Genomic DNA, 55448 nt, shown 5'->3' on the forward strand with positions numbered 1-55448 from the left:
CACCCCCGGGGGCCGGGGGGGGGGGGGGGGCGGGCCGGCGCGGGGGGGGGGGGGGGGGGGGGGCGGGGGGGGGGGCGGGGCGCCCCCCCCCCCCCCCCCGCTCCGGCGCCCGGCCCGCACGGCGACAGCACGGCCGACGCACCCGGCCACCCCCGCCCTCGCCCCTGCACCGCCGCCCGGCGAAGCCCTCGGGGATCGGCCGGATGGGTGTCGGGGGCATGAGGGAGGGTGGGTGGGGCGATGGTGGGGGGAGGCGTTCGGTGTGAGGAGTCGTGGCGTGGGGTCGCTGTTGTTTCATGAGGTGGCCGTCGTGTCGCGGGAGATCGCGGGCGAGGCCGGGCGGACCGCGAAGGCGGAGTTGGTGGCCGGGTGTCTGCGGCGGGCGGATCCGGCGGAGGCGACCGTGCTGGTGGCCTACCTGGCGGGCGCGCTCACCCAGCGGCAGATCGGCGTCGGGCCCGCCGCGTTGCGCGACTTGCCGGAGCCGGCCGACACACCGTCGCTGACCCTGCTGGAGGTGGACACCGCGCTGGAGGCTGTCGGCACCACCACCGGTGCCGGTTCGCAGGCCGCTCGACGGGCGCTGATCGAGGCCCTGTTCGCCCGCGCCACCGCGGTCGAGCAGCGGTTCCTGACCGGGTTGTTGGTCGGCGAGGTGCGGCAGGGCGCGCTGGACGGGGTGATGGCGGAAGCCGTCGCGCGGGCCGCCGAGGTGCCGGTGGCGGCGGTTCGTCGAGCGCTGATGTTGCGCGGCGCCGCCGGCCCGGTGGCCGCCGCGGCGCTCACCGGCGGCAAGGCCGCACTCGCCGCCTTCACCCTCCAGGTGGGCCACCCGGTGCGCCCGATGCTGGCCGCCTCCGCGCCGGACGTGTCCGCCGCGCTGGCCAAGCTGCGAGCCAAGGACCCCGATGCCGCCGTCGCGCTGGAATGGAAGATCGACGGCATCCGCGTGCAGATCCACCGCGACGGCGAGCATGTCGCGGTGTTCACCCGCAGCCTGGACGACATCACCACGCGCGTCCCGGAGTTGGTCGAGGCCGTGCGCGCGCTGCCGGTGCACACCGCGGTACTGGACGGTGAGGCGATCGCGCTGCGCCCGGACGGCCGACCGCACCCGTTCCAGATCACCGCGTCCCGGACCGGCACCCACGACGCCGCGCGGCTGCGGGCCGAGACGCCGTTGACGGTGTACCTGTTCGACGTGTTGCACGTGGACGGCACGGACCTGATCGATCGGCCCGGAGCCGAGCGCTGGGCCGCGCTCGAAGCGCTCGCGCCGGCCGAGTTGCTGGTGCCCCGATTGCTCACCGGGGACGATGCCGCCGCCGACACGTTCTTCGCCGACGCGGTCGCGCGCGGGCACGAGGGTGTGGTGGTCAAGTCGCTGGATACCCCCTACACGGCGGGTCGGCGCGGCGCCGGGTGGGTCAAGGTCAAGCCGCGGCACACCCTCGACCTGGTGGTACTGGCCGCCGAGTGGGGTCACGGACGCCGCCGCGGGACGCTGAGCAATCTGCATCTGGGCGCGCGGGACCCGGCCGGGGACGGTTTCGTGATGCTCGGCAAGACGTTCAAGGGGCTCACCGACGAACTGCTCGCGTGGCAGACCGAGCGGTTGCAGGAATTGGCCGTTCGCCGGGACGACTGGACGGTGTGGGTGCGGCCCGAACTCGTGGTCGAGATCGCCTTCGACGGGTTGCAGACCAGTACCCGCTACCCGGGCGGGCTGGCGCTGCGGTTCGCCCGAGTGCTGCGCTATCGCGAGGACAAGACGGCGGCCGAGGCGGACGACATGGACACGGTCCGGGCGCTGGCCTCGGGCGACTGAGCCCGAAAACGGACCGGGCCGCGAGGGCGGACCGAGCCCGGCGATCACCCCGAGCCCGGCGATCGAACCCGGCGCCCGGGCCGGTCGGTCAGTCGGGTGTGGGTGCCGCGATTCGGCGTGGGCGGTAGAGGGCCTGCGCGTTGTCGTGCAGTACGGCGTCGGCCAGGTCCGGGCCGACCGTCTCGGCGATCATGTCGAGGTCGGTGTCGCGGAACGGTCTGGGCGCCCGGGTGGAGGGCAGGTCGGTGCCGGCCAGGAGCGCGTGCGGGGCGACGGCGAGCACGGCCCGCAATGCGGCGGGGACGTCCAGGTCGACCCGGCCGAAACCGGTGGCCTTGACGTAGGCCCCGCGCTCGACCAGGCGCAGCAGGTGCGGCAGGCCCTCCCGGGACAGGCCAAGGTGGTCGATGCTCAGCTTCGGCAGCGTGGTCAGGGCGGGCGGCAGGTCGGGCAGGTCGCGGGCGTCGACGTACAGCTCGGCATGCCACCCGACCAGGTCGTACACGCGATGGGCGAGGCGAGCCGACTGCTCGATCCGGGCGGAGCCGCCCCGACGGATGTTGAACCGGACCGCGCGTACGCCCGCCGCGTCCAGCTCCCGAATCGTGTGATCCGCGACGTTCGCCGGTAGTTGCAGCACGCCGACGAAGCCCGCACCGAGGCGGCGCAGCGCGTCGAGCAGATACGTCCGGTCGAAGCCCTGGAACGAACCGGACACCACGGCGCCACCGGTGACGCCGAGGGACGCGACCCGGGCGAGGTAGTCGGCGACGGTGAAGGTCGGCGGCAGATAGCCGTGATCGGCGACGAGCGGGAAGCGCGGGTCGACGATGTGCAGATGCGCGTCGAACATCGGACGGTCGAACACCGGAGGGTCGACCGTCGGACGGTCGGGGACCGCTCGGTCGCCCGGGTTCGGCGCCGCGCGGGACGGTTCGGACACGACACGGCCTCCGATGCGGTTCGGGACGGCCCGAAAACGACCCGAAAACAACCCGAAAACGGCTCCGGCACCTGCTCGGGCACGTCGCATACCGTAGCGGCTCGCCGACGCGTTGCACCGCAACGGCCGCAGAAGCCGCATACCGTATCCGAGAGTCCGCGGGCAGGGCGAGTATTGGTGCCGACTTCCCGGGCAGGCACCTGCCACGGAAGGCGTCGACGAGGGTGGGGAGGGCCGAGGACGATGGCCGAGTTGCTGCTCGGTCCCGTGCTGCGGCACGTGGATCGTACGAGTGCCACCGTGTGGGTGGAGACCGACGCGCCGTGCGTGGTGACCGTGGCGTGCGAGGACGGCGTGGCCGAGGCCGCCACCTGGAAGGTGTTCGGGCACCACTACGTGCTGGTGGTGCTCGAAGGGCTCACGCCGGGACGGTCGCGGGAATACCGGGTGCTGCTGGACGGGCGGGTGTGCTGGCCGCAGGAGAACTCGACCCAGCCGCCGAGCGTGGTGCGCACCGCTTCGGACGAGGGCGAGGCGGAGCGGGATCTGAACGTGGTGTTCGGGTCCTGCCGCTGGTCGAGTCCGCCGAGCACCGAGGAGGGCGAGGAGCGCCGGATGGATCCGGACGCTCTCGACACCCTTGCCCGCCGGCTGATGCGCTCGCCGGACGAACCGCTGCCGGACGCGCTGCTGTTGCTCGGCGATCAGGTGTACGCGGACGAGACCTCGCGTGCGATGCAGAACCGGCTCGCGCGGCGGCGTGACCTGAGCAAGGCGCCGGGGCCGCAGATCGCCGACTTCGAGGAGTACACGCTGCTCTATCACGAGTCGTGGTCCGATCCGCAGATCCGCTGGTTGTTGTCGACCGTGCCGAGCGCGATGATCTTCGACGACCACGACGTGATCGACGACTGGAACACCTCGCACGCGTGGCGCACCGATATGGCCGCGACCGACTGGTGGTCCGAGCGGATCGCGGGCGCGCTCGCGTCGTACTGGATCTATCAGCACCTGGGCAACCTGGACCCGGCCGCGTTGGCGCGCGACGAACTGTTCGCGGCCGTCCGGGCGGCGGGGCCCGGTGAGGACGTCGGGCCGTTGCTGCACGAGTTCGCGCTGCGGGCGGACGCGGAGTCGGAGGGCAAGGCGACCACCCGGTGGAGTTTCCGCCGCGACTTCGGCCGTACCCGGCTGCTGATGATCGACTCGCGCGCGGGCCGGGTGTTGACCGGGGACGGCCGGGCGATGATCGGTGCGGACGAGCTGGCCTGGATCACCGAGCAGGCGGACGAGGGCGGCTACGACCACCTGTTGATCGGTACCTCGCTGCCCTGGCTGCTGCCGCACGGCATCCACGACCTGGAGTCGTGGAACGAGGCGTTGTGTGCGGGCGCCCGGGGACCGCGGGTGGCGGAATGGAGCGAGCGGCTGCGGCGGGCGGGCGACCTGGAGCACTGGGCCGCGTTTCGTGAGTCGTTCGAGGCGTTGTCCGCGCTGCTCGGCCGGATCGCACTGCACGGACCCCGGTCGGGTGGACCGGTGCCGGCGACCGTGTGCGTGTTGTCCGGGGACGTGCACCACGTGTACGCGGCCGAGGTGCATTGGCTCGTCCCGGGGGAGGGTCCGCGAGCCGGGGATGATCCGGGCGAGTCGGCTCGGGTGTACCAGCTGACCTGCTCGCCGGTGCACAACTCGGTGCCGCCGGCGATTCGGATCGGTTTCCGCTTCGGCTGGGGACGCATCGCGACCCGGCTGGGGCACGTGCTCGCCCGGCACGCGCGGCTGTCCCCGCTGCCGGTCGAGTGGACGAAGCTGGGTGGCCCGTGGTTCGGCAACCACCTGATGACGCTCACGCTGCGGGGCCGCCGGGCCGACCTGTCACTGGAGCGCGCCGAGGGCGGCCGACGAGGCCGCGCGGCGCACCTGCGCCGAGTGGGCCGGGCCGCACTGCGGGAGCGGTGAGCACCCGGCCGTCCCGGCACGGGCGGAGGGGCGGCGGGTCTTCCCGGCCGGCGCCCTGCTCCCGGGTGGCGCCCCCTGCCGGCCGGGGCCCGCGCGGGGGTTGCCGTGCCTCCAAGCGGTCCCTGCCCCGGGCGGTACGTGTTCGGGACGGTGCCGCGCCCCTGAGCGGCCCCGCCGCCGGGCGGCATGTGCTCAGCGGTGTCCGATCACGACATTGCCCACGAAGCCGCCCTTGCGGTAGTAGCGCAACGCCTCCGGAACCTCGTCGAAGGAGAACTCGCGGTGGATCGGCGGGCGCAGCCGCGCGGCCGCCACCGCTCGGTTCAACGCCTCGAACTGCGCGCGGCTGCCCACCGCGAGCGGACGCAGCACGGCGCCCGCGTTGAACAGGGCCGACGCGGAGGGTGATGCGTCGGGGGCGTCCGCGCCCAGCCAGTGTCCGACGAAGGCGATCTCGCCGCCGAGCGCGGTCGCCGCGAGCGACTGGGTCAGGTTGCCCGCGACGTCGACGACCCGGTCGACGCCGCGTCCGCCGGTCACCCGCCGCACCTGCTCGCCCCAGCGCGGATGCTCGCGGTAGTCGACCACCTCGTCCGCACCCAGCGCACGCAGCCGCGCCGCCTTGTCCGGGCTCGACGTGGTGGCGATCACCCGCGCGCCGAACACCTTGGCGAGCTGCACCGCGAACAGCGACACGGCGCCGGTGCCGAGCGTCAGCACAGTCTCGCCGGGCAGCAGCGGCCGACTCCCGGTCAGCGCGTTCCACGCCGTCACCGCGGTCAGCGGGAAGGCGGCGGCCTCCTCGAAGGACAGGTGCTCGGGGACGGGTACGAGCGCCTGCTCGCCGACCACCGCGAACTCGGTCAGCATCCCGTCCCGCGAACTGCCCAACTGCGCGGCGTAGTCGAGCGCGAACGGCCCGTCGATCCAGTCCGGGAACACGGTCGCGGCCACCCGGTCGCCGAGCCGGACCCGGGTGACGCCCGCGCCGATCGCGACCACCTCGCCGACCCCGGCGCAGCCCGGGATCGTGTCGGGCAGCACCGGCAGCGGGTAATCGCCGTCCAGGACCAGCAGTTCGCGCAGGCTGAGCGAGGTCGCCCGGACCCGGACCAGTACCCGACCGGGACCCGGCTCCGGCTGTTCGTGCTCGCGGATCGTGATGCCCTCGATGCCGGCGCCGGGCCGCAGGTGGTAGCTCTTCATCGGGTTTCCTTCCTCGACCGATCGGCCCACCCCGTTCGGCGGGCCATGGCAACGATCATGTGACCGGCGTCGGAGCCGGACAATTCCCCCGAGGGAATTGCCGGGGATACCCTCGGCTGCCTAGAACTGCCTCATGAGCACGACCACGACCCGGCTCCACGGCCCGGACTTCCCCGCCGAGTTGCGGCGCTGGCGCACCGCCCGGCGACTGAGCCAACTCGAACTGGCCGCCCGCGCGGAGACCTCCCAACGGCATCTCAGCTTCATCGAGAGCGGCCGATCGCGCCCCGGCCGAACCATGATCATCCGACTCGCCGAGTCGCTCGGCCTGTCCCTGCGCGAGCGCAACGCGCTGCTGCACACCGCCGGTTACGCGCCGGTCTTCCCCGAATCGGACCTGGACGCGCCGATGTTGCGCCCGGTCCACGACGCGCTGCGTGCGGTGCTCGAAGGCCACCTGCCCTACCCGGCGATGGTGCTGCGCCCGTACGGGCAGATCGTCGCCGCGAACGCGGCGATCGACGTGCTGACCGAAGGAGCGTCCGCGCAGCTGCTCCGCGCCCCGATGAACATGCTGCGGCTGATGCTGCATCCCGAGGGCATGGCACCGCGCGTGCGGAACCTGAACGCGTGGGGCCACCACGTACTGGAGAACATGCGCGCCCAGGCGCTGCGCAGCCCCGACCCGCTGCTGGACGCCTTCATCGAGGAACTGCGCGGCTACGTCCCGGACGCCGAACTGGGCCCCGACCACCTGGGCTTCGCGGTTCCGCTCCGCCTTCGCGACCCCGACGGCCCGGGCGAACTGCGCCTGCTGACCACGCTGACCTCCTTCGCCACGGCCACCGACGTCACCCTCGCCGAACTGCACCTGGAGGCATTCCTCCCCGCCGACGAGGCCACGGCCACGGCTTTGCGCCGCCGGGCGGCCGAACGCTCGTGAGCGAAGCCCGTTTCCCCTGCCGCCGGCGCGTCGGCCGCACGGCGGGAGAACGCGAGACCGCCGTGCCGTCCCGGAAGGGGGACGGCACGGCGGTCTCTTCGAGCAGAGCCTCGGGCTCAGAAATCCTCGTCGAAGGACACCGAGCCGGTGACCGCGACCTGGTAGGCGGAGACCCGCCGCTCGAAGAAGTTCGAGAGTTCCTGTACGTCCTGGAGCTCCATGAATCCGAACGGGTTCGCCGAGCCGTAGACCGGGGTCATGCCCAGCTGGGCCAGCCGGCGGTCGGCCACGTGCTCCAGGTAGGAGCGCATGTCCGTGACCGTCATCCCGGACACGCCGCCCTGGAGCAGGTCCTCGGCGAACGCCGTCTCCGCCTCGACCGCCTCGCCCAGCATGCGCCGCACGTCCTCGGCGAGTTCGTCGTCGAACAGGTCGGGCTCCTCGGCCCGCACCGTCTCCACCACGGCGAAGGCGAAGTCCATGTGCGCCGACTCGTCGCGGAAGACCCAGTTGGTCCCCGAGGCGAGCCCGTTGAGCAGGCCGCGCGAGCGCAGGAAGTACACGTACGCGAAGGCGCCGTAGAAGAACAGGCCCTCGATGCACGCCGCGAAGCAGATCAGGTTGAGCAGGAACTGCCGCCGGTCCTCCCGCGATTCGAGCCGGTCCAGGCCCATCGCCGAGTCGATCCAGCGGAAGCAGAACTCCGCCTTGCGCCGGATCGACGGGATGTGCTCGACCGCGGCGAACGCCTGTTCGCGCTCCTCGTGGTCGGGCATGTAGGTGTCGAGCAGGGTCAGGTAGAACTGCACATGGACGGCCTCTTCGAAGAGTTGCCGCGACAGGTACAACCGGCCCTCGGGCGAGTTGATGTGCCGGTACAGGTTCAGCACCAGGTTGTTCGCCACGATCGTGTCACCGGTGGCGAAGAACGCGACCAGGCGCTGCACGAGGTGCCGCTCCGCCGGGCTGAGCTTGTCCAGGTCGGCCAGGTCGCTGTGCAGGTCGACCTCTTCGACCGTCCACGTGTTGCGGATCGCCGCGCGGTACTTCTCGTAGAAGTCCGGATACCGCATCGGGCGCAGCGTGAGGTTCATTCCGGGATCGAGCAGGCTCACGTGCACGCCTCACAGGCTTCGGGGTTCTCCAGCGAGCAGGCGATGACCTCCAGGTCGGAGATCTCCTCGACCGGCGCGGCCGAGGCCTGGGCCGGCACGGTCGCCTGCTGGATCCGCGTCGCGGGGCGCGAGCGCAGGTAGTACGTGGTCTTGAGACCGGTGGACCACGCGTAGCGGTACATCGAGGACAGCTTGCCGATGGTCGGGTCGGCCATGAACAGGTTCAACGACTGCGACTGGTCGATGTACGGCGAGCGGGCCGCCGCCAGGTCGATCAGCGCGCGCTGCGGCAGCTCCCACGCGGTGCGGTACAACTCGCGCACGTCCTCCGGGAGTTCGGCGATGCCCTGGACCGAGCCCTCGGCGCGCTTGATCCGGTCGCGGACCTCGGGGGTCCACAGGCCGCGGGCCTTGAGCTCGCGCACCAGGTACGCGTTGATCTGGAGGAACTCGCCGGACAACGTCTCGCGCTTGAACAGGTTCGACACCTGCGGCTCGATGCACTCGTAGGCGCCGGCGATCGAGGCGATGGTCGCGGTCGGTGCGATCGCCACGAGCAGCGAGTTGCGCAGGCCGTGTTCGGCGACCCGGTCGCGCAGCGCATCCCAACGCTTGGTCTGCGTCGGGTGCACGCCCTCCCACAGGTCCGGCTGGAGCCGACCGCGCGCGGCGTGCGTCCGGGCGTAGGCCGGGTGCGGGCCGTGCACCTCGGCGAGCGCCGAGGAGGTCTCCAACGCGGTGAGGTAGATCTCCTCGGAGATCAGCGTGGACAGCTCGCGTGCCTCGACCGAGTCGAACGGCATGCCGAGCGTGAAGAACACGTCCTGCAGGCCCATCAGCCCCAGGCCCACCGGGCGCCAGCGCGGGTTGGACGCGGCGGCCTGGTCGGTCGGGTAGTAGTTGATGTCGATGACCCGGTCCAGGAAGACCACCGCGGTGCGGACCGTCGCGCGCAGCTTGTCCCAGTCCATGCCCTCGCCGGCGACCACGTGCGCGCCGAGGTTGACCGAGCCGAGGTTGCACACGGCCGTCTCGCCGTCGCTGGTGACCTCCAGGATCTCGGTGCACAGGTTGGACAGGTGCACCACGTTGCCCGGCTCCGCGGCCTGGTTGCAGGTGCGGTTGGCCGCGTCCTTGAAGGTCATCCAGCCGTTGCCGGTCTGCGCGAGCGTGCGCATCATCCGGGCGTACAGGTCGCGCGCGGGCATCTGCCGGACGAACCGGCCGTCCCGCTCGGCGGCTTCGTAGACCCGGTCGAACTCGGCGCCCCACAGATCGGGCAGTTCGGGCAGCTCGTTCGGGTCGAACAGCGACCAGACGCCGTCCTCCTCGACCCGGCGCATGAACAGGTCCGGCACCCAGTTGGCCAGGTTGAGGTTGTGCGCGCGGCGCGCGTCCTCACCGGTGTTCTCGCGCAGTTCGAGGAACTCCAGGATGTCCGGGTGCCACGTCTCCAGGTACACGCAGGCCGCGCCCTTGCGTCGGCCGCCCTGGTTGACCGCGGCCACCGACGAGTCGAGCGTCTTGAGCCACGGCACGATGCCGTTGGAGTGCCCGTTGGTGCCGCGGATCAGCGAGCCGCGCGAACGCACCCGCGACCATGCCACGCCGATGCCGCCGGCGAACTTCGACAGCCGGGCGATCCGCCCGTACATGTCGTAGATCGACTCCAGCTCGTCCTTGGGCGAGTCGAGCAGGTAGCACGAGGACATCTGGGTGTGCACCGTGCCGGAGTTGAACAGCGTCGGCGAGCTGGGCAGGTAGGCGAGCGAGGACATCAGCCGGTAGAAACCGATCGCCTCGCCGGGCTCCCGGGCCAGGCCGCACGCCACCCGCAGCAGGAAGTGCTGCGGCGTCTCGACCACCTTGCGCGAGACCGGGTGGCGCAGCAGGTAGCGGTCGTACACGGTGCGCAGGCCGAAGTACTCGAACCTGCGGTCGCCTTCGACGTCCACGGCGGCGTCCAGTTCGGCGGCGTGCTTCGCGACGAACGCCGCGGTCTCCGCGCCGATGACGCCCTCCCGGCGACCGAGCGCGATGCCGGCGCTGAACGAGGTGACGCCGGCCGCCAGCGCCTCGTCCGCGATCCGGCCGGCGAGCAGGCGCGCGGCGAGCCGCGAGTAGGCGGGCTCCTCGGCGATCAGCTCGGCCGCGGTGCGCACCGCCAGGTCCGCGGCGGCGCCCTTGTCCGCGCCCTCGTTCAGGCCCGCGACGACCCGGCGGACGACCCGATCCGGATCGACCTCCGGCAGATCGCGCGCCTGGGTGCGCACCAGGGTTGCCAGTTGGTCCTCGGGGCTTTCGTCGATCCGCATCCGGGTCGCGCCCACGCTGTCCACAACGGTCACGTGCTCTCTCCTCGCGAGCTCGTACGTACAGGTGACCCCGCGCCCGAAGGCACGGGCAGCCGGCAGGTATTCGGACTCGCGGGCATGCCGGGGCACCGCCGGGCACGGCATGCTCGGCGGACCGCGGAGTACCTAGTGGTCGTCGCTTCCCGAATGCCTCTCGGCGTTCGGCGCTCCATGACGACGTTCGTTCCCGCTCACCGCTGCGGGGCAGTTCCGGCTTCACACCGGATTCCCTCTCGCGTCGCCTTTCCGCTGAACTCGGAACGGCGAACCAGCTGCGTCGCAGAGCATATATGTAGTGGCGGGGTGGTCGTTGCACCCCCAGGTGTTGTGTCGTGTCGCGGTTCTCGGCGTACCACGGATCGCCACCGGCGGGCCCGCCCCCGGCGGTGCGGCCCCAGGGCACCGGGCGCGGCGGTGCCCTGCGGGCGGTGCGGGACCGGCTCCCGCCGGATGCCCGGCACGACGGTACTCGCGTGCACCGCGTCGAGCGGTCGCGCGACACGCCGGGCGGCGGGGTGTCGTGGGGCCTGCCGCATCCGCCGCGAGGGCGGCGGCCGGGGCGACCCGAGAACGGGTCTCCGCGCCGCGCCCGGCGGGCGGCGGAGGCGGTCGGGCGGTCCGCCGCGGGCGCGGGCGGTGCGCAGGCTCAGGGACGGCCGGTCCGCGGCCCGGAGTACGGCGGGCGGGCGTGTCGGGCCGGGCGGTCGTGTGGTCGGTCCACCGCTCCCGGCACCTCCCGGCCCGAGTCGCGCCACTCCGCGACCAACGCCTCGTAGACGGGGGTCTCGATCGTCTCGGTGGGCCACGGCCCGAACGGGGCCCGCAGGATCTTCATGCCGATCCAACCGCGCGAGGGGGCGTGAAGTAACCACCAACCGGGTGATGCCACTCGGTCGATTGACGTATCGACTCGGATACAGGTAGTCGAAACGGTCCGACTCGCCCGGGAACCCGGGCTCCGGGCTCCGGGCATCGGGCATCGGCGGACGGCGTGCCGCCGCGCGGGGTCGCCGGCCCGGGCCGCCTCATGCCGGCGGCGCGGCGCCCCGTCCCTCGGGGCCCGCCGGGGCTTCCGGGGCCGCGTGGCCCTCGGCGGCCTCGTCCGCGCGCGAGGAGCTCGCCGCCCGGAGTTCGGCGAACGCCTCGGCCAGCGCCGCCGCCGTCCAGTGCGCGTTCAGGCCGCTCGGGTTCGGCAGCACCCAGATCCCGGTGTCGCCGATCGTCTCGTGCTGTCGGCCGACCACCGCCTTCGGCCGGCCGAAGCCGGTCCGGTACGCGCCGATGCCCAACACCGCCAGCCAGGCCGGTCGGTACCGGTGCACCCTGGCCGTGAGCGCCGCGCCACCCGCGATGTACTCGTCCTTGGTCAACTCGTCCGCGCGGGCGGTGGTGCGGGCCACCACATTGGTGATGCCGAGGCCGAGCGCGAGCAGCTCGTCCTGCTCGGTCGGAGCGAGCAGGCGAGGTGTGAACCCGGACGCGTACAGCGCGGGCCAGAACCGGTTCCCCGGACGGGCGAAGTGCCGACCGGTGGCGCCGGACCACAGGCCCGGGTTGATCCCGCAGAACAACACTCGAAGGTCGGGCCCGATCACGTCCGGGATGCTGCGCCCGTGTGCGGCGGCCAGCTCGGCGGCGGTGGGATTGCGGCCCGGCGGGATGGGCAACACGAGCGCTGTCGCGGGGCCCGGCTCGGGCTCTTTCGCGCTCACGGTGCCTCCGCGATCAGCGCCGTGCCCACCGAGCGGAAGCCGAGCCGGCCGTACATGCGCGCCACGTCCTCGTCGCCCGCCGACAGGAACACCGTGTCGTTCCCGCCGTCGAGCGCATGCCCGGCCAGCTCCCAGGTCACCGCCGCCGCGAGGCCGCCGCGTCGGGCCGCGGGGAGGGTGGCCACGCCGACGATCTCGGCCGTGTCGTACAGGTGCTGGTAGCTGCCCACGCACAAAGGCCCGGCCGGGCTGTACGCGGCGAACATCACCGTCTCGCCGGAGCGCAGCCGCTCGTTGAGGTAGGACAGCAGGTTCGGGTCCTGGCCCAGGGCGGTGGTGTCCCGCTCGGTGGGGCCGTCGGTTCCGGACGCGGTGCCCGGGTTGGCGAACCCGACCGTCGCGACGCTGTGCACGATCGCCAGGTCGGTGGCGTCCGCCCGGACCCGACGCACCGTCACCAGATCCGGCAGGTCCGGGCGTTCACCGGGTCGCTCGGTGGGATCGAGCACCATCAGCGGGTGCTCGTGCACGTGCAACTCGGCTTCGATCGCCGCTGCCCGCAGCGCCGGGGTGGTCTCGTCGACCCATTCGAAGGACTCGGGCACTTTCAACTCTCTCTGCCGCGCCCGCACCGCGCGGACGTCCGCGGCGGTGGGCTCGACGGAGCTGCCGAGCGTGGGTCGTGCGTAACGGGGCCATCCCTGGCCCTCCCGGACGAACAGGGTCAACCCGCCGAACGTCTCCGTACGCGTGGCCCGGCGAGCCACCGCGTCGTAGAACGTCTCCAACTGGGCGCGCACCTCTGCGGCGGACTTCGGCATGCGGGCCAGTGTGACACGCCCGCCCGCTCCGATTCCGGGCCGGTGGGCCCGACGCGGACGGGTCGAGCACGTGCCGGTCGGCACCCTTGGGCCCGGGCCGACACGCGCTCGCGCCGGTGTCCGGGCGGCAGGTGATCCGGGCCCGCCCGCGGGCGGTAATTCCGTTGGAGCGAGCGATGGCGCGTCACACAATGGCGGGCATGGCCATTTCCCTGCACCACATCGTCATCGACGCACACGATCTGCCGGGCCTGGCCCGTTTCTGGGCCGACGTCCTGGGGTGGGAGATCCTGTCGGAGCGCGAGCGCGAGGTGGTCATCGGGACCGAGCCGGGCGCGCCGATCGGCATCTGTTTCATGCCGGTCACCGATGTCAAGACGGTCAAGAACCGGCTGCACCTGGACCTGACCCCGGGCGCCGGGCCCGGCGAGCGGGAGGCGGAGATCGAGCGGGTCGTCGCGCTCGGCGCCCGCCGCGTGGACGTCGGCCAGACCGGCACCGAATCGTGGACCGTACTCGCCGACCCGGAGGGCAACGAATTCTGCGTCGTGCGGGCCAAGCGGACCCTGATCGGATGAGCACCGCTCCCGCCCGACCGCGGGGATGACCACGAGGTCGCGGCTTTCGTGGCGCCTCGCGCGCGCTCGACCGCGGGAGCCGGGGCGCACGCGCCGGATTCGCCTGCGAGCGCGGTGCGTTCGCCCCGGTCGGTCGGATCAGGCCGGGTTGCTCGGCGGGTTGCCCGGGCCCTGCCCGCGACCGCCGCGGCGGCGGCCGAGGCGGTCGCGCACGAGCCGACGGCCCTGCTCGACCTGTCGCGGATTGCGGCGGATGTAACTCTGGATCTTCTTGAGCGTCTTCGACAGCGAACTCATGTCGTGGTCCCTCCCTGAAGCCCGGACAGACGGGCCCCGGCGTCCCCGAGGGCGCCGATATCAGGTATTTGCCCGACTCCGGCCCGCATACGCGGTCGGCGCCGCCGCAATCGGCCCGATCCGGGCCGCCGTCGGCCCGGTAGCCTGCCGACATGTCGCACGTGATCTCGGTGAACCTCGCCCGGCCACGCCCCAATCCGGCCAAGTCCGGCGCCGGGACGACCGGAATCGACAAACGACCCGTCGATCATCCGGTCGCCGTGCGCGCGCCCGGATCCGGACCCGGGGGACTGGGCAGCGGGCTGGTCGGCGACGGCGTGTACGACCGGCACAACCACGGCGGGAACGATCAGGCCGTCTACGCCTATTCGCGCGAGAACCTGGACATGTGGGCGCGGGAGCTCGGCCGCGAGCTGGGCAACGGCAGCTTCGGGGAGAACCTCACCACGTCCGGCCTGGACCTGGAGGCCGCGCTGATCGGCGAGCGGTGGCGGGTGGGCGCGGCCGGCGCGCTGTTGGAGGTGTCCGTCCCGCGCATACCGTGTGCGACCTTCGCGCTGTGGCTGGACGAGCGCCGATGGGTGCGCAGGTTCACCGAACGCGCGCTTCCCGGTGCCTATCTGCGGGTGATCGAACCGGGCGAGATCGGTGCGGGGGACACGATCACGATCGCCTCCCGACCGGCCCACCACGACCTCACCATCGGCGAGTGTTTCCGGGCCCTGACCACCGAGGCCGACCTGCTGCCCCGGCTGCTCGACGTCGCGGAACTGCCCGACCACGTACGCGAGGTGGCCCACAAGCGCACCGCCGCGATACCCCCGCCGGACCTGTTGCCCGCACCGGGCGCCGAGTAGCCGGCCCGCCGCGCGGCCCGCCCGTTCCCGCCGCGGTGCCCGGTCGGTCCGGAACGGTGCGTGGCGCCCGGGGTCACGCGGCCGCCGGGTGGCTGCGATCGGTGGCCAACTTGACCGCGAGCCCGCCCAGGACGGTGCCCATCACGTAGCGCTGGATCCGCAGCCAGGACGGCCGCCGGGCCAGGAACACCGCGATCGTGCCGGCCGCCAGGACCAGGATCGTGTTCACCGCGAGACTGATCAGAATCTGGATCGTGCCCAGGGCGAACCCCTGGAGCAGCACGTGTCCGGCGGAGGGGTCGACGAACTGCGGGATCAGCGACAGGTACATGATCGCGGCCTTGGGGTTCAGCAGGTTCGTCACCAGACCCATCGTGAACAGCCGCCGGTTCGAGTCCGGGGCGAGCTCCTGCGGGGCGAACGCCGAGATCCCACCCGGCCGCAGCGCCTGCCACGCGAGCCAGCCGAGGTAGCCGGCACCGGCGAGCTTGACCGCGGTGTACAGCTCCGGCACCACCAGGAACACCGCTGACAGGCCGAGGTTGGCCATCGACATGTAGATCAGGAAGCCGAGCCCCACACCCAGCAGCGACACCAGGCCGGCCCGGCGACCCTGGGTGATGCTGCGCGAGGTCACGTACATCATGTTCGGCCCGGGCGTCAGCACCATCCCGAGCGCCACGGCGCTCACCCCGAGTATCGCGCTGGTCTCGATCACACTCGCCCCCGCAGGTGGTACGGGCAGTGGCCGCAATCCTCGCCGCCGCCGTTCGCTGGTCGGGCAATTCTGTCCGGTCCCCGCTTTTCCCGGCAACCGGGTTGCCCGGTGGTCGCCGGCGCACGGGATCGGCCCCCATCGCCCCGGATCCGTGAGCCGGTGGATGTGTCGGCGGCCGGGGACGGTGTTCGCCGCGCCGCCGGCCGCCGCGACGAGGGCGTGCGGGCCGACACCCGCAGGCGGGAAAAAACCCGTGGCAGGCTCGGCGCCCATCCGTCATCCTGGTGCGCGATGGGGATGATGGACAGCATGGCCGCCAAGGTGGCGCACGGCGCCACCGTCGAGTTTCGCCCGCGCGGGGCCTCCATGGTTCCGCTTATCCGCAGTCGCCAACTCGTGACCGTCGCGCCGGTCGACCCGGCCCGCCTCGAAATCGGCGACATCGTGCTCGCCCGGGTCGCCGGAAAGATGTACCTCCACCTGGTCTCCGCGCTGGACGACACCCGCGCGCGCGTGCAGATCAGCAACAACCGGGGCCGCGCCAACGGCTGGACGTCGCAGGCCCGGGTGTACGGGATCTGCGTGTCGGTGGACGGCGTCCCACGCCCGGGGGCGTCCCGGAAGGTGCGCGCGCCCGTGTCGATGGAGTAGTGCGCGCCGCCGGCGGCCGGCGCAGCCCGTCGGCCGGCGGCGGCTCGGCGTGCCTCGGTGCGTCGGGAAAGCTGCGGCCCCGCCGGGGCACGCGGGTCTCGCGCACCCGGTCGCACACGATCCACGACCCCCCGATGGGGTTGGTCCGGCGCGCTTCCAGGTAGAGATTCAGCCATGAAGAAGCTGATCAATGCCGCCCGCGACGTCGTGCCCGAGATGCTCGAAGGCCTGGCCCTCGCGCATCCCGACATCGCGCTGCTGGCCGATGCGAACGTCGCGCTGCGCGCCGACGCCCGGGCCCATGCCGAGCGCGGCCGAGTCGCGGTGATCTCCGGCGGGGGAGCCGGCCACGAACCCGCGCACGCCGGGTACGTCGGGCCCGGGATGCTCACCGCGGCCGTGTCGGGGGACGTGTTCACCTCACCGTCCACCGACACCATCCTGGCCGCGATCCGCACCGTCGCCGGGCCGGCGGGCGTGTTGCTGGTGGTCAAGTCGTACACCGGGGATCGGCTCAACTTCGGGCTCGCCGCCGAGTTGGCGCGGGCCGAGGGGATCGCGGTCGAGACCGTCGTGGTCGCGGATGACGTGGCGCTCGCGAGCGGCGACGACACCGCGGGACGGCGGGGCATCGCCGGGACGGTGTTCGTGCACAAGGTGGCCGGCGCGGCGGCGGAGTCCGGCGCGAGTCTGGCCGAGGTCAAGGCCGAGGCCGAGGCGGCGGCGGGCGCGGTCGGCACGATGGGCGTGGCACTGACCCCGTGCACGGTGCCGGCGGCCGGCCGACCCGGGTTCGAACTCGGCGAGGACGAGGTCGAACTGGGCCTGGGCATCCACGGCGAGGCGGGTGTGCGGCGGGACAAGATCGCCTCCGCCGACACGTTCGTCACCGAACTGCTCGATCGGATCGTCGCGGAGACCGGCCTCGCGGCCGGCGACCGGGTCGCGTTGCTGGTCAACAACCTCGGCGGCACCCCCACGATGGAGCTGGACATCGTGCTGCGGGGCGCCGTGCGCGACCTCGCGGGTCGGGGCCTGGTCCTGGAACGGGCCTGGCGCGGCTCGTTCCTGACCGCGTTGGAGATGGCCGGCATGTCGTTGTCCCTGCTCCGGGTCGACGACGCGCGGTTGGCCCGACTGGACGCGGCCACCTCGGCCCCCGCCTGGCCGACCCCGGTGGCGGGCCGCTTGGGTGAGGTCACCGTGCTGCCGGCCGCGCCCGCGCCCGGCAGCGCCGACGCGGGCACTCCGCTGACCGAACCGACCCCCCTGACCCGGGCGATCGAGGCCGTGTGTGCGGCGCTGACCGAGGCCGAACCGCGCCTGACCGAGCTGGACCGGATCGTCGGCGACGGCGACCTGGGCATCAGCCTCGCGCGCGGGGCCGAGGCGATCGGGCGCGAGTTGCCGGGCTACGGCGGCGGTTCGCCGGCCGCCGTGCTGCGCGGCCTGGCGGACACCGTGCGGCGGGCGCTCGGCGGCACGTCCGGCCCGCTGTACTCGGTGCTGCTCCTGCGTGCGGCCTCGGCCGTGGCGCAGGACACCGGGCCGCGCGGGTGGCGCGAGGCCCTGGCCGCAGGCGCGCGGGCGATCGGCGAACTCGGTGGTGCGCAGGTCGGCGACCGGACCATGCTGGATGCCCTGGTACCGGCCGGCGAGGCGCTGGTCGGCGGTGCGAGTCTGGCCGAGGCGATCGACGCGGCCGCAGCCGGCACCGAGGAGACGGCCGGCCGCAGCGCCCGCCGGGGCCGCAGCAGCTACCTCGGCGACCGGGCGATCGGCACCGTCGACCCGGGCGCCGAGGCCGTGGTGATCTGGCTCCGCGCGATCGCCGAATCGCTGGACGGCGAGGCGGAGCGCGCGTAACGACCGACCCGGCCGGGCCGCACACACCGCGCCCTCGGGCGCCCGAATCGCGACGGCGTCCCGGCCGGGATCCGCCGTCCGCCCGGCCGGGTAGGGGAGTTCGGGCCACGCCTTCGGGGGCCGCCGCCGCCGACCCTGTCCGCGACGGGCCCGACCCGTCGGGGCGGGAGGCTCGTGTGCGTTCGGGAACCCGGGTGCGCGGGAGGCCCGTTCGCGCTCCCGAACCCCGCTGCGTGGGCGGCCCGCTCGGGTTCAATCCGCCATCGCCGTCGCCGCGAGGTCGCGCAGGCACTCGTACGCGACCTGGAGGAACGGCGCCCGCGGTCCCGCCGCCGTGTTCGCCAGCGCGGCCAAGGCGACCCCGGCCTGGGGACTGAAGCCCACGAATGCGGTGAAGCCGCGGGTCGCCCCGCCGTGGAAGAGCAGATCGTGACCGGTTCGCGGGCGCAGGTTCCACACCAGACACAGCCGATCGTCGGTGTGCGGCGCGATCAGCCTGGGACGGTGCACCTGGACCAACGCCTCGGCGAGCGAGGCGGGTCGCACGTCCGTCGGATCCAGGTGCGCGGCCAGATACCGGGTCAGGTCCGTCCCGGTGCTGCGCAGCGCCCCGGCCGCCGGCAGCCCCGGCATCCGCCACGGCGGCCGGGGCCGGCCGCGCAGATACCCGGTCACCTGCGGCCCGTTCGGGTCACACGTGGTCATCGTCAGGCCCAGTGGCACGCCCAGCCGGGCGACCACCAGATCCGGGTAGGGCTGCCCGGCGGCGCGCGCGAGTGCGTGTCCGAGCAGGCCCACGCCCAGGTTGGAGTAGGACACCCGGGTGCCCGGACGCGCGTGCGGCCGGGCCCGCCCCAGCAGCGCGAACAGGCGCTTCTCGTCGTAGCCCGCGTAGGGGTTCGAGTACCACGCCGGCAGCGCCGTGCGCAGCGAGCCACGCGGGAGCCGCGGCAACCCGGAGGTGTGCGTGGCCAGGTGCAGCAGAGTGATGTTCGAGGACCAGCGCGGGCGCGCGGTCGGCGGCAGGTAGGTGATCAGCGGATCGTCCAACCGCGCCTCGCCGCGGGCGACCGCGTCGGCGAGCAGCAGCGCGGTGAACGTCTTGGTCACCGAACCCAGTTCGAAGCGGGAGTCGGCATCCACCGCCGTTCCGCGACACGCCACCGAGTGTTCGCCCGCCCGGATGGTGGCCACCACGAGCGCACCCGCCGCCGGGGCGGCCCGCAGCAGCGGCGCGATCGGCGCCGCGTTCGTGTCGCTCACCCGAGTGCGGGGGCGGGCGCGGCGCCCAGCGAACGGGCCAGCGTCACGGTGCCGGCCACGACCGCCACCACCGCCGTGTGCTCGTGATCCTTGAACGCCCGCTGCGGATCCTCGTCCACCGGATCCGCGTCACGCGGGAGCAGCCCGTTCGGGTGCTGCGCCGCCGCGAGGGTCTGCCACCCCTGGGCGTCGCACACCGGTTCGGCCAGGCACGCGTCGACGATCAACAACTCGCCCACCAGGTCGTACTGGGCGACCTCCGCCCACACGTCCACCCAGACCGGCAGCCACACCCGCAGGTAATCGCGGATCTCCGCGGGCAACAGTTCGGGGTACGCACCCCAGTCGGTGATGTGGAACACCGCGTGCGTCATGTGGTACGCGGTCATCCAGTCGATCACCCACGGCTCGGGGGTCATGCCCAGCCACGAATCGGCGGCGAGCGCGGGCCAGTCCGGCCGGCGGGCCAATCCGGCTACCCGGCCGGCGTTGGCCACGGCGAGCCGGCGGTTGGGCAACATCTCGATCGCGTGCACCGAGCGCAGCTCGGCCAGATGCGCGCACAGCCGATCCATCCGCTCGTGCCGGATGCCGGCCCGGACGAAGTGCGCGTACGTCTCCAGCGGATCGGTCACCAAAGGGTGCCGCACCTGGCGCTCGTACAGGAAGTCCCCGTCGCGGAACTGCCCCCACGCGAACTCGATCAACTCGCGTGCGGCGGCCAGGTCGCCGGGTCCGGCGACTCCCTCGCGCAACACGAGGGAGGTCGCCAGCGCGATCTCGCCGAGCGGCTTGTACGCGCTGTCGCGGTCGTTGAAGTCGACCACGGTGTGCGTGGGCAACGGGCCGAACCGGGCGTTGTCCTGTAGCCAGCGCAGGGCCCGCGAGCCGATCGTGTGGGCGGTCTTGAGCACGTCGCCGCGCACGATTCCCCCGGTCATGACTCCTCCAGTCCGGTCACGTGTTGGGCGATGCGGGTGTCGAGCACGGTGCGGGTGCTGCCGCCGCCGAACAGGCGCACGTGCCGCAGCAGCGGGTGCAACTCCAGCGGGAAGGCGACGCCGTCGGCGGCCAGCAGGGCGAGCCAGCGGGCGATCCGCGCTGCGGTGCGGTAGTCGCGGCGCAACATCGCGCGCACCACCCCGCGGGCCAGCGACTCGGCGTTGCGCCGCGCCGCGGCGTGGATCGGGCCGTCCAGGCCGGGCAGGGCCAGGGAGGACAGTTGCGCCATCCGCACCGACCAGGCCTGCCAGGTCGTGGCGTCGGCGACCTGTGCGCCGTCGCCCGGCAGGGGCACGTCCACGGCCAGGCCGAAGCGGGTCAGGGTGTGCGCGGTGGCCCAGTCGCGCCACGTGATGATCCACGCGGTATCGGGCGAGGCGCCCAGCGTGTCGGGCGGGAACACGGTGAACGCGCGGGCGGCGGCCTCGGCCTGATCGGTCGGCAGCGGCGTGCCGCGCAACACGTGCGGGGCGAATGCGTCGGAGCCCAGCACGCGCAGGCCGGGCAAGTCGGCGTCGGGGTCGTGGGGTTCGGCCAGGCGAGGATCGGCGGGGGCGAATCCGGCGGGTACGACCGTGCCCTCGACGTCCATGAGGACGCCGAGGGCACGGCCTGCCACTCGCTCGACCGCCGCCGTGTAGTCCTCGTGTGGCGAGGTGTCGGCGAAGGGCATGGGTGTGATCAACTTCCCGTCGGAACCGGTGATGTCACGGACATCCGGTCCGGCCTAACGCTCCTTCGGGGGCTTCGGCGACAGCAGCAGGCCGAGCACCAGCAGTCCGCCACCGATGTCTTCCGGTGCGAACAGCGGCGCGTCACTGATGGTCGTCTCCTCCTCGATCATGAGCGTCGCGACGGTACCCGCCTGGGTCGGCGTGACCGACGCGGGCTGACGGATGTGTTGAGTAAGCATCGGGTGCTCCCTCATCGTGACTTCACCGCCGGGCTCGGCGATGCCCCCGTGCCTCGACCATAGGCACTTTTTGCGACGATTTGCATCATTTGGTGACGGGTCGCGTGTCCTGCTTCTCCGGTATGCGCGGGCGCGTTCGGGGGCGCATCAGGGAGCGCGGTGTGTCGGCGGGGCCTTGGGGCGGGTGTGCGCGCGGAGTTTGCCGCGACCGGGTGAATCGGTGCCCACCAGCGGCGTTTCGGCGTCGTTCAGGGGGCGATCCGGGCCAGGGCGCCGATTTCCAGGGCGACCCAGATGGCGCCGTCCGGACCCTGGACGAGGCCGTGCGGTTCGGCCGCGGGGGTCGGCAAGTCGTACTCCGTCAGAGTGCCCTCGCCGGAGAGTCGGCCGACCCGACCGGTGCCCCACTCGGTGAACCAGCAGTGCCCGGCCGTGTCCAGCGCGACCGCGTGCGGGCGAGACTGCGGGTCCGGCAGCGGGAATTGGTGGTACTCCCCGGTGGGGCCGAGCCGCCCGATCGCGCCGGCGCCGATCTCGGTGAACCACAACGAGCCGTCCGCGGACGCCGCGATCCCGACCGGGGCGGCGCCCTTGGTGGGCAGCGGATGCACGGTCACCTCGCCGGTCGTGCCGATCCGCCCCAGCGCATCGGCGGCGTTGAGAGTGAACCACAGCGCGCCGTCGGCGCCGGCGGTGATCGCGGACGGGAACGCGTCCGCGATCGGCAGTGCGAAGCCGGTGACGTTTCCGGCCGGGTCGATCCGGCCGATCCGGTTCGCGGCGGTCTCGGTGAACCACAGCGCGCCGTCCGGGCCGGAGGTGATGCCGAACGGGCCGGATCCCGGGGTGGGCAGGTCGAAGTGGGTCACCGCGCCGGCCGGGTCGATCCGGCCGATCCGATGCGCCTTGTACTCGGTGAACCACAACGCATCGTCGGGGCCCACGGTCAGTACGGTCGGCCCGCATGCGGGGTCGCCGAGGTCGTGGGAGGTGTGCGTCCCGGTCGGGTCGAACCGGTCGATCCGGCCCGCGTGCACGAGGGTGAACCACAGTGCGCCGTCCGGGCCCAGGGTGATCGCGTACGGGCCGGACTCGGGCCCGGTGAGCGGGAATTCACGGATGGTGGCGGTCGTCATACGAGCTTGTTCCCTCGGTCGGGCGGATCGGGCGATGGTGAGGCGATGTGGGGGGCGGAGCATTCGTCGCAGCTAATGCAACATGGTTGCGTTAGAATGAGTGTGACGGATGGAGAAGTACTAATGCAACTGGGTTGCTTTTGGTCGGCCCGGATGTGGGCGGCACGGACGCCGACGCGGATCCCGGTGGGGTCGGCCCGGCCGGGGTGCGGCGCGTGAGCGGCGTCGGCGGGGCGCGGCCGGGAGGGCGGACCGCGCGGACGCGGGACGCCGTGCGGCGGGCCACGTTGGCCGAATTGGCGGACAAGGGCTTCGACGGACTGACCGTGGAGGCCGTCGCCGCGCGCTCGGGGGTGCACAAGACCACGGTGTATCGACGCTGGCGGAACGCGGCCGGGCTGGCCGCGGACGCGTTGGATCTGGCGGCGGAGGAGGCGTGGCCGCTCCCGGACACCGGCACCGTGCAGGGCGACCTGCGAGCGATCACCGCGATGGTGGTGCACGGCTTCGAGGACCCCGAACGCGGGCCCACCGCAAGGGCGTTGGTGGTCGCGGCGGTGCACGAGCCGATCACGGGCGAAGCCCTGCACGGGTTCCTGACGGGGCGGCTCGCGCAGGCCGAGGAGGTGGTCGAACGGGCGATCGCGCGGGGCGAGTTGCCGGTGGGCACCGATGCGGGCGAGGTGGTGCGCACGGCCGTGGGCGCGCTCTACTACCGGTTGTTCATCACGAACGAGCCGGTCTGCGCCGGGCAGGCACGGCGCTCGGCGGACGCGGCGGTGGTGGCGGCGCGGGCCGGGGTCTTCGTCCGCGACCAGGCGTGAGCGGGCCGCTGTCGCGGGGCGGCCCGTGGTGGAAACCGCCCCGACGGCCGACGAGCCCGTCGAGCGCCTGCCGCGGGAGACGCTCGACTGCCACGGGAGAGCCCGCCCACGACGGCCGGGCCCGGCCGAGGACCGGGCCGCAGCTTCGTTCGGCGGCGGGTGGTCAGCAGAACTCGTCGAGCAGGCGGTAGAACCGCAGGCGCTTCGGGTCGAGGGTGCCCTGCGGGTCGTAGCGGGCCAGGAAGCGGGCCACATGGGCGGGCGAGTACTGCGCGTGGTCGTCGTCGAGCAGGCTGCGGGTGAGCAGGGCCGGGTCCGCGTGCCGGTCGGTGCGACCCAGTCGGCCGAGGTCGATCAGGCCGGTCACGCGCAGGGTTTCCGGGTCGAGGAGGATGTTGGGCGGGCAGTAGTCGCCGTGGCCGACGACCGGGTCCTCGTCGGCCGGGGTGGTTGCGACCAGTTCGGCCACGAGTTCGGCGCCGGTGCGGCCGACGAGGTGTTCGTCCACGTCGTCGAGGTCGACCAGGCCGGCCGCGACCGCGTGTTCGGCGGCCGGGATGGTCACCGCAAGAGTGCGGTCGAACGGGCAATCCGCGACCGGGAGTTCGTGCAGGGTGCGGGCCATGTCGGCGATCGCGTCGACGACCGCGTCGCGCCGGTCGACGGGCCACGGGTCGTCCGCGGAGCGGCCGGGCACGGCGCGGGTGAGCAGCCAGCCGCCGGGCGCCTCGACGTCGTGGTCCAGGATCTCGGCGACGGGGAGCCCGTGCTCGGCCGCCCACAGGCCGCGAGCCACCTCGGCGGAGAGATGGAACCCGGAATCCGGATGCGGGCTCGGCGTGCCGATCTTGAGGTAGAACTCCTCACCGTGCCGACGCAGCCGATGCACACCGGCTCCGGACGCGCCGACCGTGACCGGCTCCCACGCATACGCCGCGAACCGGCGCCGAAGATCATTCGTCACCTCGCCATCCTCACCCGCCGGACGCCTTCCCGCCGGCGAATTTCCCCGCGTGCTCCGAGGCATCGCGGGTGATCCCGGAATCGGCACGACGAGCCCACGACGGACCGTGCGACCTCGTCGTGTGTTCGGCGGGGTTCGTGTTCGACGGCAGGTCCGGTGGTGGGGTCAGAGTTCGAACCAGCCGGTGTGCACGTGCCAGTGTCGGCCGGCGCGGATGTGGTCGCCGATGGCGCGTTGGAGGGTGGTGTCGCGGGGGAGGGACGCGAGGGGCAGGTCGGGGTCGCCGAAGACGAAGCCGATCGGAGCGGCGTCGTCGGGGCTTCGATCGTCCGACTCGGCGTACAGGTGGAAGCGGCGCTGGAAGCGGATGATGTTGGAGTGCTCCGGCAGGTATTCGCGCAGTTGCGGATCCAGCAGCCACGACCCGCACACCGCGAGCCGGTAGCGCTCGGTCGGGTAGTGCCGCGGGAAGAACTCGCGGGCCAGACGCAGCGATTCGTCGCAGGCCGCCGGGGTCAGCGGGCCGTGGAAGTCCGGGATGTGCAGCGCGAGCGCGGGATCCTGCGGCCGGTACGCCAGGCCCCGTTCGGCAGCGCTCGTGGCGGCCCGTTGGAGCACGAACGAGCGTTGGAATTGCAGCCGGCCCAGCTGATAGAGCTCACCGCGAAAGTGCAGTACGGGCCAGTGCAGCGCGAACAACCCACCGATGCCGAGCCGGCGCCGGTGCACCGCGACATGCCGGCCGAGGTCGGCGAGCGTGCGGCGGGAGACCTCCTCGGGGATGCCGAGGGAGCGATGGTAGGCCAGCACGAACGGGCGCGCCGCGATGAACACGTACACGTGGAACCAGCGCCCGACCGGACCCCACGCGGCCGGCAGCGGCGGGACCTCCAGGTGCCGCTCGACCGTGCCGATCCCCGCGACCAACGCCCGGACGGCTCGTTCGAACACCTCGCGCGGTTCCGGATCGGCGAGCAGTGCCGCCCGGGTGGCGACGAGTTCGTTGAAGTCCTCGTGCGGGACGGACAGGTCCAGGAGCGTCGCGATCAGGTCGTCGTCCGCGGGCAGGACCACCTCGACGCCGGTCGCGAACTCGGCCAACCCGTCCACCCACGCGGCCGACCGCGGATCCGCACGCAGTGCTTCCAAGCCGCTCGGCGCCGAACCGTTCGACCGGCTCCGATCGGCGTCCGAGCCGGACCCGGCCCGTGCGCCGCGTCGGCGCCGGCCCGCGGACCCGCGCCACCCGGTCACGCGGGGGGTGTGCGTAGATCGACGGAACAGAAGACCTTGTCGTAGCGGGCCGAGCCGACCGCCACGAAATCGTGCAGCCGGCCGTACTCGACGAAGCCGAGCGAGCGGTACAGGTGGAGTGCGTTCGCGTTGTCCCCGCGGGCGTCGAGGGTGAGGATCTCGATCGCCTCGGCGCGCGCGTCCTCGATCAGTGCCGTGGTGAGCAACCGGCCGACGCCGCGACCGTGCGCCGACGGGGCCACCGCGAGCTTCTCCAGGTCGGCATTCGGGCGATGGGTGGGCCGGGTGTAGCGGCGCCAGTAGCCGAAGCCGAGCAGTTCCTCGCCCGCGTACGCGAACCGCACCGACGCGTTGCCGGCGCGCTGGGCCGCGGCCAGGTCGGTGAGCAGCGCGGCCACCTCGGCGCGCGGGGGCGGGGCGACCCAGCCGAGTGCGGCGCCGCCCAGGACCAGCTCGGCCAGGATCGTGTGCAGCGGCTCGACCGCCTGCTCGACGGTGTCCGGTGCGCGCAGCACGATCGGCCGCTCGTCCGCGGCCCTGTCGGGTTTCGCGTTCGTGCCCGCCGTCGTGGTCCCGGCCGAGGCATCCGCGTTCGTGTTCACCGTCACGGACGCAAGGCTATTGAGTCCGGGCGGATCGTGGGGAGCGGGGCCACCGGCCGGATCCGGCAGACTGTGCGGGTGAGTGGAACCGTATTGGTCCTCGGGGGCCGCAGTGAGATCGGGTTGGCGGTCGCCGAGCGGCTCGCCGCGCGCGGGGCGCGCACCATCGTGTTGGCGGCGCGCCGCAGCTACGACCTCGACGACGAGGAGGCGCTGCTGCGCAAGGCCGGCGCCCGGCACGTGGATCGGGTCGAGTTCGACGCCGACGACCTGGCCGGGCATCGGCCGATGCTGGACGAGGTGATCGCCCGGCACGGGCCGCTGGACATCGTGGTCACCGCGTTCGGCATCCTCGGTGATCAGCGCCGGGCCGAACTGGACGCGGCGCACGCGGTCGCCGTCGTGCACACCGACTACACGGCGCACGTGAGCATCCTGACCCACCTGGCCACGGTGCTGCGCGCGCAGGGGCACGGCCGGTTGATCGTGTTCTCGTCGGTGGCGGGTGTACGGGTGCGGCGCGCGAACTACGTGTACGGCTCGGCCAAGGCCGGTCTGGACGGCTTCGCGAGCGGCCTGGCCGATGCGCTCGCGGGCAGCGGGGTGCGCCTGCTGCTGGTCCGGCCCGGCTTCGTGGTGGGTCGGATGACCGAGGGCATGTCGCCCGCACCGCTGTCCAGCACCCCGGACCAGGTGGCCGACGCGACGATCCGGGCGTTGTTGCGCGGCAAGGGCGAGGTGTGGGTGCCCGCCGTGCTGCGACCGGTGTTCGCGGGCATGCGGGTGATGCCGCGGCGGCTGTGGCGCAGGTTGCCGCGCTGAGCAACCCGGGGACGTGCTCCGTGGCGGCGGCACGGTCGCGGCGGTCGACGCCTGAGGTCGATGCGGGGTCTCGCGGTGATCAGAACAGCGGCGTGTCCGTGTCGATCGTGGTCAGGAAGTCGTCCAGGGCCTGGAAGGTCTCCCACTCCGGTCGCCCGGAGGCGGTCGCGAGCAGCGTGACCAGGGCCTGTTCCAGCTCCGCGACCCGCTTGCCCTTCCAGGCCTTGTCGGCCAGGCTCACGAGCAGTTCGTCCGGATCGTTCGGATCCCACGCTGCGTGCGTGCGGGCGAAGCGGGCCCGGGCGGGCGGTACGCCCTGGGCGGTCAGCAGGTCGTAGCCGGCCTGCTCGTGGCACGAACCGGGCCCGGCCAACTCGGCCGGATGCAGGGTCTTGCCGATGTCGTGGGTGGCGGCGCCGAACAGCACCGCGTCGCGGTCGAAGGCCAGGCCCGGGTGGTTCGCCGCGACCCAGTCGCAGAGCCGGTACGCGACGTCGTGCACGATGCGCAGATGTTCGACCAGGCGCGGACAGGGCGTGAGTTGATCCAGGAGGACGGCCACTTCGGCGGGCAGTGGACGGAGCTTGGCGGAGGTCACCCGCACAGGGTAGGAGTCCCGTCCGACATCAGGAAGCGGGGCCGCCCAGGGCCAGAGTCGTCGCGTCGCCCATGACCACGATCGGGTGGGCCGCCGGGTCCAGTGCGCGCAGCAGTTCCGGCAGCGCCTCCTGCGGCAGCGTCACGCAGCCGTGGGTGGGGCCGTCGTGGTCGATGTGCAGCCAGATGCCACCGCCGAACTCGTCGCCGCGCGGGCGGGTCGAGTCCAGGGGCGAGGTACCGCGAACCCGGTTGTAGTCGATCGCGATCACGTGGTCGAAGGTGCCGGCGAGCGGTTCGCCGGCGAACCCGGTGCCCTCGATGGCGAAGCCGTCGGACCGGTCGTAGGAAAGCCTGGTGCCGGGGTCGGGGCGCAGGCCGCCCGCGTCGGTGAGTGTGAAGACGCCGATCGGCGAGCGGAGGTCGCCCTCGCGGTGGTCGGGCGTCCAGCCGAGCCGGCCGTTGCGCGCGGGGTGTGTGCACTCGATCTGCCAACCGCTCGATGGGCGGGTCCAGAACGAGGCCATGGCGCGGTCGCTGTCCGGGTGTTCGCCGACGACCAGCAACAACTGGGTGGTCTCGGCCGGGATTTCGGCTTCCCAGCGGGGGCCGATGCCGGCCGGGAGCGGCGGTTGGCCCGGGAGCGGAACGGCGTTCGGGTCGGGGGCGGGACCGCCGGGGGTACCCGCGAACGCGCCGGCGTCGCTGCCGTGACCGGATCCGGCGGCGGAGGCGTTCCGGGCGGCGGGCACGGCCATCAGGGCGAGTGCGATCGGTGCGGTGCGGAACAGCGAGCGTCGGGAGATCGTCATTCGGCCACGACTACCCGCTCTCCGCGAGCTATTCGTGCACGGTGGTGGGTGTGTTCGGGGGCACCACTCGGTCGGCCCTGTCGGAGGTCACTCGTTCGGGGACGCGCGGGTGGGCTCTGCGCGGGTGCTGCGATGGCTCCGGGACGGGCGCTGCGCTGGGGAGCGGCGGGCGTTGTGGCGGGCGAAGTGTCTGCCGCTGCGGAAACGGTGATGGGGTCGGTCGTCGGGTGCGGGCGGGCCGGTGGGATGGTCGAGGGGAGCGGATGTCGGAAAGGGGAGCAATGCGGGTCGGCGTGCTTGGGGTCGGGCGGATCGGGGCGTTTCACGCGCGGGCGCTGAGTGGGATGGGGGCGGTCGAGCGGGTCGTGGTCGCGGACGCGGACCACGCGCGGGCCGAGGCGTTCGCCGCGCGGGCCGGGATCGAGGCCGTGCGGGTGCCCGAGCTGTACGGCGGGATCGACGCGGTCGTGATCGCGGCGCCGACGGCGGTGCACGTGGAGCTGTTGCGCCGGGCGGCGGACGCGCGGTTGCCGATCCTGTGCGAGAAGCCGATCGCACTCGACCCGAGGATCGCGCGTGAGGTCGTCGAGTACGTGCGGGCCCGCGGCGCGGAACTCCAGGTGGGCTTCCAGCGCCGGTTCGATGCGATGTACCTCGCGGCTCGGGCGGCGGTGCGCGCGGGCACGCTCGGCACGCTGACCAGGGTGCACGCGGTGAGCGTGGACCGCCGGCCGCCGCCGGCGGAGTTCGTGCCGACCTCGGGCGGCATCTACCGGGACACGCACATCCACGACTTCGACATCGTGCCGTGGGTCACCGGCGTGCCGATCGTCGAGGTGACCGCGATCGGCGCGAACCGGGGCGCGGCGGTGTTCCGTGAACACGACGACGTGGACGTGTCCGCGGTGCTCTTCCGCCTCGCCGACGACACCCTCGGCACCGCGCACGCGGGTCGGCGGCACGAGCCGGGATACGACGTACGCCTCGAATTGGCGGGCACACACGGGACGCACGCGTGCGGCGGCGTCACCGAGGGCGACTTCCTGACCCGATTCGGCGACGCGTACCGCGCGGAACTCGCCGCGTTCGTCGCCATGGCCGCGGGCCGAATCCCCAGCCCGTGCCCCGGTCCGGACGCCCTCGCCGCCCAGGCCGTCGCCGAGGCGTGCGTGGTGTCCCGCCGGGAGGGACGCCCGGTGCGGGTGGGATAGCTCCCCGCCCGCCCCGAACACGACCGCCTGGGCTCGCCGCCCGCTCGGGGCGGGCCCCGGCTACGGAAGGGTGAGGATCCGGGGGCCTTGCTCGGTGATGGCGATGGTGTGTTCGAAGTGGGCGGCTCGGGAGCCGTCGGCGCTGTGGATGGTCCAGCCGTCCTTGGCGGTGAAGCAGCGGTCCTTGCCGCCGGCGATCAGCATCGGCTCCAGGGCCAGGGTCATCCCCGGGCGCAGCAGCATGCCTCGACCCGGGCGGCCCTCGTTGCGTACGTGCGGGTCCTCGTGCATCGTGCGGCCGATGCCGTGGCCGCCGAGGTCCTGCGGCATGCCGTAGCCGGCGTCGCGGGCGGCCGTGCCGATCGCGGCGGAGATGTCGCCCAGGCGTCCGCCCGGCACGGCCGCCGCGATGCCGGCCTCCAGCGCGCGCCGGGTCGCGGCGATCAGGTCGATGTCGCGCGGCCGCGGTGTGCCCACGGTGAAGGTGATCGCGGCGTCGCCGGTCCAGCCGTGCAGCGTGGCGCCGAAGTCGACGCTCAACAGGTCGCCGTCGCGCAGCCGGTAGTCCGTCGGGATGCCGTGTACCACCACGTCGTTGACCGACGCGCAGATCACGCCCGGGAACGGCACCGGAGCGAACGACGGCTTGTAGGCCAGGAACGGGGATGTGGCTCCGGCCTCGCGCAGCACCGCGTGTGCGACCTCGTCCAGCTCCTTGAGCGAAACGCCGATGGCGGCGACCTTGCGGGTCGCCTCCAGGGCGTTCGCCACAATCCGGCCGGCCTCGCGCATCGCGGCGATTTCGGCTCGGGTTTTGATCTCGACCACGACGTCCCCTCCTGGACCAATTCTTATACCGGTATTAGTATCACGAGCATGGTACGAACCCCATTGACCCCGCTGGAGCGCGAGCGCGGCCTGCATCTCGGTGCGTTGTTGCGCAGCGCACGCGGCGAGCGCAGTATCGGCCACGTCGCCGTCGCGGCGGGTCTGTCCCCGGAAACGCTGCGCAAGATCGAGACCGGCCGCGCTCCCACGCCCGCGTTCTTCACGATCGCCGCGCTCGCCCTCGAACTGGGTCTGTCCTTGGACGAGGTCGCCGCGGCCTGTGTGATCCCGGATCCGGGCGCGCTCTCCGCGTAGGGCCGATCGGGGGCTCGGGCTCGCTCAGTCGGCAGGGGCGCCGGTCGGCGGATCAGCGCTCCCCGCCGGCCCGCCGATGCGGCGCAGCGGGCCGACGGCTCACCCGAGGGGCCGGCCCGACGACGCACGCGCGGGAGCGGGGCGACGGCTCCGCGGAATGCTCCGCTGCGCCTTTGCCCGCTCCCGCCCGCCGTCGGTCAGCGGCCCGCTCGCGCGATGCCGAGCAGTTCGCGACCCCGTTCCGGAGTGCACAGCGGGCCCAGCACCGGGTCGCCGAGCAGCGCGACCGGCGCGATGTGATCCGGTCCGAGCGGCTGCCAGTGCACCAGCCCGGCCAGCACCGTGCGCCACGCCGCGTCCCCCGCACCGGACTCGGCCGACGCGCGCGCCTGCGCGAGCACGTCCGCCCACGGGCCCTTCGGGCCGCCATCGTTCGGTGCCGCGCCGTCGAACCGCTCGCGCAGCTCGTCCAGTTCGCGCTCGAACATGCTCCGCGCCAGGGCCGGCCGCCGCTCGCCGCGGTCCAACGCGCCGAAGGCCGGCACCAGTTCGCGGCCGATCAACACGCGTCGGGCCGGATCGTCCTGTTCGCCGCGCACGATCGTGGCGAAGGCCCGTTTCGCCTCCACCGACCCGCCGAGCAGCGCGTGCAGTTGGAAGCGCAGCAACTCCGCCCGAAGGCGGCCGAACGCACTGCCCTCCTCGAACACCGCGAGCGGCTCGTCCACCGCGCCCGCCAGGCAGGCCACCCTGGCCTCCTCGATCCGCGCCTCCCACGCCCGGGAGGTCGCGTTGTCCGGCTTGCGCAGCCGGTGGAACGAGCGGTACTCGTTCCGCATCAACGCGGCGAACCCGGCGTAGCGCCGCGGCGCGTCACCGGTCCACGAGGCGTGGAAGTACGCCGTCCACTCCCCGTCGGCGTCCACCTCGCCCGGATCCAGCAGCAGCACCGCGGCGTCCCCCTCCAGCGAGATCTGCACCGCACGGCCGAAGACGGCGCGGAAGTGCTCGTCCTCCTCCAGGCCGAGCAGAATCCGGCACCACTGGGGGGACAACTCGTGGAACCGACCGACCTGCTCGGTCGAGCCCAACGCGTGGATGAACTCGCCGACGTTGCGCCACCCGTCGCTGACCGCCAGGAACGAGCGGTACGACGGTGGCAACGGCTGCGCCAACCGCTCCTCCAGCGCGCGGATGCGCTCCTCGCCGGCCGGCTCGAACCCGAGCCAGCCCGCCGCCCGCACCGACTGCGGGAAGACCTCCGCCTCCTCCGGCTCCAGTGCGTCGATCCACTCCTCGCTCCACGTCCGCAAAAACGGAAGCCAGTCCATCCCACTCACCCGATCCCCCATGCACGCCACTGTTCGAACACATAGTCCGGCGGCACCAGATCCTGCCAACGATCGGTGACGGGCGTTGCGCCGAGGGCCGTTCGGGGCTCGGGTCGCGTCGTCGGACAGGGTCGACGCGGGTCCGGCCAGGGCCGGGCGAGCGCCGTGACGCCGAACATCACCGCCGGTCGCGACGTCCCCGAGCACGCCGCCGGGCAGCGGCGGGATCGAGGTCGACGGGTGTGCGGTTCGAGCTCGGCGGCGATCCTGGCAGGCTTGGCCTCGGATCGCCACGTGGTGGCCGAGGCGGCGACACCGCGGCTCGGTCTCGCACGTGGAGCGACCCCCGACGAACAGGAGCCCCGTCCGTGCCCGTCCCCATGCCGAACGACGAGACCCTCGCCTGGCTGCGCGACATCGTCGGCGACGTCCCGATCGAGCCCATGGGCGAAGGTGCCAACCGGCTCTACGTCGTCGGCGACCTGGTCCTGCGGGTCTTCCACGACGCCGATCGGCTTGCCGTCGACCCGTGGTACCGGCCGGAGCGGGAGGCCCGGGTCCTGCGGCTGCTCGCCGACACCGCCGTCCCCGCGCCGGAGCTGATCGCGACCCGACTCGAGGGCGCGACCCCGGCGCTGCTGACCTCGCGTCTTCCCGGCACACCCGCGCCGCCCGCCGATCCGGCCGTACTGCTGTCGTGCGCCGCCGAGTTGCTGGCGGCCATCCACGCGGTGGACCCGACCGATGCCGACCCGGTGGAGTACGCGCCCTACTACGACCCGGCGGTCGACGGTGCGCGGACCGTGCCCACCTGGACCACGCGCCCGCACGTGTGGCAGCGGATGTTCGCCGCACTGGCCGAGCAACCCCCGTACGCCGCACCCGGTTTCATCCACCGGGACTTCCACGCCGAGCAACTCCTGTGGCTGGGCGAGCGGATCGCCGGTGTCGTGGACTGGACCACCGGCTGCGTCGGTCCACGCGGCATCGACCTGGCGCGGTTCCGGCTCAATCTCGCGCTGAGCCACGGGGTGGCCGTCGCCGAGGACTTCCTGCCCGCGTATGCGAAGGCGGCCGGCCGGACCGACGACCACCACCCCTACTGGGATCTGCTCGACGCGGGCGACGCGCTGCTCGACTGGCCGGAGCCGGAGACGCGCGAGGAACTCGTCGAGTGGCAACGCTTCGAGGCGTGGGTGGGACGCGCGGTACGGACCCTGCCCAAGGGCTGACCCGGCCGAGGAGCCCGCGGCCGGGGTCCGGGCAGCCGCCGGGGGGGGCGGGGGGGGGGGGGGCGCGGGCGCCCCCCCCCCCCCGGCGCCGTACCGGTGGCTCAACCCACCGACTCCTTCTCCCGCTCCGGCGTGTCCGCGCCCGTCACGTCCGCGCGCGCCGCCTGGGTGCGGGCGCGGTTCGGCAGGATCAGGCCGACCAGGATCGTGCCCACCGCGAGCACGATCCCGCCGACCAGGCTGGTGTGCGCGACCGCCTGGGCGAACGCGTGGTCGGCGGCCTGGACCAGCGCGTGTGCCTGCTGCGGGCCGGCGACGTGGCCGACCTGCTCGGCCGCGGCGAGCGCGCCGCCGATCGAGTCCTTGGCCACGTCCATCGCGGCCGGCGGCAGCTTGCCGTCGACGGCCTTGGTCAGTTCCGACTCGTACGAGGTGGCCAGCACCGAGCCCAGGATCGCGATGCCCAGTGCGCCGCCCAACTCGACCGCGGTGTCGTTGACGCCGCCGCCCGCGCCCAGTTCGTTCTCCGGGAACGAGCCCATGATCGCCTCCGTGCACGGCGACACGCTCAGCCCGATCGCGACGCCGAGCAGCAGCAGCGGGGCCAGGAAGTCGCCGTAGCCGGAGCCGTCCGAGATGCGCGTCATCAACAGCACGCCGATCGTGCCCAGCGCCATGCCGGTGGTCACCGTCACCCGCATGCCCAGCCACGGGGTGAGCCGCCCGGTGGCGATCGCGCCCAGGCACACCGCGCCGGCCAGCGGCAGCAGTCGCACGCCGGTCTCCAGCGGGGTGTACCCGAGCACGAACTGCAGGTGCTGGGTGAGGAAGTAGATCGCACCGAAGGTGCCCAGGAAGAACAGCAGCACGGCGAGCATCGAGCCGGAGAACACCCGCTCGTTGAACTTGCGCAGGTCGAAGATCGGGCGCGGATGCCGCAGTTCCCAGGCGATGAACGAGGCCAGGCCGAGGACGAAGACGACCAGCGCGGTCACCGGACCGGCGCCCCAGCCGAAGTGCGGCCCCTCGATGATCGCGTACACCAGCGAGCCCAGCGTCGCGATCGACAGCGCACCACCGACCAGGTCGAGCCGGCCGTAGTCGTGCGCCTTGGACGGCGGGACCACGAACAGTGCGGCGACCACCGCGATCAGCGCGACCGGCACGTTGATCAGGAACGTGGAACCCCACGCGTGGCTCTCCAGCAGCCGGCCCGCGAGCAGCGGGCCGAGCGCGATCGCCAGGCCCGAGGTCGCCGTCCACGCGGTGATCGCCTTGGCCCGCTCGTTGCGCGGGAAGGACGCGACCAGCAGGGACAACGTCGCGGGCATGATCACCGCGGCGCCCAGACCCATCACCGCGCGGGCGATGATCACGCCCGAGGTCGAGTGCACCAGCGAACCGCCGATCGAGCCCGCCGCGAAAACCAGCAGGCCGGTGATCAGTGCACCGCGTCGGCTGTACTTGTCGCCGATCGCGCCCAGCACCAGCATCAGCGCCGCGTACGGAACGGTGTAGGCGTCGATCACCCATTGCAGATCGCGACCGGTCAGGCCCAGGTCGCGGGTCATGTCGGGCGCGGCCACGATCAGCGACGTGTTGGCCATGACGATGATCAGCAGGCTCAGGCAGAGCACGCCCAGCGCCCACCAGCGTCGGGAGTACGGCCGGTCCATGCGATCGACCGGCGTGGTGGCGAATACGGACATCGGAACGCCTTTCGGAGCAGGCGGCCGGCGCAGCCGCAGTAATTGCACAACGATGTGCAATTTAGTTGATTGCACAACGCTGTGCAAATAAGCTGGAACGAGTCGGTGCGAATCGGGTGATTCGCCGACTCGGCCCGGGAGTCGGTGCCGTCGGGAGCGGATTTCTGGCAGGCTCCAGGTCACCCCAGGAAGGAACGCGCGATGCAGACGACACCGGGAGCCCGGCAGGCTCCGGCCGCGGCCGGCCATGCGGAGGCGGGCGCCGCCGCGCCGCCGCGCCGGCGCCATGCGCAGTCCAACCGGGAGCGCATCCTGGCGGTGGCCCGGACCGAACTGATCCGGGACGCGGACGCGTCGATGGACGACATCGCGCGGGCGGCGGGCGTGGTGCGGCGCACCGTGTACGGGCACTTCCCCAGCCGTGAGGCGCTGGTCGCCGGGCTGGCCGAGGAGGCGCGGCGGGACATCCTGGGCGCGGTCGAGGGCGCGATGCGGGACGGGGACTCACCCGAGGAGGCGGTGGCCCGCTTCGATCTCGCCGCCTGGCGCGGCGGCGACCGGTATCGGCTGCTGATCAGCTTCGCCCAGCGCAATCTGGGCGACGGCGGGATCCCGGCGATGCTGGCCCCCGTGCGGGACCGCTCGATCGAACTGATCGCCGCGGGTCAGCGCACCGGAGTGTTCGCCGACCACCTGCCCGCGCCGGTGCTGGCGGTTGCGCTGGAGGGGATGTGTGTGGCGCTGCTCCAGGCGGTGAACGCGGACGTGCGGGTGACCGCCGTGGACCAGGCGGTGGCCTCGCTGGTGGCCCTGGGCGTACCGGCCGCCCGGGCGACCGAGGTGGTCACGCGGGTCGCGGCCGCGGACGAGGCCGAGGCGGCGGACGGGGCCTAGGCCCGGGACCCGGCGCGGGCTGTTTCGCCGATCACGCCGACGGCGTGGTCTCCCGGGGGCGGACCGGGTCGGTGATCAGGGCGGGCAGGTCGTGCATGGACGTGAACACGGTGGTGCCCGCGCCCTCCAGCAGGTGCGGTGCGATCAGGCCGCTCGCGTAGCCGAACGAACGCATCCCGGCGGCCCGGGCCGCAAGCAGGCCGTTGATGCTGTCCTCGACCACGACGCACTGCTCGGGGGCCATCCCCATGCGGGCCGCGGCGTGCAGGAACACATCGGGCGCGGGCTTGCCGTGGGCGACCTCGCTCGCGCTGAAGATCCGGCCGGCGAAGCGGTCGTACAGGCCGGTGCGGCCCAGGGTGTGCGCCATCTTTTCGTGGCTTCCGCTGGAGGCCACGCAGGTGGGCAGGCCGAGTTCGGCGAGAGTGTCCACCGCGTACTCGATGCCGTCGACCGGACTGAGCGCGGTGTCCACCTCGATCCGGTGCAGGCGCTCGAAGCCGCGCGTCCACTCGGCGGCGGCGTCCGCCCCGACGCGCTCGGCGATCTGCTCGGCGATCGACACCGAGGAGCGGCCCACGAACCGCTCGATCACCTCGGCGGGGGTGAGCGGCCAGCCGTGCTCGGCGCCGAGTGCCACGTGTACGCGGATCGCGATCGGCTCGCTGTCCACGAGGACGCCGTCGCAGTCGAAGATGACGAGTCGAACAGAGTTGATCATGAACGGAGCCTAGGGCCGCGCGCTGTCGGGGCCGGGCCGGGTGGAGTTCCCGTGAGGATTTACTGGATTCTGTCAAGGTAATCCGGCATGGTCGGCGCATGCCTCACCACACTCCCGTTGCCCTCGTCACCGGCGCCAGTCGCGGTATCGGCCGTTGCGGAGCCATCGCCCTGGCCCGCGCCGGCTACGACGTGGTGCTCACCGCCCGCACCGTGCACGAGGGCGAGGGTCGCGGCGGGCCCACCTCCTCCACGGCGGACCCGACGCCGTTCGCGATCCCCGGCAGCCTGGAGACCACCGCCGGCGAGATCGAGGCGCTGGGGCGGCGTGCACTGCCGATCCGGATGGACCTGATGGATCGACGCTCCATCCTCGACGCCTGCGACACGGCCCTGGACACCTGGGGCCGGGTCGACCTGCTCTTCAACAACGCCATCCACCAGGGACCCGGTGCGATGGACCGGATCCTCGACCTGCCGATCGAGGCCGCACAGAACCTGCTCGTGGGCAACTACCTGCACCAACTCGTGTTGATCCAGCGGCTGTTGCCGCACCTGCTCGAACACCCGCGCAGCCACGTGGTGAACATGACCTCGGGCTCGGCCCGACTCGACCCGCCCGGCCCGGCCGGCGCGGGTGGCTGGGGCGTCGCCTACGCCGCGTCCAAGGCCGCGTTCGGGCGGGTCGCCGGCGTACTGCACGCCGAGTATCGCGAGCGCGGGCTGCGTGCGTTCAACGTCGACCCCGGCTTCGTGCTCACCGAGTCGCAGAAGGCGCGCGGAACCAGCGGCCACCTCCAGGCCAACTTCACCGCGGCCGGCCCCGAGATCCCGGGCGAGATCGTCGGCTGGCTCGCCACCGCCGCCGACGCCGATCGCCACGCGGGCAAGACGGTGTTCGCACAGCGGGTCTGGAAGGAACTGCACCCGACGGAGGCATGAGCGGCTCGAACGCCCCGGCCGTCGCGTCATCGCGTGGTGTCGTTCTCCCGCCCGAGCGGCCGAGTGCGCCCCCTGGGTCGTCGCGTCCTGTCGCGTCGTGTCGCGTCGGCCTCTCGGGCGGGAGGCACGAGCGGCCGGCGCGAGACGGCGGGGCGGGCGCGGCGCCGGTCGCCGGGTGGTCGGCGCGGCCGAGCGGGACCGCCGTCGATAGGGTCGCGCCATGGCCACAGTCGTCGAACTGATCTGCTATCCGATCAAGGGCTGCGCCGGCACGTCGTGCGATCGGGCCCTGCTGACCCCCGCCGGGCTCGCCCACGATCGTGCCTTCATGGTGGTCGACGCGGACGGCGTCTTCCGTACCCAGCGCCGCGATCCGCAACTGGCGCCGATCCGCCCGGAGATCGATGCCGGCGGCGAGCGCCTGACGCTGCGCCGACCCGGCGCCGACCCGGTGACGATCGACGTGGACACCGGCGGGCCCCGGCGCGACGTGCAACTGTTCGGCAACCCCTTCCGGGGCATCGACCAGGGCGACGCGGCCGCGCACTGGCTGTCCCAGGCGCTCGGTGCGGACAGCAGGCTGGTGCGGGTGCCGCCGGAGCACGAGCGGGTGACCGACGGGGCGATCCCGGGCACGGCCGGCTATGCCGACAGCTCGCCGCTGCACGTGCTCTCGCGCACCTCGCTTGATGTGCTCAACGCACGTCTCGGCGAGCGCGGCGCGCCGCCGCTGCCGATGGCCCGCTTCCGGCCGAACGTCGTGGTCGAGGGCTGGGCCGACCCGCACACCGAGGACCGGGTCCGCCGGTGCACGGTCGGCGAGGCCGAACTCGGCTACGCCAAGCTCGCGATCCGCTGCGCGGTGACCCTGGTGGACCAGGACACCGGCACCAGGGCGGGCCCCGAACCGCTGCGTACCTTCGCCGGCTACCGGCGCGCACCGCAGGGCGGGGTGGCCTTCGGCGGCAAGTTCGCCGTGCTGCGCCCCGGCAAGGTGGCGGTCGGCGACGAACTGGTCGTCACCGAGTGGGGTACGGCCGAGCTGTAGCACGGCGGTCGGTCGGCCGCCGGTCGCCGCGGCGGCGGTGTGCTCAGCCGAGGTCCGATCGGCCGGGCAGGAGTACGACGCCGACGAACCGGGCGGTGTCCGCGCCGTCGTTGCGGTAGGTGTGGGGCCGGTCGGCCGCGAAACGCGCACATGCGCCGGCGGCGACGTCGACGGGTTCGCCGGCCACCACCAGGGTGAGGACGCCGTCCAGGACGGTGACCAGTTCCCGCACGCCCGCGCCGTGCGCCGCGCTGACGTGCGCGTCGCCGGGAGCCAGCGTCCAGCGCCACAGCTCGGCCGACACCGGCGGATCGCTGCCGATCAACAGGTCGCCGTGGCCGCCGTGTTCGCCCTGCCACAACCGGGTGCCGGCGCCTGCCGGAACGACCTCGACGACCGGCGCGGGGGCCCGGTCGACCAGGCCGGTCAACGGCAGGCCGAGTGCGTCGGCGATCCGGGCCAGGGTGAGCACGCCCGGGTTTCCCCGCCCCTGCTCGACGCCCACGAGCGCGCCCTTGCTCAGGCCGCTGCGGGTCGCGAGCGCCTCCAGGGACCACCCGCGCGCGGTGCGGGCGGCGCGGACGTTGGCCGCGATCGCGCGGCTGACCGCAGGTTGACCGGGGTCGGCCAACGGGTCATTATTCTGCTCCATGCGGTTCACTGTAGTGGACCAGGGCCCGATCGGGCCGACCGCCTGCGGAGGAGAAACCGAACGTGCTCACGACCATCACCATCGACCCGGCCGTGCACGCGCTGCGCCCGGACGCGGTCGTCCTGGCCCTGGTCGCCACCGGTCTGCCGGGCGGCCCGAGCGACGCCGGCTCCCGCGCCGCACTGGCCGAGGCGACCCTGTCGCTGCCCGCGACCCCGCCCGAGGAGCACCCGAACATCATCGCGTGGCGGGAGGCGTACCGGGCCTTCGGCGCCAAGCCGCAGCGCACCCGCTGCTCGGTGGAGGCGCTGATGCGGCGCGGCGGGCTGCCCGAGGTGAACCGCCTGGTCGACCTGTACAACGCGGTCTCGGTCCGCCACGTGCTCCCGGTCGGCGGCGAGGACCTGTCCCGCTACCGCGGCGCGGCCCGCCTGCTCCGGGCCGAGGGCACCGAGCCGTTCGAGGTCCTGGAGGCCGGGGTGCCGGCGATCGACCATCCCGCGCCGGGCGAGGTGGTGTGGTGCGACGACGAGGGTGTCACCTGTCGCCGATGGAACTGGCGTCAGTGTGTGCGCACCCGGATCACCGAGGACACCACCGAGGCGCTGTTCCTGTTGGAGCGGCTGGCGCCGATGACGCCGGATGCACTGCACGAGGCGGGCGAGGACCTGACCAAGCGGCTGCGCGACCTGTCCCCGGCGGTGCGGATCGAGAGCCGGCTGATCGGCGCCTGAGGCATCAGCGGGGCAGCGGTCTGACGTACACCCAGGCACCGTCGTGGCGGACGAACCGGCTGTGTTCGCGCAGCGTGTCCCGGTGCCCGTGCTCGCGGTAGGTCGCGATGAACTCGACGGTGCCCTCCTGGTGGAACGGTCCGCCGCCGGTGCTCGCCAGCACCTCCAGGCCCAGCCACCGGGTGTGCTCGTCCGGGTCGAGCCGCTCCGGCCGGGTGTCGGGATGCCAGGTGCGCAGCAGGTAGGCCGTGTCGCGTACGACGAACGCGCTGTAACGCGAGCGCATCAGCGCCTCGGCGGTGGGCGCCGGGGAGCCGGCGTGCCGGGCGCCGCAGCAGGCGCCGTAGGTGTCGGGCAGGCCGCACGGGCACGGCGAGCCGGCGGTGACGACGGCCTCGGATCGGGGGCGTGGGGTGCGTCGGGACATGACCCGATTCTGGCCCAACCGAAGCGCGTCCCGCCTACCCGGTGTGCTCCGGCGGCGATGGTGCCAGGCACGGGCCGGGCAGCAGGTCGCGGATCATCGCCTCCCATTCGTCGGTGCTCGGCGGCGCGTCGGTGAGCAGGGCCTGGATGAGCAGGCCGTCCAGGGCGCCGACGAAGACCCGGACCCGAACCGGGTCGGTGGTGAAGCGCAGCGCGAAGTCGGTGACCGCGGCCATCCAGTGATCGGTGGACTCGCGCAGCTCCGGTCGCCGGGCGGCGAGCAGGAACAGCTCGTACTCGGCGACGAGCAGGCCGGGCGAGGTGCAGATGTGGTTCAGGTGTTCGGCCAGCGCGCGCCGGGTGTCGCCGGGGGCGGCGGCGATCGAGCGCACGTGGATCGCGTCCGCGGTCATGCACGACGTGAGCGCCGCGGTGAGCAGGTCGTCGACCCCGGCGAAGTAGTACGTGGAGGCGCTGGTCGGCAGGCCCGCCTCGCGCGAGACGGTGCGATGGCTGACCCCGGCCGCACCGTCGCGCTCGACCACGCGCAACGTGGCCTCGATCAGCGCCCGACGGCGGCGTTCGCCCTTGGCTCGGCGGCCGTCGACGGCTTCCTCGATCAGCGGGATTCACCTTCTCGTACGGGGGTGGCACTGGGTAGCGAGCCGCTGTGCGCGACGGTGGTCCCGCTCGCGCGCGGGGCGGTGCGGCGCAGCACACGGTATCCACCGAGGGCCGCGGACGCGGCGAGCAGGGCCGCGCCGGCGGCGACGCCGAAGCCCGCCCGGGCCCCGAAGCCGTCGACCACCATGCCGGACAGCGAGGAGCCGGCCGCGACGCCGATGCCGATCCCGGTGGTGGTCCAGGTCATCCCCTCGGTCAGTCGGGCGGGCGGGACCAGGCGCTCGACCAGGCTGACGGTCAGGATCATGGTGGGCGAGATCGACATGCCCGCGACGAACACGGCGGCCGCGAGCGCGGGCAGGCTGCCGACCAGCAGCAGCGGCAGGATGGTGACGGCGGTGCAGCCGACGCTGATCAGCAACATCCGGGGCAGCGGGGCGGCGAACTTGAAGGCGCCGAAGGCGATCCCGGCCAGGCAGGAGCCGGCCGCGTAGGTGGCCAGCACGAAGCTCGCGGAGCCGCGTTGGCCGTGCTCCTCGGCGAACGCGATGGTGACCACGTCCACGGTGCCGAAGATCGCGCCGATCGCGACCAGGGTGACCACGAGCACCTGGAGGCCTCGGATACGCATCACCGACGTGGTCTTGCCGGCGACGCGCGGGTGCGGCGGGGGCTCGGTACCGCGCTGCACGGTGAACAGCAGCACGCCGATGGTGAAGAAGACGATCGCGGCCAGCGGGCCGGCCTCGGGGAACGCCGCGACCGAGAGCTGCACGGCGATGATCGGGCCGAGGATGAAGCACAGTTCGTCCACCACGGACTCGAACGAGAACGCGGTGTGCAGGTGCGGCGAACCCCGGTACAGGACCAGCCAGCGGGAGCGGACCATGGCGCCCATGCTGGGCATGCAGCCGGCGGGCACCGCGCACGCGAACAGGGTCCAGTCCGGGGCCTCGTAGCGGGCGCAGAGCAGCAGCACGCCCATCGCCAGGACGCTGACGGCGGTGGCCGGGACGAGCACCCGGCTCTGGCCGTAGCGGTCCACGAGGCGCGAGATCTGCGGTGCGATCAGTGCGGTGGCCAGCGCGAACGTGGCGGCCACGGCGCCGGCGAGGCCGTACTCGCCGCGCAGTTCGGAGAGCATGGTGACGATGCCGATGCCGGTCATCGAGATGGGCATGCGGGCGATGAAGCCGGCCGCCGAGAATCCCTTGGCGCCGGGCGCGGTGAAGATGTCTCGGTAGGGGTTGCGCACGGGAGTTCCCGTCGATAGAAACATAAAGTGGGACGTTCGTTCCAGTTTCTATCACGGGACGTGCGGCACGCCAAGCCGCTTCGCACCCCGACCCGTCCCCGCTCGACGCCGCAGGTGGCCCGACATGCCGACGCGGCGGCCGGCCCGTCGCCGGCCGCCGTATCAGCGGATCGGGTCGGGTCAGGCCGGGTCGACGGTCCAGTCGGGGTGACCGGGCATCGGCGGCGTGTGGGCGCCGTACACCCACGGGTTCAGGAACGGGGCCAGGTCGCGGTGGGCGATCTCGGACGCGAGTTCGATGTAGTCGGTCGTGCCCGCGGTGCGGCCTCGGTAGCGGGTGGTCCAGGCGCGTTCGATCCGGGCGAAGGTGTCCGCGCCGACCTCGGCGCGCAGCGCGTAGAAGACCAGCGCCGAGCCGTCGTAGCGCATGCGCTTGAACAGATTGGGCTCGGTGGGCTCGGCCGGCGCGCCGGTGTCACGGCGCCAGATGTCGTGCTGCCGGTAGGCCTCGCGCATCAGCGCCTCCATGTTGGCGCCGCCGTTCTCCTCGCTGTAGACCCGCTCGTAGTAGCGGGCGTGCCCCTCGCTCAGCCACAGGTCGGACCAGCGCTCCATGGCCACGCTGTCGCCGGTCCACTGGTGGACGAGTTCGTGCACCATGTTGCGTTCGGCATTGATCCTGTCGCCGAGCAGGTCGGCCTTCGGGATCAGGGACAACGACTGGGTCTCCAGCGCGACGCCGAGGTCGGTGTCCGCCACGAGCAGCCCGTAGCTGTCGAACGGATAGGGACCGAGCCTGCTCTCCACCCAGGCCAGGTGACGCGGCGTCAGCGCGCGGTACTGCTCGACCCGGTCGACCAGGTCCGGCGGGACCGCGTCGCGCAGCCGGGTGCCGTCGGCGGCCTTGCCGTCGATCAGCGTGTACTTGCCGACAGCCAGCTGGAAGAGCTGGCCGGCCACGGGTTGCCGGCTGTCGTAGGTCCAGCGGGTGCGGCCCGGTGCGGCCCGACGCTTGTGGGTGAGGGCGCCGTTGGACAGTGCGACGAGGTCGTCGGCGGCGGTGATGTTGACGGTCGTACGGGTGCGCAGGCTGGGATGGTCGTTGCTCGGGAAGATCATCTTGGCGCCGTCGGGCTGCGGGTAGATCACCGTGCCGTCGGGTGTCGGGATCCAGCCGAACGTCTCGATCGCGTCGTCGCGGTGCCGCTGCTGGGTGGGATCGGCGGTGTACTCGACCCGCACCGTGAACGAGCGCCCCTTGCGCAGCGGCCGGGCCGGGGTGATCACCAGCTCGTCACCCTCGCGGGTGGCGGTCGCCGGCTTCCCGTCGACCGTGACGCGGCCGAGCGTGTTGCCCGCGAAGTCCAGGTCGAACCGGGACAGCGCCTGGGTGGCGGTGGCCTGCATGGTGGTGGTCGCCGGGAACGCCGTGCCGGGCGCCTGCCAGTCGAAGTCCAATGTGTAATGGTCGGCGCGGTAACCGCCGTTGCCGCTCAGCGGCAGCAGCGGGTCGCCGATGCCGGGTGCGCCGGGAGTGGGCCGGGCGTCGCTCGCGTGCGCGCCGGCTGCGCCGGCCGCGGTCAGGGTCAGGGCGGTCGCGATGGCGAGGAGGGCGTGTGGTGGACGTCTCATGCGCCCCACCCTGTGCCGGCTTCGTCGCTCGCGGTAGTGCCCGACGCGCGCTTTCACCCGGGTGGCGTGGACCATTCCGGGGGTTTGCCGCAATTGTCGGCGGCCGGAGGGGTGATCGGTCGCACGCACCCGCCCGGGGGGGCCCGGGGCGGGGGGGGGGGCCCGCCGGCCCCCCGCGGGGGGGGGGGGCGGGGGCGGGTGGGGGGGGGGGGGGGGGGGCCCCGCCCCCCCCCCCCCGCCGGGGGGGGGGCCCGGGGGCCCCCCCCCCCCCCCCCCGACCGTCGGGCGTGGGTCAGGCGCGCTGTTCGGCGGCGCGTTCGGCGGCCTTCTCGGCGGCCTTGTCCGCCTGGAAGCCGTCCTCGTCGCGGCCCTTGCGCCAGTAGCCGGAGAAGGAGATGTCGGCGCGGTCGACCCCGCGCTCGTCGACCAGGTGTCGGCGCAACTCCTTGACCACGCCGGCCTCGCCGTGCACGAACGCGTGCACCCGACCGGAGGGGAAGTCGAGCTTGCGCAGCGCTTCGAGCAGACCGGGGCCCGCGTCGCGGGTGATCCAGGTGAGGTCGAGATCCAACTCGGGGTGGGTGGCCGGCAGCGTACCGGTCGGGGCCTCGGCGGCGGTGCCCACCTCCAGGAGTGCGATCGCCTTGGCCGCGGCGGGGAGCCGCTCCAGCGAGGCGCTGATCGCGGGATACGCGCTTTCGTCGCCGATGAACAGGTGCCAGTCCGCCTCGGGGTCGGGCGCGTAGGCGCCGCCGGGGCCGAGCAGGCGCAGCGTGTCGCCGGGGCGGGCGTTCGCCGCCCACGGACCGGCCAGGCCCTCGTCGCCGTGGTGGACGAAGTCGATGGTCAGTTCACCGGTGTTCGGGTTGTGCGCGCGCACCGTGTAGGTACGGGTGCGCGGCCAGTCCTCGCGCGGGAGTTCGGCACGGATGACCTCCATGTCGAACGGCTCGGGGTAGGTCACCCCGGGCACCGGGAAGAGCACCTTGACGTAGGCGTCGGTGTAGCCGTTGTCGGTGAAGTGTCGGTATCCGTCGCCGCCGGCGACGATCCGGACGAGATGCGGGCCGACCCGCTCGCTGCTGCGCACCTGGAGTTCGATCAGTTTGCGGGTCTTGCGTACCGGGCGTTCCGCCATGGAGGTTCTCCTCACCTGCACTGTGCGACTGGTGCCGTGCGACTGCTGCCGTGCCAGTTAGGTAAACCTAACCTGTACGGGGCGTCGGCGGTTCCCCCGGGGTGCATCTCTTGTGCCTGGTGTGCCCGGCCGGCACGTCTTCATCGCCACGGGGTGAGGTCGGCGCGCTTGGGCGGGCGGCCGTCGCCGGAGGAACGACCGGTGGCCCGGCGGGCGAGCCACGGGCCCAGATGGGTCCTGGCCCAGCGCACGTCGGCGCGCCGGCGATCCGTCCAGGCCTGCGGCGGGGCGGCGGGCAGCGGTGCGCGCCAGTCGTACTCGACGGGCAGGCCCAGGGCCTGCGCGGTGGCCTCGGCGACCCGGCGGTGGCCCTCGGTGGACAGATGCAGACGGTCGTCGGCCCACATCCGGGGGTCGTCGAACACGCGGGCGGTGAACAGGTCGACGACGGTGGCGTCGTGCCGCGCGGCGACGGCGTCCACGAAGGCGACCAACTGCTCGATCCGGGGCATCAGTCGGGCCGAGGAGCGCAGTCGGCGGGTGGGGTCGGTGCTGCGGAACAGCACCAGATGCGCGCCGCCGGCGGCGAGCTTGGCGGCGGCCTGTTCGAACACCGCGCATACCGCGCCGACATCGCAGCGCGGACGCAGCACGTCGTTCAGGCCGCCGGCAAGGGTGATCAGGTCGCCGTCGAGTGTGACGGCGGTGTCGACCTGTTCGTCGGCGATCTGCCGGATCAGCTTCCCGCGCACGGCGAGATTGGCGTAGCGCAGGGTCGGCGTGTCGAGGGACAGGCGGTCCGCGAGCAGGTCGGCCCAGCCGCGGTAGCTGCCGTCGGCGGCGAGATCGGACATGCCCTCGGTGAAGGAGTCACCGACCGCGACGAAACTCGTGAAGGTGGGATGTGGTGTGTGCATGGCCGGAAAAGCCTAATGCCGGGCGCGGCACCAGCCTTTGTCGGCGGTGCGCCCGCCACTCGGCGGCGCACTCAGCGGCGACGGGCCACGCCGAAGAAGTAGTCGCCGAGCAGGGACTTGCTGCCGATCACGTCGAGCCCGTGCCGCGGGAGCTCGTCGAGGAAGTCCCGCTCGCCGAACCGGTCTTCGGTGGGGTGGTCGAACAGGAATGCGAGACTGGGTCGGGCCAGCGCGCGAGCGGTCATCTCGGAGAAGTAGAACCGGCCGCCGGGGCGCAACACCCGCCCGACCTCGGCCAGGCACGCCCGCCAGTCGGTGATGTGGTGCACGATCGCGAAGTCGAAGACCGCGTCGTAGCTCGCATCCGCCGCGCCGATGCCGGCCCGCAGGTCGGTGGCCGAACACTCGACCAGCGCCACCCGGCTGTTGCCGTGCCAGCGCCGCCGGGCCCTGGCGAGCGATGCGGAGTCCAGGTCGATGCCGTCGACCCGGGCCGCGCCGAAGCGGTTCAGGATCAGCTCGATGCCCCGGCCGGTGCCGCAGCCGATCTCCAGGGCGTGCGCACCGGGGTCGAGCCGGCCGCCCAGGCGCAGCAGCAACGGCGTCTCGTACCAGATCTGCGGGGCCCGGCGGAGGGGGCTGGCGACGACGATCTTCTCGACCGTGTTCATCCGCATGGCGTACTCCCCCTGGTTGCCGTGTGTGGCCGGCGCACCACGATGGGCCATGTCGTGGGCGGCGTCAAGGATGTGGGCGGCGGGTTCGGTGCGCGCACCTGTGCGACGTGCGGGAGGCGCTAGCCTTCGGGCGTGGGTCGGTGGTGAGAGCGCGCCGAATTCGTCGAGTGATGCCGGTCCGGGGCGCGGGTCGGTCGGGGCCGTGACCGAGGTGGGTGCGATGAGCCGGACCACGATGACCGGGACGCTGACGGTGTTGCTGGTGGAGGACGATCCGGGCGACGCGTTGATGATCGAGGAGGCGCTGCTCGATCGGGACGGGGGACACACGTTGTGCCGGGCCGCGGACGGCATGGAGGCCCTGGAGTGGCTGCGCACCCACCCACGGCCGGACCTGGTCATCCTGGACCTGAACATGCCCCGGATGGACGGCCGCGAGTTGTTGTCGGCGATGAAGGCCGACGAGCGGTGGCGGACGATCCCGGTGGTGGTGCTGACCACGTCGGCCGCGCCCGACGACGTACGGCGCAGCTACGACCTGCACGCCAACGCGTTCGTGACCAAGTCGGTGGAGTTGGAGTCGTTCCTGGCGGCGGTGCGCGGCATCGACGAGTTCTTCCTGCGATTGGTGACCCTGCCGCGCGGGTGAGCGGTGGTCGACGTCCCGCCGTTCGGGCGCGGCTCGCCCACCCGGTCGGGGCCGCTCACTCGGCCGGGGCCCGCTCGGTCGGGGACACCAGCAGGGCGATGCCGTCCAGCAGGCGATCGAGCCCGAAGCCGAACAACGAATCGAGATCCATTTCCAACCCCGGTTCGTTCAGCACGGCGGCGTACATCGGGAAGTTGCCGCTGCGCAGGATCAGGTCCATCGTCTCGTCCTGTGCCTGCATCCACTCCTCACTGGAGATGCCGGTGGCGCGCTCGGCCTCGAATTCGGCCGCGATGTTGACGGCGGTACCGCGTACGTAGTTCAACATCGTCACCGCGATGTGCATCATCACCCTCGGCGGTAGCCCGGTGAACTCGGCCATCGCCCATTCCACATGCGCCATGCCGCGCACGGTCGGCAGCGGGCGGGTCATCGACATGACCTGGGCCAGCCACGGATGCCTGCGGTACATCCCCCATTGCAACCGGGCCGAGGTCTCCAGCCGGGCCCGCCAGCCCACTCGACCGTGGGATGCAACCGGCAGTTCGGCGAACGCTCGGTCGGCCATCGCCGCGAGCAGGTCCTCCTTGCCGGGCACGTGCCGGTACAGGCTCATCGCGGCCACGCCCAGTTCGGCGGCGATCTGGCGCATCGACACCGCGGCCAGGCCGCGTTCGTCGGCGATCGCCACGGCCGCCGATACGACGCGCTCGTGGGTGAGTTCGGCATCGGTGCGCGGGGGGTGCGCGGGCGGTACGGCGATGGGCGCGGCGCGTGGACGCGGCCGGCCCGGTCGGTCGGGGCGATCCGGGTGGTCGGCGACGACGGTGCCGATGCCGCGTACGGCACGGACCAGGCCGGCCTTGCGCAGTGTGGTCAGGACCTTGGTCGCGGTGGCCATCGCCACGCCCCACTCGGCGGTGATCGCCCGGGTGGAGGGGACCCGGTCGCCGGGCCGCAACTCGCCGCTCTCGATTCGGCGGCGCAGTTCGGCGGCGATCCGGGCCGAGGGGGTGGCCTGCGAGACGGGGGCGGTGGGCGTTGTCGGCGTCGTGGGTGTCGCCGGTGTCGTGGGGCGGGGCATCGGGGCCTCCGGGGCGGTCGGGCGGTGCACTAGGGCAGTGCTCGGTGCACTATAGGGCGCGCGGAGCCCGGTCAGCTAGTGCACTGATTTGGTGCACTACTTGGCGAAGCCTTTATTCATCGCTGATTACGCGCCATTGCGCCAGCAGGTCGACCGTGTTTACTCTGTACGCGTTCGACGCCGTACGCCGTACAGGTGCATCAGTGGGGGAGAGTTCCAGTGGCGATCATCGAGACATCCGAGCGGCCCGGGTCGGTGCCGTTGGCGGGGCGGCGGGAGTGGATCGGGCTGGCCGTCCTGTTGCTGCCCCTGCTGCTGGTGAGCATGGACGTGTCGGTGCTCTACTTCGCGGTGCCGTTCATCGGCCGCGCGTTGGAGCCCACCGGTACGCAGCAGTTGTGGATCCTGGACATGTACGGATTCGTGCTCTCCGGCCTGCTGATCTTGATGGGCGCGCTCGGCGACCGGATCGGCCGGCGCCGACTGCTGCTGGTGGGCGCGGCGCTGTTCGGCGGTGCGTCGCTGGTGGCGGCGTACGCGCACAACGCGGAAACGTTGATCGCGGCCCGGGCACTGCTGGGCGTGGGCGGCGCGGCGCTGATGCCGTCCACCCTCGCGTTGATCCGCACCATGTTCGCCGACCCCGGACAGCGCGGGACCGCGATCGCGCTCTGGACCGCCGTGATGACCGGTGGCATCTCGCTCGGGCCGATCCTGTCCGGTCTGCTCGTCGAACACTTCTGGTGGGGCTCGATCTTCCTGATCAACGTGCCGGCGATGGCGATCCTGCTGTTCCTGGTCCCGGTGTTCGTGCCGCGCCATCGGGGCCTCGCCCAGGGACCGTTCGACCTGATCGGCGCGGTGTTGTCGCTGGGCACGCTGCTGCCGGTGGTGTACGGGATCAAGGAGATCGCCCGCTCCGGCGCGGCCACCCTGCCGGTGCTGAGTATCGGCTTCGGGCTGATCGTCGGCGCAATGTTCGTGCGTCGCCAACTCACCGCCGCGCACCCGCTGTTGGACCTGGAACTGCTGCGCATGCGGGCGTTCGGCGGGTCGGTGGTGGCCAACGTGTTGGCGATGTTCGCGATCGTCGGCTTCGCCATCTTCACGACGCAGTATCTGCAATCGGTGCTCGGAATGAGTCCGTTGCGGGCCGCGCTGTGGAGTCTGGTGCCCTCGGGAGCGGTGGCGGTGGCCACTCCGGTGGCCACCGTGCTGGCCCGGCGGATGGATCGGGCGTGGGTGATGTGCGGCGGGTTCGTGCTGGGCGCGGGCGGCTTCACGATACTGGCCGGAGCCCGGCCGGACTCCTCGTTGGGGCTGCTGCTCGGCGGGGCGGCGGTCTACGCGGCGGGCGTGGTCGCCGTGATGACCCAGGTGACCGAGATGGCGATGGGCGTCGCACCGCCCGATCGTGCCGCGTCCGCCTCCGCGGTGTTGGAGTCGGGGAGCGAACTGGGCGGCGCGCTGGGCATGGCGCTGCTCGGCACGATCGGCGATGCGGTCTACCACCGCGCGATGACGGACACCGCGCCGAGCGGCCCGGCCCGGGAGACGCTCGGCGGCGCGCAGGCGGTCGCGGCGCACCTGCCGGAAGACTCCGGACGGGCGCTGGTGCACTCGGCCCGGGAGGCGTTCTGCGACGGGATGAGCGCGGCGGCGATCGGGGCGGCGGTGGTGATGGTGGTCGCGGCGGCGTACTGCGCCCGGTTCCTGCGGGGTGTGCCGGTCGCGAACGGTGATGCTGCGGTGGAGGACGTGGGTTCGGGAGCCGATTCGGGGTCGGGTTCGGGCGAGGGCTCGGGTGACGGTTCGGGCGGGGTGGACGGCCGGGCTGCGGTTGCGGTGGGGGAGACGTCCGACGTGCGGTGAACGGGCGGGGGGGGGGGGGGGGGGGGGGGGGGGGGGGGGGGGGGGGGGGGGCCGGCCCCCCCCCCCCCCCCCCCCTTCTCCATGGGCCTGTGTCCCTGCGGACGATGTCGGCCCGACTCAGCTCTCCGTGAGCAGCCCTGCGCGCAGGGTGCCGAGCGTGCGGGAGAGCAGCCGGGAGACGTGCATCTGGGAGATGCCCAGTTGCTCGCCGATCTCGGCCTGGGTCTTGCCGCCGAAGAAGCGCAGCAGCAGGATGTGCTTCTCGCGCGGCGGGAGCGCGGCGATCAGCGGCTTGAGCGACTCGCGATTGTCCACGAGTTCGATCGCGTCGTCGTCCGCGCCGAGCCGGTCCATCGGGACCGCCGCGTCGTCACCGCCGGCACCGCCGCCGGGTGCGTCGAGCGAGGACGCGCTGTAGCCGTTCGAGGCGATCATGCCCTCGACGATCTCCTCGCGCGAGACATCCAGGAAGGCCGCGAGTTCGGCGACGGTGGGCGCTCGATCCAGCTGTCCGCCCAACTCCTCGCTCGCCTTGGCCAACCGCAGTCGCAATTCCTGGAGCCTGCGCGGCACTCGGACCGACCAGGTGGTGTCCCGGAAGAAGCGCTTGATCTCGCCGAGGATGGTCGGCATCGCAAAGGTCGGGAACTCGACCTCGCGATCGGTGTCGAAACGATCGATCGCCTTGATCAGCCCGATCGTGCCGACCTGGACGATGTCCTCCAGCGGTTCGCTGCGGGTGCGAAACCGACCCGCGGCGAAGCGCACCAGGGGCAGGTTGAGTTCGATGAGGGTGTTGCGCACGTATTGGTACTCGTGCGTGCCCTCTTCGAGCCGGTTCAGCCGTTGGAACAACGTCCGGGACAGAGAGCGCGCGTCCGCGACGCCCATCGACCCGATCTCGCCCTCGTCGAACTCGTGGTGAAGCCCGCACAGATCCAGCTCTTCTGCCCCGGTGTCCATTGCCGGTGGCCGCTGCGACCCCCGGACCTGCATCTCGGCTCCGAGCTGTACTGCCATGCCTCCCCCTCGTGACGCGTTGTGAGGTCTCCCCCCTGCGCCTAACCCCGATCGGGAAGGGCAAACACGATCCGCTCGAAAAAGTTTGTGTGGGCCGGCCGACCCCCACCATCGCGGGGCGGTCGTCTATCGTGTGCCCGGGCCGGATTACTCGGTGGGCAAAGGGCAGCAGGAGGCTGGCATGCAGGGCGGCTTGACGGTGTCGGTCAGCACCAATGGCACCTCTGCGATCGTTACGGTCGCCGGTGAGATCGACGTGGACAGTGCCGACGCGGTGCGGGACCGCCTGTTCGAGTGTGTCGAGCAGGGCAGTACGCGCTTGGTGATCGACTGTTCGGAACTCGATTTCTGCGATTCGACCGGACTGAACGCGTTCCTCGGTGCCCGCCTGCGCGCGCAGGCCGCAGGAGGAGAGGTCCACCTCGTGGGCGTTCAACCTGCCGTTGCGCGGGTATTCGAGATCACCGGTGCGGTACAGGGGTTCACTTTCCACGAGACCCTGGCAGAGGCGGTCGGAGAGTAGCCCGTGACTTCTGGTGTCCTCCAGCGGGATGCGGGCAACTATCACCGCGTAGCAGCGTGAGCGAGGTGAGCCAGTAGATGTGCGCCATGCGATCGCAGGCGCCCGGCGACGGGGGTGCCTGTTTCTCCACCCCACCGCTTCGTCAGGTGCGGAGATTGCCGTTCGAGGGCGCGACGGGGGCGGTGGCGCGGTCCAGGACGTTCATCCGCAACACGCTCCACGCGTACGGATGGTCGGGTTCCGACGACGAACAGGTGATGCTGACGGCCGATGACGTCCTGCTCGTCGCGGTCGAACTGGTCACCAACGCGTGCCTGCACGCGGGCGGTCCCGTCGAGCTGCGCGTCGTGCGGACGAGCGATCTGCTCCGGATCGAGGTGGACGACCGCAGCGAGGAGCCGCCACAAGCGCGTGCGCCGCACTCGGGAACGCGACCGGGCGGTCACGGACTGCACATCATCCGGCGGTTGACGCTGGACTGGGGTGTGGTCGTGCACCAGGGCGACGGCAAGACGGTGTGGGTGGACATGCCCGTTCCGGAGGCCATGCGCTGAGCGGGGTGCCTCGGGGCCGTGCGCGGAGCCGGGTGTCGCGGGGGTGTGCGGGGTGTCGTGCGGTGAGCCGGGCCTCCCTGCGGTCGTGCGCCGAGCCGAGAGTTCGGTCGGTCGTGCGCGGAGCCGGATGCCGGCCCGAACCCGGCCCGCTCGGCGGATACCCTGGAGCACATGTCTGCCTCTTCGGTTCGTGTTCGCTTCGCTCCCTCTCCCACCGGCATGTTCCACGTCGGTGGCGCTCGTTCCGCGCTGTACAACTGGGCCGTGGCGCACAAGGCCGGCGGCACGTTCGTGCTGCGGGTCGAGGACACCGACGAGGCGCGCAACCGGCCGGAGTGGACCGAGGGCATCCTCAGCGCGCTCGCGGCGATCGGGATCAACGCGTCCGACCCGGCCTTCGAGGGCCCGTACTTCCAGTCGGAGAACACGACGCTGCACCGCGAGTCGGCGGTCAGGCTGTTCGACGCCGGCCGGGCCTACTACTGCGACTGCACCCGTGAGGACCTGGAGGCCCGCACCGGCTCCAAGCACCTGGGCTACGACGGCTTCTGCCGGGATCGCGGCCTGGCCGCGGGCGAGGGTCGCGCACTGCGCTTCCGCACACCGGACGAGGGTGTCACCGTCGTGGCCGACCTGGTCCGCGGCGACACCGAGTTCCCGAACTCCTCGCTGGAGGACTTCGTGGTGGCCCGGGGCAACGGCTCGGCGGTGTTCCTGCTGGCGAACGTGGTCGACGACGTCGACCAGAAGATCACCATCGTGATCCGCGGCGAGGAGCACCTGTCGAACGCGGCCAAGCAGCAGCTGTTGTGGGAGGCGCTCGGCGCGACCCCGCCGCAGTGGGCGCACCTGCCGGTGATCGTGAACGAGAAGCGGCAGAAGTTGTCCAAGCGCCGGGACAAGGTGGCCCTGGAGTCCTACCTGGACGAGGGCTATCTGCCCGAGGCGCTGGTGAACTACCTGTTCCTGCTCGGCTGGGGCCCCAAGGACGACATCGAGATCCGGCCCTACGCGGAGCTGGAGCAGCTCTTCGACCTGCGGGACGTGAACAAGTCGTCGGCGTTCTTCGACGTGAAGAAGCTGTCCTCGTTCAACGCCGACTACATCCGCGCGCTCGACGCGGATGCGTTCGTGCGGGCCTGCGAGCCGTGGGTGCTCGGGGCGAAGGCGCCGTGGGCGAAGGAGGCGTACGACCCGGCCGTGTTCGCCGAGGTCGCGCCGCTCGTGCAGACCCGGATCACGGTGCTCGACGAGGTCCCGATGTACGTGGACTTCCTGTTCCTGGACGCACCCGCCGAGGACGAGGCAGCCTGGGCCAAGGCGATGAAGCCGGGCGCCGCGGACGTGCTGGCCAGTGCGCGCACGGAGCTCGCGACGGCCGAGTGGAACGTGGACGCGCTCAAGGCCGCGGTCGAGGCCGCGGGCGCCGCGCACGGCCTCAAGCTCTCCAAGTCGCAGGCCCCGGTGCGGGTCGCGGTGACCGGCCGGACGATCGGCCTGCCGCTCTTCGAGTCGCTCCAGGTACTCGGCCGCGACCGGGTGCTGGCCCGCATCGACACGGCACTGAAGCGACTGACGGCGGCGGAGTAGTCGGCGCGGCAGGCGACCGGGAGCCGACCGGCACGAACGAGGCGGGCCCGCACACCGATTGCCGGTGCGCGGGCCCGCCGTGTCGCCGGGTACGGCCGCGTCAGCTGATCGAGAGGGTCAGCGTGGCGCTGTAGGTGCCGGGCTTTTGATAGGCGGGCACCGCCACCGTGATTGCGGCGCCGGCGGTGAAGGTGCCGCCCGTGTGTGGTGCGGGCGGGGCGGAGGCGAGCGTCGAGCCGCCGGCGATTCGGCCGGGAGCGCCCGGGACGGCGGTGCTCGGGGAGGCGGGGTCGGCCTGCACCGCGGGCTTCCAGGTGAATCGGTCGGCCGGAATCCGGCCGCCCTCGGGCGAGGTGAAGTCGGAGACGTCCGCGGTCAGTGCCCAGCCGAGCGAGCCGCCGCGCACGTCGGTGACCGTGACCGGATTGAGGGCGCCGGTCATCGCCTGTGGGGTGCCGTCGAGGGTGATGTCGGAAAGCCTTATAGCGCTTGCCTGTTGCCGGAGGGTCAGGCCGCCGGGCAGGACCGCGCCGGTGATGTGCGTGCTGCCCGTCTGCGGCGACTCCGGTCCGCCCAGCGTGAATTCCCGACTCGCGCCGGACCTGCCCACGGAAACGAGCAGGAACACGGGACGGCCCGGCGGCGGTAGCGGGAGGCTCCGCCCGGAGAGCGTCACGGAGCCCGTCAGATGCCCGGATCGGGCAGCGCCGGTGGGGGAACTCACCCACTCCGGGAAGCAGTCGTCGGTCGGTGTTCCGCACACCTGGACCCTTGCGTCGCCATCCGGCCAGCCCTCGCCGGTGAACTCGATGCGTTCGCCCGGACGGACCCGGGTCGGGGCGATGTCCAAGGTCGGTCCGGGCCCGATTTCCAGGGTGCGCGAGACCGCGGGTGGTGTGGTGGGGGCACACGTGACGACAGGCACCGGCGACAATCCGTCGGTCAGCGAATAGGCGCCGGGCGTCAGGGTGATCGGCCCACCGGCGGGGAGTCGCAGTACGCCCTGGAGATCCCGGAGATCGACCGTCGATTCCGGCCGTTCGGGCTGGTCACGGGGTTGGCCGGATACGGTGAACGTGGTCGGCCGGGAGCCGCCGACCCGTACTTCGGCGACGGCGCGCAGCCGGGTGGTGCCGGGCGGGACGGGGATCGCCGGCTGGGTCCGCCAGTGCCACGTGACGGTGACCGTTTCGCCCGCACTGTAGACGGGTTTCTCCGGGAAGACGGTCAGGTCGACCTTGAATTCGTCGGTTGCCCACACCGGGGCGGGATGACCGACGAGGTGACAACGCTCCGGGTACGCCACCTCCGCCGCCGTGGCCGGGGCGGACGCGGCCACGAGGCCGATGGTCGCGACGATGGTCGCCGTCGCGCAACCCGCCGTGGCGCGACGAGTGATGTGCCTGATTCGGCGCACGAATCTCCTTGCCGGGGTTCGTAGTCGGTAGCCACCAACAGCTCGCGGCGGGAGTCGGGCGAGCGACCCGACGGGTGAGCACCGACGCGATGTTTGGCAGGATCAATGATCTCGGATCGCCGTCTTGGACGCACGCGGATTCGAACACCGATGTGCGGGCGGGGCGGGGTTGTCGGCGGTGCATCGACGGAGTTTGCGGATATGGGCATGCAAAGAGGGCGGCCCCCGCGACTGTCGTCGCGAGGGCCGCCCGGAGTGCGTGTGAGCCGCGTCAGCTGATCGAGAGGGTCAGCGTGGCGCTGTAGGTGCCGGCCGCCTGGTACGCCGGAACGGCGAGGGAGATGTCGGCGTCGGCGGCGAAGGTGCCGCCCGTGGTGGCGGCGGCCGGAGCGGATGCCAGGGTGGCGCCGGTGC

56 protein-coding genes and 1 riboswitch (1 of these 57 running past the window's edge) are annotated in these 55448 nt (G+C 72.6%); of the genes, 21 read left to right on the forward strand and 35 right to left on the reverse strand.

Going from position 1 to position 55448, the window contains the following annotated elements:
* Positions 1-286 precede the first annotated feature (286 nt).
* Entirely contained in the window at positions 287-1828 is a 1542-nt protein-coding gene (locus ACIBM5_RS36520) for an ATP-dependent DNA ligase (RefSeq protein ID WP_396011138.1), read from the forward strand.
* A gap of 88 nt (positions 1829-1916) precedes the next feature.
* On the opposite strand, the gene ACIBM5_RS36525 is transcribed toward ACIBM5_RS36520, so the two are convergent.
* The gene (locus tag ACIBM5_RS36525; protein ID WP_396011008.1) at positions 1917-2696 is read right to left on the reverse strand and encodes an amidohydrolase family protein; all 780 of its coding nucleotides are present in this window, start codon (positions 2694-2696) and stop codon (positions 1917-1919) included.
* A 318-nt stretch (positions 2697-3014) separates the two neighbouring features.
* Here ACIBM5_RS36525 and ACIBM5_RS36530 point away from each other — a divergent pair, with 318 nt between their 5' ends.
* Positions 3015-4733 (forward strand): alkaline phosphatase D family protein, encoded by a 1719-nt coding sequence (locus ACIBM5_RS36530; protein ID WP_396011009.1) that lies wholly within the window; start codon positions 3015-3017, stop codon positions 4731-4733.
* A gap of 192 nt (positions 4734-4925) precedes the next feature.
* On the opposite strand, the gene ACIBM5_RS36535 is transcribed toward ACIBM5_RS36530, so the two are convergent.
* Entirely contained in the window at positions 4926-5939 is a 1014-nt protein-coding gene (locus ACIBM5_RS36535) for an NAD(P)-dependent alcohol dehydrogenase (RefSeq protein WP_396011010.1), read from the reverse strand.
* 133 nt (positions 5940-6072) lie between these two features.
* Here ACIBM5_RS36535 and ACIBM5_RS36540 point away from each other — a divergent pair, with 133 nt between their 5' ends.
* Positions 6073-6882 carry a helix-turn-helix domain-containing protein gene (locus tag ACIBM5_RS36540; protein ID WP_396011011.1) on the forward strand — a complete coding sequence of 270 codons (810 nt, stop codon included), beginning with the start codon at positions 6073-6075 and terminating at the stop codon, positions 6880-6882.
* 116 nt (positions 6883-6998) lie between these two features.
* Here the strand turns inward: ACIBM5_RS36540 and ACIBM5_RS36545 are convergent, their stop codons facing one another.
* The 5 genes from ACIBM5_RS36545 to ACIBM5_RS36565 all read right to left on the reverse strand — a co-directional run bounded on the left by ACIBM5_RS36545 (position 6999) and on the right by ACIBM5_RS36565 (position 12884).
* Positions 6999-7976: a ribonucleotide-diphosphate reductase subunit beta gene (locus ACIBM5_RS36545; protein WP_396011139.1), complete on the reverse strand. Its 978-nt coding sequence runs from the start codon at positions 7974-7976 to the stop codon at positions 6999-7001.
* Positions 7977-7993: 17 nt separating this feature from the next.
* Positions 7994-10312 (reverse strand): ribonucleoside-diphosphate reductase subunit alpha, encoded by a 2319-nt coding sequence (locus tag ACIBM5_RS36550; RefSeq protein WP_396011140.1) that lies wholly within the window; start codon positions 10310-10312, stop codon positions 7994-7996.
* Positions 10313-10388: 76 nt separating this feature from the next.
* Positions 10389-10639, reverse strand: a riboswitch (cobalamin riboswitch).
* Positions 10640-10997: 358 nt separating this feature from the next.
* A complete protein-coding gene (locus tag ACIBM5_RS36555; RefSeq protein WP_391582184.1) occupies positions 10998-11186 on the reverse strand; it encodes a hypothetical protein in 189 nt (62 codons plus the stop codon).
* A 190-nt stretch (positions 11187-11376) separates the two neighbouring features.
* The gene (mug, locus tag ACIBM5_RS36560; RefSeq protein WP_396011141.1) at positions 11377-12012 is read right to left on the reverse strand and encodes a G/U mismatch-specific DNA glycosylase; all 636 of its coding nucleotides are present in this window, start codon (positions 12010-12012) and stop codon (positions 11377-11379) included.
* Positions 12013-12059: 47 nt separating this feature from the next.
* Positions 12060-12884 carry a GNAT family N-acetyltransferase gene (locus ACIBM5_RS36565; RefSeq protein WP_396011012.1) on the reverse strand — a complete coding sequence of 275 codons (825 nt, stop codon included), beginning with the start codon at positions 12882-12884 and terminating at the stop codon, positions 12060-12062.
* 200 nt (positions 12885-13084) lie between these two features.
* Here ACIBM5_RS36565 and ACIBM5_RS36570 point away from each other — a divergent pair, with 200 nt between their 5' ends.
* Positions 13085-13462 carry a VOC family protein gene (locus ACIBM5_RS36570; protein WP_391582187.1) on the forward strand — a complete coding sequence of 126 codons (378 nt, stop codon included), beginning with the start codon at positions 13085-13087 and terminating at the stop codon, positions 13460-13462.
* A 138-nt stretch (positions 13463-13600) separates the two neighbouring features.
* On the opposite strand, the gene ACIBM5_RS36575 is transcribed toward ACIBM5_RS36570, so the two are convergent.
* A complete protein-coding gene (locus ACIBM5_RS36575) occupies positions 13601-13759 on the reverse strand; it encodes a hypothetical protein (RefSeq protein ID WP_396011014.1) in 159 nt (52 codons plus the stop codon).
* A 152-nt stretch (positions 13760-13911) separates the two neighbouring features.
* Here ACIBM5_RS36575 and ACIBM5_RS36580 point away from each other — a divergent pair, with 152 nt between their 5' ends.
* Complete coding sequence (locus tag ACIBM5_RS36580; RefSeq protein WP_396011015.1) at positions 13912-14616, forward strand: MOSC domain-containing protein; 705 nt, start codon at positions 13912-13914, stop codon at positions 14614-14616.
* A gap of 73 nt (positions 14617-14689) precedes the next feature.
* Here ACIBM5_RS36580 and ACIBM5_RS36585 read toward each other — a convergent pair whose 3' ends face one another.
* Complete coding sequence (locus tag ACIBM5_RS36585; protein WP_391582190.1) at positions 14690-15334, reverse strand: LysE family translocator; 645 nt, start codon at positions 15332-15334, stop codon at positions 14690-14692.
* 309 nt (positions 15335-15643) lie between these two features.
* Here ACIBM5_RS36585 and ACIBM5_RS36590 point away from each other — a divergent pair, with 309 nt between their 5' ends.
* Together ACIBM5_RS36590 and ACIBM5_RS36595 are read left to right on the forward strand one after the other, a co-directional pair.
* A complete protein-coding gene (locus ACIBM5_RS36590; protein WP_391582191.1) occupies positions 15644-15985 on the forward strand; it encodes a S26 family signal peptidase in 342 nt (113 codons plus the stop codon).
* Positions 15986-16159: 174 nt separating this feature from the next.
* Entirely contained in the window at positions 16160-17851 is a 1692-nt protein-coding gene (locus ACIBM5_RS36595; RefSeq protein ID WP_396011017.1) for a dihydroxyacetone kinase family protein, read from the forward strand.
* A gap of 252 nt (positions 17852-18103) precedes the next feature.
* Here ACIBM5_RS36595 and ACIBM5_RS36600 read toward each other — a convergent pair whose 3' ends face one another.
* The 5 genes from ACIBM5_RS36600 to ACIBM5_RS36620 all read right to left on the reverse strand — a co-directional run bounded on the left by ACIBM5_RS36600 (position 18104) and on the right by ACIBM5_RS36620 (position 22165).
* Positions 18104-19114, reverse strand: coding sequence for a serine hydrolase domain-containing protein (locus ACIBM5_RS36600; RefSeq protein WP_396011018.1), 1011 nt, complete (start codon positions 19112-19114; stop codon positions 18104-18106).
* Positions 19111-20055 carry a DUF6895 family protein gene (locus ACIBM5_RS36605; RefSeq protein WP_396011019.1) on the reverse strand — a complete coding sequence of 315 codons (945 nt, stop codon included), beginning with the start codon at positions 20053-20055 and terminating at the stop codon, positions 19111-19113. The genes ACIBM5_RS36600 and ACIBM5_RS36605 overlap by 4 nt, the downstream gene beginning before the upstream one ends.
* Entirely contained in the window at positions 20052-20789 is a 738-nt protein-coding gene (locus ACIBM5_RS36610; RefSeq protein WP_396011020.1) for a hypothetical protein, read from the reverse strand. Before ACIBM5_RS36610 ends, ACIBM5_RS36605 begins: the two co-directional genes overlap by 4 nt.
* Positions 20790-20843: 54 nt before the next feature.
* Positions 20844-21029 (reverse strand): hypothetical protein, encoded by a 186-nt coding sequence (locus ACIBM5_RS36615; protein ID WP_391582196.1) that lies wholly within the window; start codon positions 21027-21029, stop codon positions 20844-20846.
* A gap of 248 nt (positions 21030-21277) precedes the next feature.
* Entirely contained in the window at positions 21278-22165 is an 888-nt protein-coding gene (locus ACIBM5_RS36620) for a virginiamycin B lyase (protein WP_396011021.1), read from the reverse strand.
* A 215-nt stretch (positions 22166-22380) separates the two neighbouring features.
* Here ACIBM5_RS36620 and ACIBM5_RS36625 point away from each other — a divergent pair, with 215 nt between their 5' ends.
* The gene (locus ACIBM5_RS36625) at positions 22381-22989 is read left to right on the forward strand and encodes a TetR/AcrR family transcriptional regulator (protein ID WP_396011022.1); all 609 of its coding nucleotides are present in this window, start codon (positions 22381-22383) and stop codon (positions 22987-22989) included.
* Between the two features lie 163 nt (positions 22990-23152).
* Here the strand turns inward: ACIBM5_RS36625 and ACIBM5_RS36630 are convergent, their stop codons facing one another.
* From ACIBM5_RS36630 to ACIBM5_RS36640, 3 genes are all read right to left on the reverse strand, one after another.
* Complete coding sequence (locus ACIBM5_RS36630; protein WP_396011024.1) at positions 23153-23953, reverse strand: APH(3') family aminoglycoside O-phosphotransferase; 801 nt, start codon at positions 23951-23953, stop codon at positions 23153-23155.
* 165 nt (positions 23954-24118) lie between these two features.
* A complete protein-coding gene (locus ACIBM5_RS36635) occupies positions 24119-25102 on the reverse strand; it encodes an acyltransferase domain-containing protein (RefSeq protein WP_396011025.1) in 984 nt (327 codons plus the stop codon).
* A 101-nt stretch (positions 25103-25203) separates the two neighbouring features.
* The gene (locus ACIBM5_RS36640) at positions 25204-25815 is read right to left on the reverse strand and encodes a GNAT family N-acetyltransferase (protein WP_396011026.1); all 612 of its coding nucleotides are present in this window, start codon (positions 25813-25815) and stop codon (positions 25204-25206) included.
* 72 nt (positions 25816-25887) lie between these two features.
* Between ACIBM5_RS36640 and ACIBM5_RS36645 the strand changes: the two genes are divergently transcribed.
* A complete protein-coding gene (locus ACIBM5_RS36645; protein ID WP_391582202.1) occupies positions 25888-26631 on the forward strand; it encodes an SDR family NAD(P)-dependent oxidoreductase in 744 nt (247 codons plus the stop codon).
* Positions 26632-26710: 79 nt separating this feature from the next.
* On the opposite strand, the gene ACIBM5_RS36650 is transcribed toward ACIBM5_RS36645, so the two are convergent.
* Both ACIBM5_RS36650 and ACIBM5_RS36655 read right to left on the reverse strand, forming a co-directional pair.
* The gene (locus tag ACIBM5_RS36650) at positions 26711-27235 is read right to left on the reverse strand and encodes an HD domain-containing protein (protein ID WP_396011028.1); all 525 of its coding nucleotides are present in this window, start codon (positions 27233-27235) and stop codon (positions 26711-26713) included.
* A gap of 22 nt (positions 27236-27257) precedes the next feature.
* Positions 27258-28040: a L,D-transpeptidase family protein gene (locus ACIBM5_RS36655; RefSeq protein WP_396011030.1), complete on the reverse strand. Its 783-nt coding sequence runs from the start codon at positions 28038-28040 to the stop codon at positions 27258-27260.
* Between the two features lie 227 nt (positions 28041-28267).
* Here ACIBM5_RS36655 and ACIBM5_RS36660 point away from each other — a divergent pair, with 227 nt between their 5' ends.
* A complete protein-coding gene (locus ACIBM5_RS36660) occupies positions 28268-29251 on the forward strand; it encodes a Gfo/Idh/MocA family oxidoreductase (protein ID WP_396011031.1) in 984 nt (327 codons plus the stop codon).
* Positions 29252-29311: 60 nt separating this feature from the next.
* Here the strand turns inward: ACIBM5_RS36660 and map are convergent, their stop codons facing one another.
* On the reverse strand, positions 29312-30079 hold the full coding sequence (gene map / locus ACIBM5_RS36665; RefSeq protein ID WP_396011032.1) for a type I methionyl aminopeptidase: 768 nt from the start codon (positions 30077-30079) through the stop codon (positions 29312-29314).
* Between the two features lie 48 nt (positions 30080-30127).
* Between map and ACIBM5_RS36670 the strand changes: the two genes are divergently transcribed.
* Complete coding sequence (locus ACIBM5_RS36670; RefSeq protein ID WP_391582207.1) at positions 30128-30394, forward strand: helix-turn-helix domain-containing protein; 267 nt, start codon at positions 30128-30130, stop codon at positions 30392-30394.
* 197 nt (positions 30395-30591) lie between these two features.
* On the opposite strand, the gene ACIBM5_RS36675 is transcribed toward ACIBM5_RS36670, so the two are convergent.
* Entirely contained in the window at positions 30592-31746 is a 1155-nt protein-coding gene (locus ACIBM5_RS36675) for an SMI1/KNR4 family protein (RefSeq protein WP_396011035.1), read from the reverse strand.
* Between the two features lie 347 nt (positions 31747-32093).
* Here ACIBM5_RS36675 and ACIBM5_RS36680 point away from each other — a divergent pair, with 347 nt between their 5' ends.
* Complete coding sequence (locus ACIBM5_RS36680; protein WP_396011036.1) at positions 32094-32957, forward strand: phosphotransferase family protein; 864 nt, start codon at positions 32094-32096, stop codon at positions 32955-32957.
* Between the two features lie 101 nt (positions 32958-33058).
* Here ACIBM5_RS36680 and ACIBM5_RS36685 read toward each other — a convergent pair whose 3' ends face one another.
* Complete coding sequence (locus ACIBM5_RS36685; protein ID WP_396011037.1) at positions 33059-34666, reverse strand: MFS transporter; 1608 nt, start codon at positions 34664-34666, stop codon at positions 33059-33061.
* Between the two features lie 201 nt (positions 34667-34867).
* Between ACIBM5_RS36685 and ACIBM5_RS36690 the strand changes: the two genes are divergently transcribed.
* Positions 34868-35560 (forward strand): TetR/AcrR family transcriptional regulator, encoded by a 693-nt coding sequence (locus ACIBM5_RS36690; RefSeq protein WP_396011038.1) that lies wholly within the window; start codon positions 34868-34870, stop codon positions 35558-35560.
* 31 nt (positions 35561-35591) lie between these two features.
* On the opposite strand, the gene ACIBM5_RS36695 is transcribed toward ACIBM5_RS36690, so the two are convergent.
* Complete coding sequence (locus ACIBM5_RS36695; RefSeq protein ID WP_396011039.1) at positions 35592-36281, reverse strand: HAD family hydrolase; 690 nt, start codon at positions 36279-36281, stop codon at positions 35592-35594.
* A 98-nt stretch (positions 36282-36379) separates the two neighbouring features.
* Here ACIBM5_RS36695 and ACIBM5_RS36700 point away from each other — a divergent pair, with 98 nt between their 5' ends.
* Positions 36380-37222, forward strand: coding sequence for an SDR family NAD(P)-dependent oxidoreductase (locus tag ACIBM5_RS36700; protein WP_396011040.1), 843 nt, complete (start codon positions 36380-36382; stop codon positions 37220-37222).
* 220 nt (positions 37223-37442) lie between these two features.
* On the forward strand, positions 37443-38270 hold the full coding sequence (locus ACIBM5_RS36705; protein ID WP_396011041.1) for an MOSC domain-containing protein: 828 nt from the start codon (positions 37443-37445) through the stop codon (positions 38268-38270).
* Positions 38271-38313: 43 nt separating this feature from the next.
* Here the strand turns inward: ACIBM5_RS36705 and ACIBM5_RS36710 are convergent, their stop codons facing one another.
* A complete protein-coding gene (locus tag ACIBM5_RS36710) occupies positions 38314-38922 on the reverse strand; it encodes a helix-turn-helix domain-containing protein (protein WP_396011042.1) in 609 nt (202 codons plus the stop codon).
* 62 nt (positions 38923-38984) lie between these two features.
* Here ACIBM5_RS36710 and ACIBM5_RS36715 point away from each other — a divergent pair, with 62 nt between their 5' ends.
* Positions 38985-39656 (forward strand): B3/4 domain-containing protein, encoded by a 672-nt coding sequence (locus ACIBM5_RS36715; protein WP_396011043.1) that lies wholly within the window; start codon positions 38985-38987, stop codon positions 39654-39656.
* Between the two features lie 4 nt (positions 39657-39660).
* Here the strand turns inward: ACIBM5_RS36715 and ACIBM5_RS36720 are convergent, their stop codons facing one another.
* The 7 genes from ACIBM5_RS36720 to ACIBM5_RS36750 all read right to left on the reverse strand — a co-directional run bounded on the left by ACIBM5_RS36720 (position 39661) and on the right by ACIBM5_RS36750 (position 46325).
* A complete protein-coding gene (locus ACIBM5_RS36720; RefSeq protein ID WP_396011044.1) occupies positions 39661-40083 on the reverse strand; it encodes a YchJ family protein in 423 nt (140 codons plus the stop codon).
* A 34-nt stretch (positions 40084-40117) separates the two neighbouring features.
* Positions 40118-40627, reverse strand: coding sequence for a TetR/AcrR family transcriptional regulator (locus tag ACIBM5_RS36725; protein ID WP_396011142.1), 510 nt, complete (start codon positions 40625-40627; stop codon positions 40118-40120).
* 74 nt (positions 40628-40701) lie between these two features.
* Positions 40702-41961, reverse strand: a complete 1260-nt coding sequence (locus ACIBM5_RS36730; protein WP_396011045.1) for an MFS transporter — start codon at positions 41959-41961, stop codon at positions 40702-40704.
* A gap of 180 nt (positions 41962-42141) precedes the next feature.
* Positions 42142-43593, reverse strand: a complete 1452-nt coding sequence (locus ACIBM5_RS36735) for a M1 family metallopeptidase (protein WP_396011046.1) — start codon at positions 43591-43593, stop codon at positions 42142-42144.
* Between the two features lie 292 nt (positions 43594-43885).
* On the reverse strand, positions 43886-44731 hold the full coding sequence (locus tag ACIBM5_RS36740; protein ID WP_396011047.1) for a siderophore-interacting protein: 846 nt from the start codon (positions 44729-44731) through the stop codon (positions 43886-43888).
* A 140-nt stretch (positions 44732-44871) separates the two neighbouring features.
* A complete protein-coding gene (locus ACIBM5_RS36745) occupies positions 44872-45648 on the reverse strand; it encodes an SGNH/GDSL hydrolase family protein (protein WP_396011048.1) in 777 nt (258 codons plus the stop codon).
* Between the two features lie 71 nt (positions 45649-45719).
* Positions 45720-46325 (reverse strand): class I SAM-dependent methyltransferase, encoded by a 606-nt coding sequence (locus ACIBM5_RS36750; protein WP_396011049.1) that lies wholly within the window; start codon positions 46323-46325, stop codon positions 45720-45722.
* 220 nt (positions 46326-46545) lie between these two features.
* On the opposite strand from ACIBM5_RS36750, the gene ACIBM5_RS36755 reads away from it, so the two are divergent.
* Positions 46546-46974 carry a response regulator gene (locus ACIBM5_RS36755; protein ID WP_396011050.1) on the forward strand — a complete coding sequence of 143 codons (429 nt, stop codon included), beginning with the start codon at positions 46546-46548 and terminating at the stop codon, positions 46972-46974.
* 55 nt (positions 46975-47029) lie between these two features.
* Here the strand turns inward: ACIBM5_RS36755 and ACIBM5_RS36760 are convergent, their stop codons facing one another.
* Complete coding sequence (locus ACIBM5_RS36760) at positions 47030-48058, reverse strand: TetR/AcrR family transcriptional regulator C-terminal domain-containing protein (RefSeq protein ID WP_396011051.1); 1029 nt, start codon at positions 48056-48058, stop codon at positions 47030-47032.
* 219 nt (positions 48059-48277) lie between these two features.
* On the opposite strand from ACIBM5_RS36760, the gene ACIBM5_RS36765 reads away from it, so the two are divergent.
* On the forward strand, positions 48278-49930 hold the full coding sequence (locus ACIBM5_RS36765) for an MFS transporter (protein ID WP_396011052.1): 1653 nt from the start codon (positions 48278-48280) through the stop codon (positions 49928-49930).
* 117 nt (positions 49931-50047) lie between these two features.
* Here the strand turns inward: ACIBM5_RS36765 and ACIBM5_RS36770 are convergent, their stop codons facing one another.
* Positions 50048-50950: an RNA polymerase sigma factor SigF gene (locus ACIBM5_RS36770; RefSeq protein WP_396011053.1), complete on the reverse strand. Its 903-nt coding sequence runs from the start codon at positions 50948-50950 to the stop codon at positions 50048-50050.
* Positions 50951-51104: 154 nt separating this feature from the next.
* Here ACIBM5_RS36770 and ACIBM5_RS36775 point away from each other — a divergent pair, with 154 nt between their 5' ends.
* The 3 genes from ACIBM5_RS36775 (at position 51105) to gltX (ending at position 53617) form a co-directional block, all read left to right on the forward strand.
* Complete coding sequence (locus ACIBM5_RS36775; RefSeq protein WP_391586796.1) at positions 51105-51473, forward strand: STAS domain-containing protein; 369 nt, start codon at positions 51105-51107, stop codon at positions 51471-51473.
* Between the two features lie 146 nt (positions 51474-51619).
* Positions 51620-52027, forward strand: coding sequence for an ATP-binding protein (locus ACIBM5_RS36780; protein WP_391586797.1), 408 nt, complete (start codon positions 51620-51622; stop codon positions 52025-52027).
* Positions 52028-52246: 219 nt separating this feature from the next.
* Positions 52247-53617 carry a glutamate--tRNA ligase gene (gene gltX, locus ACIBM5_RS36785; RefSeq protein ID WP_396011143.1) on the forward strand — a complete coding sequence of 457 codons (1371 nt, stop codon included), beginning with the start codon at positions 52247-52249 and terminating at the stop codon, positions 53615-53617.
* A 100-nt stretch (positions 53618-53717) separates the two neighbouring features.
* On the opposite strand, the gene ACIBM5_RS36790 is transcribed toward gltX, so the two are convergent.
* Both ACIBM5_RS36790 and ACIBM5_RS36795 read right to left on the reverse strand, forming a co-directional pair.
* The gene (locus ACIBM5_RS36790) at positions 53718-55034 is read right to left on the reverse strand and encodes a hypothetical protein (protein ID WP_396011055.1); all 1317 of its coding nucleotides are present in this window, start codon (positions 55032-55034) and stop codon (positions 53718-53720) included.
* 271 nt (positions 55035-55305) lie between these two features.
* Positions 55306-55448: the final stretch of a hypothetical protein gene (locus ACIBM5_RS36795; protein WP_396011056.1), read on the reverse strand. Its footprint extends 1450 nt past the window's final position; 143 of the gene's 1593 nt are visible here — the last part of the coding sequence; its start codon lies off the right edge, out of view — the gene reads right to left on this strand; it ends in the stop codon at positions 55306-55308.

This window comes from Embleya sp. NPDC050493 (genome assembly GCF_044458105.1).
Taxonomy (GTDB): Bacteria; Actinomycetota; Actinomycetes; order Streptomycetales; family Streptomycetaceae; genus Embleya.

What these genes read in the sequence shown, in the direction of transcription:
- ACIBM5_RS36740 (WP_396011047.1), bottom strand. Translation starts at nt 44,731, where the DNA reads ATGGCGGAACGCCCGGTACGCAAGACCCGCAAACTGATCGAACTCCAG.
- ACIBM5_RS36735 (WP_396011046.1), bottom strand. Translation starts at nt 43,593, where the DNA reads ATGAGACGTCCACCACACGCCCTCCTCGCCATCGCGACCGCCCTGACC.
- ACIBM5_RS36530 (WP_396011009.1), top strand. Translation starts at nt 3,015, where the DNA reads ATGGCCGAGTTGCTGCTCGGTCCCGTGCTGCGGCACGTGGATCGTACG.
- ACIBM5_RS36695 (WP_396011039.1), bottom strand. Translation starts at nt 36,281, where the DNA reads ATGATCAACTCTGTTCGACTCGTCATCTTCGACTGCGACGGCGTCCTC.
- ACIBM5_RS36710 (WP_396011042.1), bottom strand. Translation starts at nt 38,922, where the DNA reads ATGGAGCAGAATAATGACCCGTTGGCCGACCCCGGTCAACCTGCGGTC.
- ACIBM5_RS36705 (WP_396011041.1), top strand. Translation starts at nt 37,443, where the DNA reads ATGGCCACAGTCGTCGAACTGATCTGCTATCCGATCAAGGGCTGCGCC.
- ACIBM5_RS36580 (WP_396011015.1), top strand. Translation starts at nt 13,912, where the DNA reads ATGTCGCACGTGATCTCGGTGAACCTCGCCCGGCCACGCCCCAATCCG.
- ACIBM5_RS36685 (WP_396011037.1), bottom strand. Translation starts at nt 34,666, where the DNA reads ATGTCCGTATTCGCCACCACGCCGGTCGATCGCATGGACCGGCCGTAC.
- ACIBM5_RS36690 (WP_396011038.1), top strand. Translation starts at nt 34,868, where the DNA reads ATGCAGACGACACCGGGAGCCCGGCAGGCTCCGGCCGCGGCCGGCCAT.
- ACIBM5_RS36615 (WP_391582196.1), bottom strand. Translation starts at nt 21,029, where the DNA reads ATGCTTACTCAACACATCCGTCAGCCCGCGTCGGTCACGCCGACCCAG.
- ACIBM5_RS36675 (WP_396011035.1), bottom strand. Translation starts at nt 31,746, where the DNA reads ATGGGGGATCGGGTGAGTGGGATGGACTGGCTTCCGTTTTTGCGGACG.
- ACIBM5_RS36535 (WP_396011010.1), bottom strand. Translation starts at nt 5,939, where the DNA reads ATGAAGAGCTACCACCTGCGGCCCGGCGCCGGCATCGAGGGCATCACG.
- ACIBM5_RS36760 (WP_396011051.1), bottom strand. Translation starts at nt 48,058, where the DNA reads ATGCCCCGCCCCACGACACCGGCGACACCCACGACGCCGACAACGCCC.
- ACIBM5_RS36770 (WP_396011053.1), bottom strand. Translation starts at nt 50,950, where the DNA reads ATGGCAGTACAGCTCGGAGCCGAGATGCAGGTCCGGGGGTCGCAGCGG.
- ACIBM5_RS36610 (WP_396011020.1), bottom strand. Translation starts at nt 20,789, where the DNA reads ATGCCCTTCGCCGACACCTCGCCACACGAGGACTACACGGCGGCGGTC.
- ACIBM5_RS36540 (WP_396011011.1), top strand. Translation starts at nt 6,073, where the DNA reads ATGAGCACGACCACGACCCGGCTCCACGGCCCGGACTTCCCCGCCGAG.
- ACIBM5_RS36720 (WP_396011044.1), bottom strand. Translation starts at nt 40,083, where the DNA reads ATGTCCCGACGCACCCCACGCCCCCGATCCGAGGCCGTCGTCACCGCC.
- ACIBM5_RS36745 (WP_396011048.1), bottom strand. Translation starts at nt 45,648, where the DNA reads ATGCACACACCACATCCCACCTTCACGAGTTTCGTCGCGGTCGGTGAC.
- ACIBM5_RS36590 (WP_391582191.1), top strand. Translation starts at nt 15,644, where the DNA reads ATGGCCGCCAAGGTGGCGCACGGCGCCACCGTCGAGTTTCGCCCGCGC.
- ACIBM5_RS36750 (WP_396011049.1), bottom strand. Translation starts at nt 46,325, where the DNA reads ATGCGGATGAACACGGTCGAGAAGATCGTCGTCGCCAGCCCCCTCCGC.
- ACIBM5_RS36755 (WP_396011050.1), top strand. Translation starts at nt 46,546, where the DNA reads ATGAGCCGGACCACGATGACCGGGACGCTGACGGTGTTGCTGGTGGAG.
- ACIBM5_RS36655 (WP_396011030.1), bottom strand. Translation starts at nt 28,040, where the DNA reads ATGACGATCTCCCGACGCTCGCTGTTCCGCACCGCACCGATCGCACTC.
- gltX (WP_396011143.1), top strand. Translation starts at nt 52,247, where the DNA reads ATGTTCCACGTCGGTGGCGCTCGTTCCGCGCTGTACAACTGGGCCGTG.
- ACIBM5_RS36555 (WP_391582184.1), bottom strand. Translation starts at nt 11,186, where the DNA reads ATGAAGATCCTGCGGGCCCCGTTCGGGCCGTGGCCCACCGAGACGATC.
- ACIBM5_RS36700 (WP_396011040.1), top strand. Translation starts at nt 36,380, where the DNA reads ATGCCTCACCACACTCCCGTTGCCCTCGTCACCGGCGCCAGTCGCGGT.
- ACIBM5_RS36545 (WP_396011139.1), bottom strand. Translation starts at nt 7,976, where the DNA reads ATGAACCTCACGCTGCGCCCGATGCGGTATCCGGACTTCTACGAGAAG.
- ACIBM5_RS36620 (WP_396011021.1), bottom strand. Translation starts at nt 22,165, where the DNA reads ATGACGACCGCCACCATCCGTGAATTCCCGCTCACCGGGCCCGAGTCC.
- ACIBM5_RS36550 (WP_396011140.1), bottom strand. Translation starts at nt 10,312, where the DNA reads ATGCGGATCGACGAAAGCCCCGAGGACCAACTGGCAACCCTGGTGCGC.
- ACIBM5_RS36595 (WP_396011017.1), top strand. Translation starts at nt 16,160, where the DNA reads ATGAAGAAGCTGATCAATGCCGCCCGCGACGTCGTGCCCGAGATGCTC.
- ACIBM5_RS36575 (WP_396011014.1), bottom strand. Translation starts at nt 13,759, where the DNA reads ATGAGTTCGCTGTCGAAGACGCTCAAGAAGATCCAGAGTTACATCCGC.
- ACIBM5_RS36570 (WP_391582187.1), top strand. Translation starts at nt 13,085, where the DNA reads ATGGCCATTTCCCTGCACCACATCGTCATCGACGCACACGATCTGCCG.
- ACIBM5_RS36565 (WP_396011012.1), bottom strand. Translation starts at nt 12,884, where the DNA reads ATGCCGAAGTCCGCCGCAGAGGTGCGCGCCCAGTTGGAGACGTTCTAC.
- ACIBM5_RS36605 (WP_396011019.1), bottom strand. Translation starts at nt 20,055, where the DNA reads ATGACCGGGGGAATCGTGCGCGGCGACGTGCTCAAGACCGCCCACACG.
- ACIBM5_RS36670 (WP_391582207.1), top strand. Translation starts at nt 30,128, where the DNA reads ATGGTACGAACCCCATTGACCCCGCTGGAGCGCGAGCGCGGCCTGCAT.